49 protein-coding genes, 2 tRNA genes and 1 riboswitch (1 of these 52 only partly in view) are annotated in these 57,045 nt (G+C 64.8%); of the genes, 27 read left to right on the top strand and 24 right to left on the bottom strand.

What is annotated here, in order from left to right; translation table 11 throughout:
• Positions 1-24 precede the first annotated feature (24 nt).
• Entirely contained in the window at positions 25-1,245 is a 1,221-nt protein-coding gene (locus tag FXB41_RS12065; RefSeq protein WP_219681883.1) for a ubiquinone biosynthesis hydroxylase, read from the top strand.
• A gap of 223 nt (positions 1,246-1,468) precedes the next feature.
• Here the strand turns inward: FXB41_RS12065 and FXB41_RS12060 are convergent, their stop codons facing one another.
• Together FXB41_RS12060 and FXB41_RS12055 are read right to left on the bottom strand one after the other, a co-directional pair.
• Complete coding sequence (locus tag FXB41_RS12060; RefSeq protein WP_007598651.1) at positions 1,469-1,666, bottom strand: Trm112 family protein; 198 nt, start codon at positions 1,664-1,666, stop codon at positions 1,469-1,471.
• Positions 1,667-1,726: 60 nt separating this feature from the next.
• Complete coding sequence (locus FXB41_RS12055) at positions 1,727-2,257, bottom strand: TetR/AcrR family transcriptional regulator (RefSeq protein WP_219681882.1); 531 nt, start codon at positions 2,255-2,257, stop codon at positions 1,727-1,729.
• 107 nt (positions 2,258-2,364) lie between these two features.
• Here FXB41_RS12055 and FXB41_RS12050 point away from each other — a divergent pair, with 107 nt between their 5' ends.
• From FXB41_RS12050 to FXB41_RS12035, 4 genes are all read left to right on the top strand, one after another.
• A complete protein-coding gene (locus tag FXB41_RS12050) occupies positions 2,365-2,715 on the top strand; it encodes a hypothetical protein (RefSeq protein WP_007598653.1) in 351 nt (116 codons plus the stop codon).
• Between the two features lie 218 nt (positions 2,716-2,933).
• Positions 2,934-3,212, top strand: coding sequence for a PepSY domain-containing protein (locus FXB41_RS12045; RefSeq protein WP_219681881.1), 279 nt, complete (start codon positions 2,934-2,936; stop codon positions 3,210-3,212).
• Positions 3,213-3,254: 42 nt separating this feature from the next.
• Positions 3,255-3,869 carry a cytochrome b/b6 domain-containing protein gene (locus tag FXB41_RS12040; protein WP_376707491.1) on the top strand — a complete coding sequence of 205 codons (615 nt, stop codon included), beginning with the start codon at positions 3,255-3,257 and terminating at the stop codon, positions 3,867-3,869.
• 221 nt (positions 3,870-4,090) lie between these two features.
• On the top strand, positions 4,091-6,592 hold the full coding sequence (locus FXB41_RS12035) for an EAL domain-containing protein (RefSeq protein WP_219681879.1): 2,502 nt from the start codon (positions 4,091-4,093) through the stop codon (positions 6,590-6,592).
• Between the two features lie 12 nt (positions 6,593-6,604).
• Here FXB41_RS12035 and FXB41_RS12030 read toward each other — a convergent pair whose 3' ends face one another.
• Positions 6,605-7,282: an LON peptidase substrate-binding domain-containing protein gene (locus FXB41_RS12030; protein ID WP_007598658.1), complete on the bottom strand. Its 678-nt coding sequence runs from the start codon at positions 7,280-7,282 to the stop codon at positions 6,605-6,607.
• A 31-nt stretch (positions 7,283-7,313) separates the two neighbouring features.
• Positions 7,314-8,237, bottom strand: coding sequence for a thioredoxin (trxA, locus tag FXB41_RS12025; protein ID WP_007598659.1), 924 nt, complete (start codon positions 8,235-8,237; stop codon positions 7,314-7,316).
• A gap of 275 nt (positions 8,238-8,512) precedes the next feature.
• Here trxA and FXB41_RS12020 point away from each other — a divergent pair.
• The 4 genes from FXB41_RS12020 (at position 8,513) to FXB41_RS12005 (ending at position 12,118) form a co-directional block, all read left to right on the top strand.
• Positions 8,513-8,587, top strand: a tRNA-Gly gene (locus FXB41_RS12020).
• 76 nt (positions 8,588-8,663) lie between these two features.
• Positions 8,664-9,650 carry an NAD-dependent epimerase/dehydratase family protein gene (locus FXB41_RS12015; protein ID WP_219681878.1) on the top strand — a complete coding sequence of 329 codons (987 nt, stop codon included), beginning with the start codon at positions 8,664-8,666 and terminating at the stop codon, positions 9,648-9,650.
• Positions 9,651-10,029: 379 nt separating this feature from the next.
• On the top strand, positions 10,030-11,310 hold the full coding sequence (locus tag FXB41_RS12010) for a PQQ-dependent sugar dehydrogenase (protein ID WP_007598661.1): 1,281 nt from the start codon (positions 10,030-10,032) through the stop codon (positions 11,308-11,310).
• 214 nt (positions 11,311-11,524) lie between these two features.
• Entirely contained in the window at positions 11,525-12,118 is a 594-nt protein-coding gene (locus tag FXB41_RS12005; protein WP_007598662.1) for a c-type cytochrome, read from the top strand.
• A 12-nt stretch (positions 12,119-12,130) separates the two neighbouring features.
• Here the strand turns inward: FXB41_RS12005 and panE are convergent, their stop codons facing one another.
• From panE to FXB41_RS11990, 3 genes are all read right to left on the bottom strand, one after another.
• Positions 12,131-13,054: a 2-dehydropantoate 2-reductase gene (gene panE / locus FXB41_RS12000; protein WP_007598663.1), complete on the bottom strand. Its 924-nt coding sequence runs from the start codon at positions 13,052-13,054 to the stop codon at positions 12,131-12,133.
• A gap of 184 nt (positions 13,055-13,238) precedes the next feature.
• Positions 13,239-13,853, bottom strand: a complete 615-nt coding sequence (locus FXB41_RS11995) for a 2-hydroxychromene-2-carboxylate isomerase (protein WP_007598664.1) — start codon at positions 13,851-13,853, stop codon at positions 13,239-13,241.
• 141 nt (positions 13,854-13,994) lie between these two features.
• Positions 13,995-14,591, bottom strand: a complete 597-nt coding sequence (locus FXB41_RS11990) for a DUF2239 family protein (protein ID WP_219681877.1) — start codon at positions 14,589-14,591, stop codon at positions 13,995-13,997.
• Between the two features lie 150 nt (positions 14,592-14,741).
• On the opposite strand from FXB41_RS11990, the gene FXB41_RS11985 reads away from it, so the two are divergent.
• Positions 14,742-15,407 (top strand): glutathione S-transferase family protein, encoded by a 666-nt coding sequence (locus FXB41_RS11985; RefSeq protein ID WP_007598666.1) that lies wholly within the window; start codon positions 14,742-14,744, stop codon positions 15,405-15,407.
• 10 nt (positions 15,408-15,417) lie between these two features.
• On the opposite strand, the gene FXB41_RS11980 is transcribed toward FXB41_RS11985, so the two are convergent.
• Complete coding sequence (locus tag FXB41_RS11980; RefSeq protein ID WP_219681876.1) at positions 15,418-16,713, bottom strand: MFS transporter; 1,296 nt, start codon at positions 16,711-16,713, stop codon at positions 15,418-15,420.
• A gap of 111 nt (positions 16,714-16,824) precedes the next feature.
• Positions 16,825-18,576 (bottom strand): gamma-glutamyltransferase, encoded by a 1,752-nt coding sequence (ggt, locus tag FXB41_RS11975; protein ID WP_219681875.1) that lies wholly within the window; start codon positions 18,574-18,576, stop codon positions 16,825-16,827.
• A 99-nt stretch (positions 18,577-18,675) separates the two neighbouring features.
• Between ggt and FXB41_RS11970 the strand changes: the two genes are divergently transcribed.
• The gene (locus FXB41_RS11970) at positions 18,676-20,061 is read left to right on the top strand and encodes an MFS transporter (RefSeq protein ID WP_219681874.1); all 1,386 of its coding nucleotides are present in this window, start codon (positions 18,676-18,678) and stop codon (positions 20,059-20,061) included.
• 100 nt (positions 20,062-20,161) lie between these two features.
• On the opposite strand, the gene purH is transcribed toward FXB41_RS11970, so the two are convergent.
• From purH to FXB41_RS11955, 3 genes are all read right to left on the bottom strand, one after another.
• Entirely contained in the window at positions 20,162-21,754 is a 1,593-nt protein-coding gene (gene purH / locus FXB41_RS11965; RefSeq protein ID WP_219681873.1) for a bifunctional phosphoribosylaminoimidazolecarboxamide formyltransferase/IMP cyclohydrolase, read from the bottom strand.
• Positions 21,755-21,779: 25 nt separating this feature from the next.
• Positions 21,780-21,861, bottom strand: a riboswitch (ZMP/ZTP riboswitch).
• 59 nt (positions 21,862-21,920) lie between these two features.
• Positions 21,921-23,639, bottom strand: a complete 1,719-nt coding sequence (locus tag FXB41_RS11960) for a heparinase II/III family protein (protein ID WP_007598671.1) — start codon at positions 23,637-23,639, stop codon at positions 21,921-21,923.
• A gap of 156 nt (positions 23,640-23,795) precedes the next feature.
• A complete protein-coding gene (locus FXB41_RS11955) occupies positions 23,796-25,142 on the bottom strand; it encodes an RsmB/NOP family class I SAM-dependent RNA methyltransferase (RefSeq protein WP_219681872.1) in 1,347 nt (448 codons plus the stop codon).
• A 187-nt stretch (positions 25,143-25,329) separates the two neighbouring features.
• Between FXB41_RS11955 and FXB41_RS11950 the strand changes: the two genes are divergently transcribed.
• Positions 25,330-25,539 carry a DUF1674 domain-containing protein gene (locus FXB41_RS11950; RefSeq protein ID WP_219681871.1) on the top strand — a complete coding sequence of 70 codons (210 nt, stop codon included), beginning with the start codon at positions 25,330-25,332 and terminating at the stop codon, positions 25,537-25,539.
• 49 nt (positions 25,540-25,588) lie between these two features.
• Here the strand turns inward: FXB41_RS11950 and cysN are convergent, their stop codons facing one another.
• The 4 genes from cysN to FXB41_RS11930 form a co-directional block, all read right to left on the bottom strand.
• Positions 25,589-27,487, bottom strand: a complete 1,899-nt coding sequence (gene cysN, locus FXB41_RS11945; protein WP_219681870.1) for a sulfate adenylyltransferase subunit CysN — start codon at positions 27,485-27,487, stop codon at positions 25,589-25,591.
• The gene (gene cysD, locus FXB41_RS11940) at positions 27,487-28,458 is read right to left on the bottom strand and encodes a sulfate adenylyltransferase subunit CysD (protein WP_219681869.1); all 972 of its coding nucleotides are present in this window, start codon (positions 28,456-28,458) and stop codon (positions 27,487-27,489) included. The genes cysN and cysD overlap by 1 nt, the downstream gene beginning before the upstream one ends.
• Complete coding sequence (locus tag FXB41_RS41705) at positions 28,455-30,926, bottom strand: FAD/NAD(P)-binding protein (protein WP_219681868.1); 2,472 nt, start codon at positions 30,924-30,926, stop codon at positions 28,455-28,457. The genes cysD and FXB41_RS41705 overlap by 4 nt, the downstream gene beginning before the upstream one ends.
• 140 nt (positions 30,927-31,066) lie before the next feature.
• A complete protein-coding gene (locus FXB41_RS11930) occupies positions 31,067-33,097 on the bottom strand; it encodes a methyl-accepting chemotaxis protein (protein ID WP_219681867.1) in 2,031 nt (676 codons plus the stop codon).
• Between the two features lie 251 nt (positions 33,098-33,348).
• On the opposite strand from FXB41_RS11930, the gene FXB41_RS11925 reads away from it, so the two are divergent.
• Positions 33,349-33,942: a thermonuclease family protein gene (locus FXB41_RS11925; RefSeq protein WP_219681866.1), complete on the top strand. Its 594-nt coding sequence runs from the start codon at positions 33,349-33,351 to the stop codon at positions 33,940-33,942.
• A gap of 55 nt (positions 33,943-33,997) precedes the next feature.
• Here FXB41_RS11925 and FXB41_RS11920 read toward each other — a convergent pair whose 3' ends face one another.
• Both FXB41_RS11920 and acs read right to left on the bottom strand, forming a co-directional pair.
• A complete protein-coding gene (locus FXB41_RS11920; protein ID WP_007598677.1) occupies positions 33,998-34,513 on the bottom strand; it encodes a L,D-transpeptidase in 516 nt (171 codons plus the stop codon).
• A gap of 451 nt (positions 34,514-34,964) precedes the next feature.
• Complete coding sequence (gene acs, locus FXB41_RS11915; RefSeq protein WP_007598679.1) at positions 34,965-36,911, bottom strand: acetate--CoA ligase; 1,947 nt, start codon at positions 36,909-36,911, stop codon at positions 34,965-34,967.
• A gap of 400 nt (positions 36,912-37,311) precedes the next feature.
• Between acs and FXB41_RS11910 the strand changes: the two genes are divergently transcribed.
• The gene (locus FXB41_RS11910) at positions 37,312-38,481 is read left to right on the top strand and encodes a DNA topoisomerase IB (RefSeq protein ID WP_219681865.1); all 1,170 of its coding nucleotides are present in this window, start codon (positions 37,312-37,314) and stop codon (positions 38,479-38,481) included.
• Between the two features lie 11 nt (positions 38,482-38,492).
• On the opposite strand, the gene FXB41_RS11905 is transcribed toward FXB41_RS11910, so the two are convergent.
• Positions 38,493-38,948 carry an SRPBCC family protein gene (locus FXB41_RS11905; protein ID WP_007598683.1) on the bottom strand — a complete coding sequence of 152 codons (456 nt, stop codon included), beginning with the start codon at positions 38,946-38,948 and terminating at the stop codon, positions 38,493-38,495.
• A 101-nt stretch (positions 38,949-39,049) separates the two neighbouring features.
• On the opposite strand from FXB41_RS11905, the gene FXB41_RS11900 reads away from it, so the two are divergent.
• Positions 39,050-40,144 (top strand): adenylate/guanylate cyclase domain-containing protein, encoded by a 1,095-nt coding sequence (locus FXB41_RS11900; RefSeq protein WP_007598685.1) that lies wholly within the window; start codon positions 39,050-39,052, stop codon positions 40,142-40,144.
• Positions 40,145-40,225: 81 nt separating this feature from the next.
• Here FXB41_RS11900 and FXB41_RS11895 read toward each other — a convergent pair whose 3' ends face one another.
• The 3 genes from FXB41_RS11895 to tsaD are packed head-to-tail and all read right to left on the bottom strand — an operon-like array spanning position 40,226 to position 42,698.
• Positions 40,226-40,639 carry an EVE domain-containing protein gene (locus FXB41_RS11895; protein WP_007598686.1) on the bottom strand — a complete coding sequence of 138 codons (414 nt, stop codon included), beginning with the start codon at positions 40,637-40,639 and terminating at the stop codon, positions 40,226-40,228.
• A gap of 2 nt (positions 40,640-40,641) precedes the next feature.
• Positions 40,642-41,622 carry an NAD(P)H-dependent glycerol-3-phosphate dehydrogenase gene (locus FXB41_RS11890; protein WP_007598687.1) on the bottom strand — a complete coding sequence of 327 codons (981 nt, stop codon included), beginning with the start codon at positions 41,620-41,622 and terminating at the stop codon, positions 40,642-40,644.
• 2 nt (positions 41,623-41,624) lie between these two features.
• Complete coding sequence (gene tsaD, locus FXB41_RS11885) at positions 41,625-42,698, bottom strand: tRNA (adenosine(37)-N6)-threonylcarbamoyltransferase complex transferase subunit TsaD (protein ID WP_007598688.1); 1,074 nt, start codon at positions 42,696-42,698, stop codon at positions 41,625-41,627.
• 165 nt (positions 42,699-42,863) lie between these two features.
• Here tsaD and FXB41_RS11880 point away from each other — a divergent pair, with 165 nt between their 5' ends.
• The 5 genes from FXB41_RS11880 to FXB41_RS11860 all read left to right on the top strand — a co-directional run bounded on the left by FXB41_RS11880 (position 42,864) and on the right by FXB41_RS11860 (position 47,529).
• Positions 42,864-43,610 carry a uroporphyrinogen-III synthase gene (locus tag FXB41_RS11880; protein WP_219681864.1) on the top strand — a complete coding sequence of 249 codons (747 nt, stop codon included), beginning with the start codon at positions 42,864-42,866 and terminating at the stop codon, positions 43,608-43,610.
• 69 nt (positions 43,611-43,679) lie between these two features.
• Positions 43,680-44,921 (top strand): COG4223 family protein, encoded by a 1,242-nt coding sequence (locus tag FXB41_RS11875; protein ID WP_007598690.1) that lies wholly within the window; start codon positions 43,680-43,682, stop codon positions 44,919-44,921.
• 36 nt (positions 44,922-44,957) lie between these two features.
• A complete protein-coding gene (locus FXB41_RS11870; protein ID WP_219681863.1) occupies positions 44,958-46,754 on the top strand; it encodes a heme biosynthesis HemY N-terminal domain-containing protein in 1,797 nt (598 codons plus the stop codon).
• A gap of 100 nt (positions 46,755-46,854) precedes the next feature.
• Positions 46,855-46,930: transfer RNA gene (locus FXB41_RS11865), tRNA-Thr, on the top strand.
• Positions 46,931-47,145: 215 nt separating this feature from the next.
• On the top strand, positions 47,146-47,529 hold the full coding sequence (locus tag FXB41_RS11860; protein WP_219681862.1) for a hypothetical protein: 384 nt from the start codon (positions 47,146-47,148) through the stop codon (positions 47,527-47,529).
• A gap of 76 nt (positions 47,530-47,605) precedes the next feature.
• On the opposite strand, the gene FXB41_RS11855 is transcribed toward FXB41_RS11860, so the two are convergent.
• Positions 47,606-48,652 (bottom strand): polysaccharide deacetylase family protein, encoded by a 1,047-nt coding sequence (locus tag FXB41_RS11855; protein WP_007598702.1) that lies wholly within the window; start codon positions 48,650-48,652, stop codon positions 47,606-47,608.
• A 253-nt stretch (positions 48,653-48,905) separates the two neighbouring features.
• On the opposite strand from FXB41_RS11855, the gene FXB41_RS11850 reads away from it, so the two are divergent.
• Positions 48,906-49,232, top strand: coding sequence for a hypothetical protein (locus FXB41_RS11850; protein ID WP_007598705.1), 327 nt, complete (start codon positions 48,906-48,908; stop codon positions 49,230-49,232).
• A gap of 166 nt (positions 49,233-49,398) precedes the next feature.
• Complete coding sequence (locus FXB41_RS11845; protein ID WP_219681861.1) at positions 49,399-49,611, top strand: hypothetical protein; 213 nt, start codon at positions 49,399-49,401, stop codon at positions 49,609-49,611.
• A gap of 25 nt (positions 49,612-49,636) precedes the next feature.
• On the opposite strand, the gene FXB41_RS11840 is transcribed toward FXB41_RS11845, so the two are convergent.
• Positions 49,637-51,325 carry an MFS transporter gene (locus FXB41_RS11840; RefSeq protein WP_007598707.1) on the bottom strand — a complete coding sequence of 563 codons (1,689 nt, stop codon included), beginning with the start codon at positions 51,323-51,325 and terminating at the stop codon, positions 49,637-49,639.
• A gap of 161 nt (positions 51,326-51,486) precedes the next feature.
• Between FXB41_RS11840 and FXB41_RS11835 the strand changes: the two genes are divergently transcribed.
• The 5 genes from FXB41_RS11835 to FXB41_RS11815 form a co-directional block, all read left to right on the top strand.
• Positions 51,487-52,854 (top strand): hydrolase, encoded by a 1,368-nt coding sequence (locus FXB41_RS11835; RefSeq protein ID WP_219681860.1) that lies wholly within the window; start codon positions 51,487-51,489, stop codon positions 52,852-52,854.
• Positions 52,855-52,888: 34 nt separating this feature from the next.
• Positions 52,889-54,256, top strand: coding sequence for a cytochrome P450 (locus FXB41_RS11830; protein ID WP_007598709.1), 1,368 nt, complete (start codon positions 52,889-52,891; stop codon positions 54,254-54,256).
• 50 nt (positions 54,257-54,306) lie between these two features.
• Positions 54,307-55,716 carry an adenylate/guanylate cyclase domain-containing protein gene (locus FXB41_RS11825; protein ID WP_007598710.1) on the top strand — a complete coding sequence of 470 codons (1,410 nt, stop codon included), beginning with the start codon at positions 54,307-54,309 and terminating at the stop codon, positions 55,714-55,716.
• A gap of 309 nt (positions 55,717-56,025) precedes the next feature.
• Positions 56,026-56,514: a tellurite resistance TerB family protein gene (locus FXB41_RS11820; RefSeq protein WP_007598711.1), complete on the top strand. Its 489-nt coding sequence runs from the start codon at positions 56,026-56,028 to the stop codon at positions 56,512-56,514.
• Positions 56,515-56,741: 227 nt separating this feature from the next.
• A protein-coding gene (locus FXB41_RS11815; protein ID WP_219681859.1) for an SDR family NAD(P)-dependent oxidoreductase crosses the window boundary here: on the top strand, positions 56,742-57,045 show its start. 476 nt of this gene lie beyond the right edge of the window; 304 of the gene's 780 nt are visible here — the first part of the coding sequence; it begins with the start codon at positions 56,742-56,744; the stop codon falls past the right edge of the window.

Here is a 57,045-nt window from a genome sequence, read left to right as displayed (position 1 = left end):
CCAGGATTTAGCCGGGAATTGGATATGTCGGTACAGGGTAGCATTGTCATCGGTGGCGGCGCGTTTGCGGGCCTGGCGCTGGCTGTGGCGTTGCGCCAGGGACTCGGCCCCGAGATCCCCGTCATCGTCGCCGACCCCGCGCTCTCCACACGTCCGAGCCGGGACCCGCGCGCGACTGCGATCGTGGCCGCCTGCCGCCGCCTGTTCGAGGCGATCGGCGCCTGGGATGACGTCAAGGGCGAGGCGCAGCCCATCCTCGACATGGTCGTCACCGATTCCAAGCTGGAAGACGCCACCCGTCCGGCGTTCCTCAACTTTGCCGGCGATGTCGCGCCGGGCGAGCCCTTCGCGCATATGGTCGAGAACCGCCGCCTGATCGATGCGCTGGTGGTCCGCGCCGAGGCCGAGGGCATTGATCTCCGCGCGACCACCGTGTCGTCTTACGACGCGCGAGCCGAGGGCATCGATGTGACGCTCGGCGACGGCAGCGTCATTGCGGCGAGCCTCCTGGTTGCGGCCGACGGCGCGAAGTCGAAACTGCGCGAGCGCGCCGGCATCGCCACCCATGGCTGGGAATACGATCAATCCGGCATCGTCGTCACCGTCGGCCATGATCGCGATCATGAAGGCCGCGCCGAAGAGCATTTTCTGCCGGCGGGCCCGTTCGCGATCCTGCCGCTTTCGGGCAAGCGCTCCTCGCTGGTCTGGACCGAGCGCCGCAGCGAAGCCGCGCGTATCATTGCGTTGAGCGATGAGGAATTTCACGGCGAGCTCGAGCAGCGCTTCGGCCTGCATCTCGGCGAGGTGAAGGCGCTCGACAAGCCGCGCGCGTTTCCGCTGTCCTATTTCGTCGCACGCTCCTTCATTGCCCAGCGCCTCGCGCTTGTCGGCGATTCCGCCCACGTCATCCACCCCATCGCGGGCCAGGGTCTCAACATGGGACTGAAGGACGTCGCCGCACTGGCCGAGGTCGTGGTCGATGCCGCGCGGCTCGGCATTGATATCGGCGCCGCCGACGTGCTCGAACGTTACCAGCGCTGGCGCCGCTTCGACACGATGGCCATGGGCGTTGCCACCAACTCGCTGAACTTCCTGTTCTCCAACCAGTCGACGCTGTTGCGCACGGTGCGCGACATCGGCCTCGGCCTCGTCGACCGCGCCCCGCCGCTGAAGAACCTGTTCATCCGCCAGGCCGCGGGTCTGACCGGTGAGATACCGCGGTTGCTGAAGGGCGAGGCGCTGTAGTTTTTTCCTGTCGTCCCGGACAAGCGCGCCTCAAGCGCGCACAGATCCGGGACCCATACGCCGCAGCAATAGTTTTGCGAAGACTCGGAGTGACCAGCTCGCGCAACAACCCAATTCGGTGGTTATGGGTCCCGGCCCCCGTGCGCAATTGCGCACTAGGCCAGGACGACACCTGGGGTGTGGCGCGGTCATCGCGCCAAACGACCAACGGGCCACAAGTCTCTCAATCGATCTTGCGAGCCTCTTCCGGCAGCATGATCGGAATGCCGTCGCGGATCGGATAGGCGAGCTTGGCGCTGCGCGAGATCAGCTCCTGCTTTGCAGAATCGAACTCCAGCGGGCCCTTGGTCAGCGGGCAGACCAAAATCTCCAGCAATTTGGGATCGACGCTGGCTTCGGGGCGTTCGGTAGGCGCGTTCATGGGGGTCTCCGGCGGTCGGTTGCCTCTAGCATAAAAAATCGTAGCAGCCCATCGCGTCGCTCAAGCCGAAACCATCCGCAGAATCTCGTCGAGCAGGCCCTCGAGCCGCGCGGCCGGCGATGGCGGGCCCGACAGGGCGAAGCCGAGAAAAGTCCAGTACAGGATTTGCGCGCGGGCTCGCGCTGTCGCCGCCTCGAACCCGCGCTTCCTCAGCAGCTCTTCGATATAGTCGAGCCTGCGCCGGTCGATGGCACGCACCGCCGTTTGTGCCGCCGCATCGAAAGCCGCCCAGTTCCGCACCGCGCGCTCGAGGTCGAGCCGCGCGCCAAAAGTCCTGCGCAGCAGCGCTTTCAGCGGCTCGCCGCTGTCCGCCTCGACATCGGCGATGATCTGCTCGGCCGCGATCTCGCGCCAGCGCTTCAAAAGTGCAGCATGGAACGCGCCGAGATCGGCGAAATGCCAATAGAAGCTGCCGCGCGAGACCCCCATGGCTTTCGCCAGCGGATCGGCCTTCAGCGCGGTGAAGCCGTCTCTCGCTAGCGCCTTCAGGCCCCGTTTGATCCAGTCGTCGGCGTTCAGCTGTTCTGCCATGTCGGATTCCGGATGCAAACCATACACTAGTGTATTGACAGCCGGCAGGCCAGCGCCTATCTCACCATACACAACTGTATGGACGAAATTTGCAGGGAGCTTTGACGATGCGTGATCTCTTGCTCCAGTGCGCCGGGGTCGTGACCATTGCCGTGGCCCTCATTCACGGCATTCTCGGCGAGACCAAGGTCTTTGCCCGCGCCCGCATAGAGCCGGAACGGCTCCGCACCCTGATCCGCCTGGTGTGGCAGGCCTCGACCGTCGCCTGGATCGGCGGAGGTGCGCTCCTGATCGCGGCGCCCTGGATGCAATCGGAGCCGGCGCGCCACTGGATCGTCGTCACCATGGCCGGCGTGTTCGGCTTCGCTGCTTTCGCCAACGCATGGGCCACGCGCGGCCGGCATTTTGGATGGATGGCGCTAAGTGCCGTCGTCGCGATGGCGGTTGCCGGCTACTGAGCGGCGCGCCCGATCTGCTTGCCATCAAACCGTGAGACGTAAGGCCGCAGTGTCGCTGTAAACACGCGCTGCATACGGAGAGCGCTGAGCTTTTTCGGATCGTTAGAATAACTCTAAAGCCAACTGCTTCTGAACCGCATTGACTTCATCATGTGCTTTGCTTCCTTCGGTCCCGCTTCGCCTCAGGCGTAGCGCCCACGACAGAAGAGGAGACGTTCGTGAAGGTTATTCGTGTTGCTGCCGTTGCATTGACGATCGGGATTGGCATGGGATCGGCAGCCTTGGCCGATGGTTTCAAGGACTGCACCAAGCTCGACAAGGCGTCGTGGAAGCCGGCGAGCGAAGCCGAAGCCAAGGCCAAGACGCTCGGCTACGAGGTGCGGCGCTCAAAGATCGAAGGCTCGTGCTACGAGGTTTACGGCGTCAAGGAAGGCAAGCTTTACGAGCTGTTCTACAGCCCCGAAGATCTCAGCCTGAAGCACACGATTGCGAAGTAGACCGCGCGAGATGGTCTGCGCGCAAATGGTCTGCGCAAAGTCATGCCTGAGGGTGGTCCTCGCTTGATCGATGAAACGGTACCGCAAGTACGCGGGGGGTCCAACCGGACCCCCGCGGATCGAGCCGCTTCGCGGACAGTCGCGGTCTGGGACCTCCCGTTGCGGCTCTGGCACTGGGCGCTCGCGGCTTGCGTCCTGGCCGCGTGGTTCACGCCCACCGTCTATGACGGACTTCACCGCATCATCGGCTATACCGTGCTCGGGCTTCTTGCGTTCCGTCTGGTCTGGGGTCTTTGGGGAAGCCGCTATTCGCGCTTCCGCATGGTCGGCATCAGGCTTCGGGCCGCGCCACGCTATCTCTGGAATCTGCGCCGCGGCATCACCGGCCGCTATATCGGGCTCAATCCCGCCGGCACGTTGATGCTGGTGGCGCTGCTGGTCTCGCTCGCGGTCTCGACGATATCAGGCGCGATGTCGGTGACCGTCACTTTCTTCGGCGTCTGGTGGATCGAGGACACCCACCACTATTCATCCGACGCGGTCATCGTCCTGGTCGTGCTGCACGTCCTGGGCGTGCTGTTGATGGGGCGTCTCCAGCGCGAGAACCTGATCCGCGCGATGATCACCGGCCGCAAACGAATCCGCGGGCACCTCTAAGCAGCACCGGGTTAATTCAAGCGGATGGAGCCTTGGGCCCGCCTAAACCCGTGGTTCCACGAGAATTAAGTCCTTCGCCCGCACCGGCTACCGCCAAACGGCGCCATTGTCGAGGTTGGGTTTACCTCCCGATAGGCATGCAACCGGGCATTGCAAGAAATTAACGTGACCAAAGCCAATCGGATCAATCGTCGAGCTTATTGACGAGGGAGGCGATTTCGATGTTCCGCGTTTTTACCTGCCTCACGGCAGAGCACGATTGGCGGCTTGTCATGCTCGCCGGTCTGGTTTGCTTCGCCGCAAGCATTGTAGCCGTCAGCATCTTTCATCGAGCGAACGCATCGCGCGCCTGGACGCGACTGATCTGGATTGCGATCGCCGGCGCCGCCATCGGTTATGGAATCTGGGCAACGCATTTTGTGGCAATGCTTGCCTACGAGCCCGGCGTCTCGACCGGTTACGCCATCACGCTGACAGCTTTGTCGCTCGCCGCAGCGATGATCCTGACGTCGGCAGGTTTTGGCGTTGCCGTCGGCAGCCCCGGCCGCTGGCGCGCGGCTGCCGGTGGCGGCATCATCGGCGGCGGTATTGCGAGCATGCACTATCTGGGCATGTCGGCCCTCGAAGTGCCTGGTCGCGTGACCTGGTCGCCGGAGCTGGTGCTCATCTCGATCGCCCTCGGCATGGTCCTAGGCTACGCCGCACTTGCGGTCGCCCTGGGTCGCAAGGACAGGTGGGGGACCTTCGCTGCGGCGCTGCTGCTGACGCTCGCCATCGTGTCGCATCATTTCACAGCTATGGGGGCGGTACAGATCGTTCCAGACCCGACGCTGGCAAGCGACACCCTGTCGCTTTCTCCCGGCTTCCTCGCCGTGGCAATCGCGGGCGTGGCCCTGTCGGTGCTCGGGATGAGTTTTGTGGGCGTGCTGGCGGATCGCCGGCTTGCGACCAGAACCAGCCGATTCGAGGAAGTTATCACTCAGCTTTCGTTTGCCAGGCAACAGGTGGAAGATTCGCAAAAGGAAATCCAGGACCAGAAGATCAGGCTCGACACGGCCATCAACAACATGGTCGAGGGCCTTTGCATGTTTGACACGGAGAAGCGGCTCGTCGTCTGCAACGAGCGCTATGCCCTGCTCTATCGGCTGCCGCCGGAACTGCTGAAGACGGGGACGCCGCACGTCGACATCATCAAGCACCGCGTTGTGAACGGCATCCTCAAGGGCGATACGAGCGAGGGCGCTGCCGGGCAATACATCTCGAGACTGGCTGCGTTGCCGTTCGACACAGTCTCGAGCAGGATCGACGAGTTTGCGGATGGTCGGTTGATCTGCGTGACGCGACAGCCGATGCCCGGCGGCGGATGGGTGGCCACGCATCTTGATGTTACGGAGCAACGCCGGTCCGAGGCCAAAATCACCCATATGGCGCAACACGATGCGTTGACCGACCTGCCAAATCGGGTGCTGCTCAGAGAGCGGATGGAGCATGCCATTGCAGTTACGCGCAATGGTGGTCTTGATCTTGCCGTGCTCATGCTTGACCTCGATCGCTTCAAGGAAGTCAATGACACGCTTGGACATCCGGCGGGCGATTCCCTGCTGCGCGCCGTCGCGGCGCGTTTGCGCGAATGCACCACGGAAACGGCGTTGATCGCCCGACTGGGCGGGGACGAGTTCGCGGTGATCGACTACGTGACCAGCCCGGCCGTGGAGGCCGCGACCCTCGCCGAGAACATCAGAAAGGCGCTTTGCAAACCCTTCGACCTCGGCGATCACCGGGTCACCGTAGGCACCAGCATCGGCATTGCCATCGCGCCGCGTGACGGCAATGATCCCGACGCGATCATGAAGAGCGCCGATCTCGCCCTCTACTCGGCCAAGAATGGTGGACGTGGCGCATTCCGTTTCTTCGAGCCGGAACTCGACGAGATCATGCATGCGCGACGGAATCTGGAGCGCGACTTGCGCGATGCGCTTGCCGGCGGTCAATTCGAGCTCTATTACCAGCCATTCATCGACGCCGCGACCGGTAAGACCAGGGGCTTCGAGGCCCTGCTGCGCTGGCATCACCCGCAGCGAGGTCTGGTCATGCCGGGCGAATTCATCCCGCTTGCGGAAGAGACCGGCCTGATCGTGCCGCTGGGGGAATGGGTCCTGAGGACGGCCTGTGCGGAAGCCGCAAAATGGCCTGTCGATCTCAGCATCGCGATCAACCTGTCTCCCGCTCAATTCAGGAGCAAGGAGCTTGTGCCGGTCGTTGTCAGCGCGCTGGCGAGTTCGGGTGTGGCGCCGCACAGGCTCGAGCTCGAAGTTACGGAGACAGCGATCATGCATGACAGCGAAGCTGTATTCGAGGCCCTCGGTCAGCTGCGCCAACTCCGTGTGCGAATCGCCCTGGACGATTTCGGCACCGGCTATTCTTCTCTGAGCTTTCTGCAAAGATTCCCGTTCGACAAGATCAAAATCGACCGCAGCTTCGTCAGCGAACTGACCAGCGCGAGGGCAGAGGCGCAACATCTCGCGCGAGCAGTGGTTCGTTTCGCAGTCAGCTTGAGCAAGACCACGACCGCCGAAGGCGTCGAAACGAGGGAGCAGCTGGACATCCTGCGTGAAGACGGCTGCGCCGAAACGCAAGGCTACTATTTCAGCCGGCCGATGCCTGCATCCAGCATCGCGAAAATGCTGCTGCGAGATGCCGGAGCAGCCGTCTGCGCTGCGTGAGCGTTCAGGCCGTCACTGCAGCGGCGGATCGCCTGAGGTGCGTTTTTTGGCGAGGTCCATCTCGGTCACCGCGATCAGGATCTCGGCGCGGGTCTTCAGGTCGGGCGCTTCCAGCATCGCTTGCTTCTCGGCCACACCATAGGGCGACATCATCGCCAGCGCGTTGACGAGCGCCTCGTTGGGAGCGGTCTCGACGCCCTCCCAGTCGACCTTGAGATTGTTGGCCTTCAGAAAGTCCGCCAGCACCGTCAGCAGTGCTTCGCGATCGACCTCCTCCTCGCCCATGCGCGGCGTGAAATCGTCGACGAAGGCGAAGAAATCCACCTTGCACTGCCGGTAGGCGGTGAGCACTTCGAGCTCCTCGAGCACTTTGAAGCGCGAGACACCGGTGAGCTCGAGGATGTAGCGGCCGTCGCCAGATTCCGCGAGTTGGGTGATGCGGCCGACACAACCGACGCGGAACAGCGCCGGCTTGTCGGAATTCTTGGGCGAATGCGCGATGTCGGGCTGGATCATGCCGATCAGGCGATGGCCATCGCGGAAGGCATCGTCGATCATCGCGAGGTAGCGCGGCTCGAAGATGTTGAGCGGCATCTGCCCGCGCGGCAGCAGCAGCGCGCCCGGCAACGGAAACACCGGAAGGATCTCCGGAAGGTCGGCGGGCCCGCGATATTCGATGTTGATCGGCATCTGCCGGGTCCCCTGGCCTTGCCAGCGCGCGTCAGGAAAACAGGATGATCGACAAGCGCTTGCGTCCCTCGACGGTTGCATCGTCCGTGCCGCCCCAGGCCTCGAAGAACTGCACCAGCTGCTTGCGGGCGCCGTCGTCGTTCCATTTGCGGTCGCGCTTGACGATCGCGAGCAGCTGCTCGGTGGCAGCTGCCCGGTTGCCTTGGGCGTTGAGCGCGATCGCGAGGTCGAATCGGGCCTGATGATCGAGCGGGTTTGCGGCGACTTTCTGTTCCAGCTCGGCGACAGGCCCGAGCTGCTCCGCCTGCTCGGCCAAATCGATCGCGGTCTGCACGGCTTTCACGGCCGGGTCGTTGCGCTTGGATTCCGGCACCATGGCGAGCGTCTGCTTGGCCTGCTCCATCGCACCGGAGACGGCGTAGCATTTCGCGAGCCCGGCCAGGGCTGCGATGTTGGTCGATTCGAGCTGCAGCACTTCCGCGTAGATCTGCGCGGCCGCGGCGGCATCGCCCTCGGCGAGCACGGCCTCGGCTTCCTGGAGGATTTCCGCGATATTCGGCTCACCCGGCGCGGTCACGCCCTTGGTCAGCTTCTCGATGAAGGCGTTGAGCTGGCTCTCCGGGACCGCACCCATGAAGCCGTCGGCCGGCTGGCCGTTGACGAAGGCGATCACCGCCGGAATCGACTGGATGCCCATCTGGCCCGGGATCGCCGGGTGCTGGTCGATGTTCATCTTGACCAGCTTGACCTTGCCCTTGGCGGCCTTGACCGCTTTTTCCAGCAAGGGCGTGAGCTGCTTGCAGGGGCCGCACCACTCCGCCCAGAAGTCGATCAGCACCGGCTGGCGCTTCGATTCCTCGATGACGTCCTTCACGAAGGTCTGGGTGGTCGTGTCCTTGATCAGATCGGCGGCAGCCGGGCCCGCTGCTCCGTTACCCTGGTCGATGATCGTCACGGGATCCCCTCGTCTGATGTCTGGAATTGGCGGGTCTTTAGCACGTCGCCAATTCATATGCTTCGCTGTTGGCCCTAAATTGGGCCGGGACGGCCGAATTTCAATCCGTGCGTGCCGATTCGACGGTTCCGGGGCCTTTTTGGGTCATTTGGCCGCGTTCGGGTTGATACCGGGCCTCCGATTGCGCATCTATGCCGCCGGTAGCTGTTGCATTCCCCTCCCGCTTTTGGCATACGACAGCCGTTGCCGGCGCAGTCATGCGACCGACACAGGATGCGGGTGTAGCTCAGTGGTAGAGCACGACCTTGCCAAGGTCGGGGTCGAGGGTTCGAGCCCCTTCGCCCGCTCCAATTTTTCCCAAAGCATCCAGCCGGACCGGACGGGCACGTGGTTTTCCACGCCGCTGGCGGCTGTATTGGGTAACGAATGACAATCCTGGTCACAGGCAGCGCGGGCCATCTCGGCGAGGGCCTTCTCCGCACGCTCCGCGGGCGCGGTTCGTCTGTGCGTGGGATCGACCTGAAGCCATCGCCCTTCACCGACGCTGTCGGCTCGATCGTCGATTCCGATTTCGCGCGGCGCCAGATGGACGGCGTCACCGCGGTGATCCACACCGCGACGCTGCACAAGCCGCATGTGGCGACCCACAGCAAGCAAGCCTTCATCGACACCAACGTCACCGGCACGCTCAATCTGCTTGAAGCGGCTGTGGCGGCCGGCGTGCGCAGTTTTGTCTTCACCAGCACCACCAGCGCGTTCGGCTCGCAGCTCCGCTCCGAGGCGGGACAGGCCGCGGTGTGGGTCACCGAGGACCTGCCGCCGATCCCGAAGAACATCTACGGCACGACCAAGCTGATGGCCGAGACCCTTTGCGAGCTGTTCTGTCGCGAGCGCGGCCTGCCTGTCGTGGTCTTGAGGACCTCGCGCTTCTTTCCGGAAGACGATGACGATCCGGCGATGCGGTCGGCTTACGCGCCGGAGAACGCGCAGGCCAACGAGCTGCTCTATCGCCGGCTGGATATCGCGGACGCGGTGAGCGCCCATCTGCTCGCAGTCGAGCGCGCGCCGAACATCGGATTTGCCCGCTACATCCTGTCGGCCACAAGCCCGTTCGAGCAGCGCCACCTGACTGCGCTGGCGCGCGACGCGGCCGGTGTGGTGCGCGAGCTCTATCCGGATTGTCCGGAGCTCTACGCGGCGCGCGGCTGGCGCCTGTTCCCCGCGATCGATCGCGTCTATGTCAACGAGCGCGCGCGGCACGAGCTCGGCTGGCGACCCGAATTCGACTTCGCGCATGTCCTGAGCTGTCTTCGCGATGATCGCGATTTTCGCAGCACGCTGGCGCGCGATATCGGATCGAAAGGCTATCATGAGACGATTTTCGACGATGGTCCCTACCCCGTCGCCCCGTAGCCGCCACCTTTGCTAATTCGCTCGACTCGTCAGATGTCTACCCGGAATCACCGGCAGCAAGATGGCCGGAGCCGTTCTACTGTGCATGGGGTTGTTTTCGCGTTTTTTTGTTCCGAACCTCCTGCTGCCTGTAAATTAGCCGCGCGTGATCTTGATTCCGCGCTGCAGCGAGAGCGTTGTTGTCGCGGCGTTCGCCATCATTGACTTTCCGTCTCAATTTTTACTGAGCGCTATCGCATCGCACGCGGCGCGCTTCTCACCGCTCGCAGATGTGCTAACCTTTCTGCGTCTGTCCTCTCGACAGAGTCCGAACTTCGCCTCTCGACAGCAAAATAAAATAAATGTGCAGCCCTGACGGCTGCCTTAGGGGAGTGACGCGATGAAATTCCATCGATCCGTCTTTCAATCCATCCTGGCGCTTGCAGCGGTTGCCCTTCTCGCGGGGACAAGCGTCGGTCACGCGCAGCAGCAGGACAAGAACAAGCCGCTGAAGAAATACGAATCCGGCACCAAGGAGTTCTGGACCCATCCGCCGGACGACTGGTTCCTCGGCGACGAGACCGAGGCGCAGAAGGGCCTGGCGCCGCCGTCGGGGCCGCCGACCGGCGCCTCCGACGCCGAACTCGCCAATATCGTCAAGAAGGTCAAGCTGCCGGCTGGCTTCAAGATGGAGGTCTACGCCTCCGGCGTGCTGGCCGCGCGGCAGATGGCCTGGGGTGACAAGGGCACGCTGTTCGTCGGCTCGTTCGGCCTCGGCAACGTCTACGCGATCAAGGACAACAACGGAAAGAAAGAGGTCAAGACCATCCTCAAGGGGCTGAACATGCCCACGGGTCTGGCCGTCAAGGACGGTGCGCTCTACGTCATCGCGGTCGACAAGCTGATCCGCTACGACGACATCGAAAACAAGCTCGACAATCCCGGCGAGGGCAAGGTCGTCTATGACGACATGCCGTCCTATGCCGCGCATGGCTGGAAGTACATCGCGGTCGACAAGGAAGGCTGGTTCTACATTCCGTTCGGACCGCCCTTCAACATCGGCGTGCCCCCGACCAGCGTCTCGCAGATCCGCCGCGTCGATCCCAAGACCGGCAATGCGGAAATCTACGCGCTCGGCGTTCGCAACTCGGTCGGCGGCGACGTCGATCCGCGCACCGGTAAGTTCTGGTTCACCGAGAATGCCCGCGACTGGATCAGCGACGATCTGCCCTCGGACAAGCTGAACATGATCAGCAAGATCGGCGAGCACTTCGGCTATCCCTACTGCCACCAGGGTGACCTGCCGGATACCAAGTTCGCGATGGGCCACAAATGCTCCGAGTTCACGCCGCCGGTGCTGAACCTCGGTGCTCACGTCGCTCCGCTCGGCATGAAGTTCTATACCGGCGACCAATTCCCGGCCGAGTACAAGAACAACATCCTGATCGCCGAGCACGGCTCCTGGAATCGTCACAAGTACCAGGGCGGCCGCATCATGCGCGTGATCGTCGGGCCCGACGGCAAGAACGCCAAGCAGGAGGTGTTCGCCTCCGGCTGGATCGAGGGCGACCAGGGCTATCTCGGCCGTCCCGACGACATCATCCTCGCCAAGGATGGCTCGATCCTCGTCGCCGACGATTGGGCCGGCGCGATCTACCGCATCAGCTACAGCAAGAAGTAGCGCAAGATGACACGAGGCTGCGGTGCCGAGCGGCGCCGCAGCCTTTCTCATTTCAATTTCGCACGCCGTCGTTTCTGATTGCGCGCCCCTTGCGCGCAAGCCCGGAACCCTTGGCCACGAACGCGGGTTATGGAATTCTCAGATGCGCCATTGCGCATCATAGCTCGCGCTTCTTCGCCCGGAATGGCGCGTTCGATAGATCGGAATCCCAATCATGCGCCGGCAGTTCATCTCGCACGCAATCAGCGCGGTTGCGCTTCTCGCGCTCGGTTCTCTCTCCGCAAGCGCCGCCGACAATGCTGCGATCAAGGAGAAGGCCGCCGTCTGCGCCGGCTGTCACGGCGAGAACGGCATCTCGCAGACCGAGAACATCCCTTCGCTCGCTGGCCAGCCCGATCAATTCCTGCAATGGCAGCTGGTGTTCTTCCGCGCCGGCTCGCGCAAGAACGATCAGATGCAGCCGATCGCCGAGGAGATCACCAACGAGGACGTCCGCAATCTCGGCGCCTATTTCGCCGCGCTGACGCCGCCGACAGCGGCGGAGGACAAGGATCCGGACCTGTCGAAAAAGGGCGCGCAAGTTGCCGCCGGCCGCCGCTGCGCCTCATGCCATACCGATAGCTTTGCCGGCACCAAGGCCGTCGCGCGGTTGGCGGGCCAGCGCGAGGAATACCTGGTCAAGGCGCTGCACGACTACAAGAGCAGCCAGCGCGTCGGCGGTGGCGGCGCCGCGATGGCCGATGTCGCCTATCACATGAGCGATGAGGAAATCACCGCCGTCTCGCACTATCTCGCGTATTTCAAATAGCGGAAGCTGCGGTCAGCCCGCCCGCTGCTTCTCATACGCCTTCAAATGCGTGTACGCGATGCGCAGCTTCGGCACCGGCACCTTGGCGGCATCGGCACGCTCGATGAGGTCGCCGATGACGTGATCGGCCTCGACCGGCAGGCCGGCCTTGACGTCGCGGAACATCGAGGCCGTCATCGGCGAACCCTCGGTGGTGAGGTTGCCCTTCACGCGCTCGAAGAACGGCCCGCCCGGCGTGTAGCCCGACGCGGCGGCGATCGCGCTGGTCTCGTCCAGCATGCCAAGCAGGAAATCCCTGCCGCCGGGAGCGGCGAGGATGTTGCCGACCGAGGTGCGCATCAGGCTGGTGGACGCAGCCAGCGAGGACAGGAACACCCACTTCTCCCACATGTCCTGCATGATGTTCTGGCTGGCGGTGGCCCCAACGATGCCGCTCTTGAAGGCCTCGTCGATCGCCTTGACCCGATCCGACAGCTTGCCATCGCGCTCGCCGTAATTGATCGACTGCATCGGCTGCAGCTGCACCACCTCACGCTTTTCGTCGAGCGTCGCGGCGATGGCGCAGAGGCCACCGAGCACGCGCTCCTTGCCGAACTTGCCGTCGAGGATGTCGAGATGCTTCATGCCGTTGAGCATCGGGATGATCGCGGTATTCGGCCCGACTGCTGCCGCGAACGACTTGATGGCGTCATCGAGGTCGAAGGCCTTGCAGCTGAGCAGCACGACGTCGAACTTGTCCTTGAGCGCGTCGGCCTGAACGGTCGGCGGATTTTTCAAGGTCACGTCGCCGTTCGGGCTCTTGATGACGAGGCCGGCGCTCGCGAGCTCGCTGGCGCGCCGCGGCCGGACCAGGAAGGTGACGTCGCGGCCCGCCTGCAACAGCCTGCCACCAAAATAGCCGCCGATGGCGCCAGCGCCGACCACGAGGATACGCATGGGATTGTCCTTGTTGTTTCTTGCTGTCGTCCTGGCGAAAGCCAGGACCCATTACCCCGACTGTATATTGTCGGGCAAGCTGGAGCCCCAGCTCGTCACAGCCACAGCCTTCGGTGGTTATGGGTCCTGGCTTTCGCCAGGACGACATCAGAGATGATGGCTCGATCTGTCCATCATACGAAAATCACTTCCCCGAGACCATCTCCTCGACCTCGCGCAACTGTTCCTTGCCGAAGAACATCTCGTCGCCGACAAAGAAGGTCGGCGAGCCGAACGCGCCGCGTGCAACAGCCTCCTCGGTGTTCTTGATCAATCTGCCCTTCACCTCCGGTTCCGCCGCGCGGGTGAACAGCTTTTGCGCGTCGAGGCCGGAGGACGCCAGCGCCTTGGCCGCGATTTCCGGATCGTCCATCTTCTTCGGCTCGCGCCACATGTGATGGAAGGCGGCCTCAACGTATGTTTCGAACACGCCTTCGAGCTGCGCCGCGATCGCCGCGCGCATCAGGTTCAGCGTGTTGACGGGGAAGAAGGGATTCCAGACATAGGGCTGCACCTTGAAGCGCTTGACGAAGCGCTCGGTCTCGACCGCCTGGAATTCCCGCTTGTTCTTGACGCCGGCAAGCGTCTCGGCCGGGGACTTGTTGTTGGTCGACTTGAAGATGCCGCCGAGCAGGATCGGCACGTACTCGAATTTAACGCCGATGCGTTGCTCGATGGCCGGAATCGCGAGATGACTGAGATAGGCGTTCGGGCTGCCGAAATCGAATAGGAATTGCGGGGCTGTGCGGGTCAAAATCATCCTCCCTGACCTGGCTTCTTGATCTGGATTGCCATCCATTGTGGCGCGGCGCGCACCACAGGTCCACCGTTTAATGACGGTCATAATACTGTGAGCGCGCGAACACGTTGGGCGCGAGTTGCGCGTACGAACGCCTCAAGCTCAAGCGCGGTCGCTGTAGGCGAGCTTGACGATGTGGTCGCGGATGTCGGCGGGCCAATCTGCGATCAGTCCGGTGAAACGCCGCCGGTCATCCGCAAACAGCGCGCGCGAAGCTTCCTCGAACTGCGGCAGATTGCCGGCCATGGTCGACATGAAGTGATAGGCCGCATCGCGCGCCTGCCGCGCGCGATCCTTGTCGCCGCTGGCACGCCGCGCCTCTTCGACAAGTTTCCGCAGCGCGACCGAAGCGCCGCCTGCTTGCGCGCTGAGCCACTCCCAGTGCCGCGGCAGCAGCGTCACCTCGCGCGCGACCACGCCGAGCTTCGGCCGGCCGCGGCCGCGCGGCCCGCTCGGCGATGGCGTCTCCTCAACCGGGGACGGGACAAGCTTCGCCAGCCGCGCCAGCACCTCGCGGTCTCCGCCGCGCAGATCGAAGTCGATCGTTCGGCCCGTGGCGTCCTCGAAGATGACGATGGGCTCGTCCGGCCGCTCCGCCATCCGCTTGACGACCAGCGCGACCTCTCCTGCCGGCCCGGAGACCAGACGGCGATGCCCTTGGAAAGCGGTGAAAGTCTTCTGCATTGGAATCATTGCCATATTGATCACGGTGGCGACTTTAATACCCGGGTGAATTACAAAGGTCAATATACCCGGGTTAAAATATCCGACCGGATGGCTCGACATTGCGTTCCCGGGCTGGCACGAACGCGCGGCCGATCGACCATGCCTAGCCCCGGGGACCACGCGATGCTGACCGTTCATCACCTCAACAATTCCCGATCGCAGCGCGTGCTGTGGCTGCTCGAGGAGTTGGGCGTGCCCTACGAGATCGTGCGCTATCAGCGACAGCCGGACATGCGCGCGCCGAAGGAGCTGCGCGCCATCCATCCGCTCGGCAAGTCGCCCGTCATCACCGACAACGGCAACACCATCGCTGAATCCGGCGCGATCATCGAATATCTCATCGCCACCTACGGCAACGGCCGGCTGGTCCCGCCGCCGAACACGCCCGAGCGGCTGCGCTTCACCTATTGGCTGCACTATGCGGAGGGCTCGGCGATGCAGCCGCTGCTGCTCAAGCTGCTGTTCACGCTGATGCCGAAGCGCGCGCCGGCGTTGCTCCGCCCGCTGGTGCGCAAGGTCTCGAACCAGGCGCTCACCGCATTGGTCAATCCGCAGATCAAGCAGCACATGGATTATTGGGAAGGCGAGCTCGGCAAGAGCGAGTGGTTCGCCGGCAACGAATTCACCGCCGCCGACATCCAGATGAGCTTTCCGCTCGAGGCAGCCCAGGCGCGCGGCGGGCTCGAGCTCGGCCATCCCAAGGCGATGGCGTTCCTGGAGCGCATTCATGCGCGGCCGGCATACAGTCGCGCCCTCGAAAAGGGCGGGCCGTATCAGGTCGGACGATAGTTGGCCTTCATCAGTCCGCGTGCAGCACGCGCCCGCGCGTCTCCGGCAGCGCGAAAGCGGCGATGAAGAACAGCGCGTAAGCCACCACCGCGAACATCGCGATCGCATTCGCAAGCGACGTCGTCGCCGACAGCGCTCCGACCAGGAACGGAAACAGCGCGCCGATGCCGCGGCCGAAATTGTAGCAGAACCCTTGGCCCGAGCCGCGCAGTCGCGTTGGATAAAGCTCGGTCAGGAACGCGCCGACGCCGGAGAAATAGCCCGAGGCGAAGAAGCCGAGCGGGAAGCCGAGCACCCACAGGATTTCGTTGGTGAGGGGCAGCTGCGTGTAAAGCAGCACCACCGCCATCGCGCCGATCGAGAAGGTCAGAAAGAGATTGCGCCGTCCGATCCGGTCGGCGAGCCAGGCGCCGGTGAGATAGCCAATGAAGGAGCCGATGATCAGCGTCGAGAGATAGCCGGTCGAGCCGACGATCGACAGATGCCGCTCCTTGGTCAAGAACTGCGGCACCCAGAAGGTGACGGCGTAATAGCCGCCCTGGCAGCCTGTCGCCATCAGCGACGCCAGGATCGTGGTCTTCAGGATTGGACCGGAGAAGATTTCCCAGAGCGCCGGGCGATTGCCGCTCGCGGCCTGCTTGGCGCGGGCCTCAGCCGCGATCTCCGGCTCGGTCACGGAGCGGCGGATGTAGAACACCAGCAGCGCCGGCAGCGCGCCGACCACGAACATCCAGCGCCACGCCGTCTCCGCCGGCAAAGCCGAGAACAGGATCGCCTGCGACAGCACCGCGAGGCCCCAGCCGACGGCCCAGCCCGACTGCACCGAGCCGACCGCTCGCCCGCGATATTGCGGCCGGATCGCTTCACCCATCAGCACGGCGCCCGCCGCCCACTCTCCGCCGAAGCCGAGGCCCAGCACCGCGCGTGCGATCAGGAGCTGTTTGAAATTCTGCACGACCGCGCAGACCAGCGAGAAGAACGAGAACCAGATGATGGTGATCTGGAGCGTTCTGACCCGGCCGATATGATCGGAGAGATAGCCGCCGAGCCAGCCGCCGATGGCGGAAGCCAGCAGCGTCACGGTGCCGGCGAGGCCGGCCGATCCCGCATCGACCTTCCATAGCGCGATGATGGTGCCGATCACCAGCGGATAGATCATGAAGTCCATGCCGTCGAGCGCCCAGCCCGCGGCGCAGGCCCAGAACGTCCGCCGCTCCGGCGCGTTCATGTCGCGATAGAAAGCAAGAAGGCTGGTGTCCTCGATCTCGGCGCGTTCGATGCGCTGGTTCGGATCAACGGTGGTCATGTGCGTTTCCCGACAGTGTTTTCTTTTGCGGCCTCTTTGGCCTCGCGGTGGTAGCACGCGCGGCGGCCTGCGCAAGCCGGCCGCCGGCCTTCGCGCCATGCAACGACAGGGTTACTGCCCCGCTGCTTCCGCACCCCGGCTACGCGGATCGGGCGCGCCGAGCGGACCGTTGGCGGTCACCGCAATCGAATTCGCCGATGTCTGCCCCATCGGCGTGACGATGAGATGATCCATCGCCTTCAGCTCGAGCAGCACATTGTCGGAAAAGCCGCTCTCGATCCGGACCTCGTCGGGCAGCCATTGGTGGTGCAGCCGCGGTGCGGCCACGGCGGCCGCCACGTCCATCTTGTAATCGAGCACGTTGACGATCACCTGGAGCACGGTCGAGATGATGCGGCTGCCGCCGGGCGAGCCCGTCACCAGAACCGGCTTGCCGTCCTTCAGGACGATGGTCGGCGACATCGAGGACAGCGGCCGCTTGCCCGGCCCGGGCAAATTGGCCTCGTAGCCGACAAGGCCGTAGGCATTGGAAGCGCCAACCGCCGCTGTGAAATCGTCAAGCTCGTTGTTGAGCAGCACGCCGGTGCCGTCGGCGACGAGGCCGACGCCGTAACTGAAGTTCAGCGTATAAGTGTTGCTGACTGCGTTGCCGCTGCCGTTGACGACGGAAAAATGCGTGGTGTTGCTGCCCTCGTGCGGTGAGGTCGCGGTGGAAACGAGCTGTTTCGACGGCGTGGCGCGATCGGCGGAGATGGTTGCCCGCAGTTTAGCGGCGTAATCTTTGGCGGTGAGCGTCCCGATCGGTGCGTTGACGAAGGCGGGATCGCCGAGATAGCGCGCCCGGTCCGCATAAGCGCGCTTCATGGCCTCGATCAGCAGATGCAGCGAAGCCGGCGATCCCTGTTTAAGATCGGCGAGCTGAAAACCTTCGAGGATATTAAGCGTCTCCACCAGCACCACGCCGCCCGACGACGGCAAGGGCATCGACACGATGTCATAGCCGCGATAGGTGCCGCGCACCGGGGCGCGGATCACCGCCTGATAGGATTTCAAATCGGCCGGCGTCATGATGCCGCCCGCGTCGGCCACGGCCTTGGCGAGTTTCTCCGCGACCGGCCCCTCATAGAAACCGCGCGGGCCCTGTGCGGCGACAGCCGACAGCGTTTCGGCGAGGTCGCTCTGCACCAGCCGGTCGCCTTCACTGAGTGGCGTGCCATCGGGCCGCGAGAAGATCCTGGCCGAGGAGGGCCAGCGCACCAGCCGCTTGTGCCAGCCCGGCAGCGTGTCGGCGATGTCGTCGCCGACGAGGAAGCCATCGCGGGCGAGCGCGATTGCGGGCTCGAGCAGTTGCGCCAGCGTGAACCGGCCCGAGCCATATTTTTCCAGCGCCAGCGCAAGACCCGCAACAGTGCCGGGCACGCCGACGCCGAGCGCGGAATCCCGCGACTTCGCCGCATCGGGCTTGCCGTCGGCACCGAGGAAGATCTGGGGCGTGGTCGCAGCCGGCGCGGTCTCGCGATAATCGATCGTGATGTCTTCGTTGCGCTCAGTGGAATGAATCACCATGAAGCCGCCGCCGCCGATATTGCCGGCGCGTGGATAGGTCACGGCCATCGCAAAGCCGGTCGCGACCGCGGCGTCGACGGCATTGCCGCCGCGCCGCAGGATGTCGGCGCCGACCAGCGCAGAGATTTTCTCCTGCGCCACCACCATGCCGTGCTCAGCGGGAACGGCATGCACCGTGTCGAGCGCGGGCGGTACATAGGCCCGCCGCGCATCCTGCGCTGTCGCGGCCGGAAGTCCGAACGCCAGAGTGGCAAGGAAGGCGAAAAATGTCCGCCGTGTCGAAAAAGACGACATCATCAAACTTCCGCAAAGGCCATGGGCAGTTCACATGCAGCGCTGCAATGCTATACGGTTTGCCCAGACAGAGGCAAAACTGTTCGTGATGAGGATTATGGAGTGACGACGATCGCCCCGGATGCGCGCATCGCCGGCGCGCAGCGGACCTATCCGCCGCGCAGCGCCGTCCTCAGCTGGATCTTCTTCGACTGGGCTGCGCAGCCTTATTTCACGCTGATCACGACCTTCGTGTTCGCGCCCTATTTCGCCACTGCCATTGCGCCGAATCCCGCCGCCGGCCAATCGCTGTGGGGCTTTGCGATGGCTGCCGCCGGCCTTGCGATCGCGCTGATGTCGCCGGTGTTGGGGGCTATCGCCGATGCTTCAGGCCGGAGGAAGCCATGGATCGCGGGATTTGGCGCAGTGCTGGTGCTGGCATCCTGCACGCTGTGGATCGGGAAGCCCGGCGATCCCTCGATCATTCCGCCGCTGCTCACCGCGGTCGCGCTCGCCAGCGTCGGCGCGGAATTCGCCACCCTCTTCAACAATGCGATGATGCCGACGCTGGTGCCGCCGGAGCGCATCGGCCGGCTTTCCGGCACCGGCTGGGCGACGGGCTATGTCGGCGGCATCGTCAGCCTGATCATCGTGCTCGGCCTGCTCGCCGCGAATCCCGAGACCGGTCGCACGCTGCTCGGTCTCACGCCTCTGTTCGGGCTCGATCCCGTCAGCCATCAAGGCGACCGCGCCGCCGGACCGTTGACCGGGCTTTGGTTCATCATTTTCGTGACGCCGATGTTCCTGTTCACGCCGGACTATCCGGCGAAGCGCCCGGTGCGCGAGGCGCTGCACGAAGGCTTGTCGGAGCTGAAGCAATCGATCAAAGGTCTGCCGCAGCAGAAATCGCTTGCGGCGTTTCTGCTCGCCAACATGATCTACACCGACGGTCTGGTGTCGCTAAATGCCTTCGGCGGCATCTATGCTGCCGGCACGTTCGGCTGGCACACGATCCAGATCGGCACCTTCGGCATCATGCTCGCGATCGCCGGCGCGTTTGGCGCGTGGTTTGGCGGCAAGCTGGACGATCGCTTCGGGCCGAAGCGCGTGATCGCCGGCAGCATGCTGATCCTGCTGCTGGCGCTGGCGGCAATCCTGCTGGTCGACAAGGATTCGATCTTCTTCATCAAGGTCGCGCCGCCCACGCCCGGCGGTGCATTGTTCGCCGCTGCGTCAGAGCGCGCTTATCTGGTGCTGGGCTGCCTGATCGGTGCAGCCGGCGGTCCGCTGCAAGCGGCCTCGCGCACGCTCCTGATCCGTCTCGCACCGAAGGACCGCATCGCGCAATATTTCGGTCTGTTCGCGCTGACTGGGAAAGTGACGTCCTTCATCGGCCCGCTGCTGATCGGCGTGATCACCGCGGTGACGGCGAGCCAGAAGGCCGGCATGGCCGTGCTGGTGGTGTTCTTCGTTGCGGGGCTGGCGCTGTTGATGCGGGTGCGGGAGTAGCTTCGTAGCCCGGATGGAGCGAAGCGCAATCCGGGAAGGTCTCTCCGTGAGGCGAGAACCCGGATTTCGCTTTCGCTCCATCCGGGCTACCGCCATTCAATCAATGCCTGAAGTGGCGCGTGCCCGTGAACACCATGGCGATGCCATGCTCGTCGGCAGCCTTGATGACCTCGTCGTCGCGCATGGAGCCGCCGGGCTGCACCACGGCGGTGGCGCCGGCTTCGATGCAGGCCAGCATGCCGTCGGCGAACGGGAAGAACGCATCCGACGCCACCACCGAGCCCTTGGTGAGCGGCTCGGCGAGCTTCAGCTCGGCGGCCGCATCCTGGGCCTTGCGTGCCGCGATCCGCGCTGAATCGACCCGGCTCATCTGGCCGGCACCGATGCCGACGGTGGCGAGATCCTTGGCGTAGATGATGGTGTTGGACTTGACGTGTTTTGCGACACGGAAAGCAAACTTCAGGTCGCGCATCTCGGCATCAGTGGGCGCGCGCTTCGTGACAACCTTGAAGGTCATGTCGTCGACCACGGCGTTGTCGCGACTCTGCACGAGGAGACCGCCCGCCACCGTCTTGGCGGTGAGGCCGGACGCGCGCGGATCGGGCAGGCTGCCGGCGAGCAGAAGCCGAAGGTTCTTGCGCGCGCCGATGATGGCGATCGCTTCCTCGCTTGCGTCGGGCGCGATGATCACCTCGGTGAAGATTTTCGTGATCTCGCGCGCGGTGTCGGCATCGAGTGCGCGGTTCATCGCGATGATGCCGCCGAAGGCCGAGGTGGAATCGCAGGCCAGCGCCTTGCGGTAGGCGCTGACGAGGTCGGAGCCCTCCGCGACGCCGCAGGGATTGGCATGCTTGACGATGACGCAGGCCGCGGTGCGCTTGGCGTCGAACTCGCCGATGCATTCATAGGCCGCATCGGTGTCGTTGATGTTGTTGTACGAGAGCTCCTTGCCCTGGAGCTGCCGCGCGGTCGAGACGCCCGGCCGCTTGTCGGGGGTCGCATAGAACGCCGCAGTCTGGTGCGGATTCTCGCCATAACGCAGCGACTGGATCAGCCGGCCGCCGAAGGCACGGAAATCGGGCGCGTCGATCTCGAGCTGGCGGTTGAACCAGTTCGAGATCGCGGCGTCATATGCAGCAGTGCGCGCGTACGCCTTGGCAGCAAGGCGCCGGCGCAACTTCAGCGTGGTTGCGCCTTTGTTGGCGGCGAGCTCGTCGAGAACGGCCTGGTAGTCCTGCGCCTCGACCACGACGGCGACGTCGTCATGGTTCTTCGCGGCGGCGCGGATCATCGCGGGGCCGCCGATATCGATGTTCTCGATGCAATCCTCGAAGCCCGCGCCTTTGTCGACGGTCGCCTCGAACGGATAGAGATTGACGACGAGGAGATCGATCGGCGCGATGCCATGCGCCGTCATCGCATCCGCATGGTCCTTGTTGTCGCGGATCGCGAGCAGGCCGCCATGCACCTTCGGATGCAGCGTCTTGACGCGGCCATCCATCATCTCGGGGAAGCCGGTCAGCTCGGAAACGTCCTTCACCTCAAGGCCGGCCGCGGCGATCGCCCTCGCGGTGCCGCCGGTCGAGACCAGTTCGACATCGTGCGCGGCAAGCGCCTTTGCGAATTCGATCAGGCCGGTCTTGTCGGAAACGGAGAGAAGGGCGCGGGTGACGCGGCGGGGATGGTCAGTCATGAGCAAGATCCTCTGTCTGAAGGAGTGTCTATGCCCAGGCGCGCGGCTTCTCAGTCCCGCGCTTCCCGATGGTGCTCCATCCAAGGTCGCCAGTCGCGCGAGCGAGGGCTCGATAGCAGTTTTCGATCGCTTTCACAACGTTCAGATCGGGCCGAATCACATGCGTCTACAGCGGAAGTTCCGGCTCCCGCCGCGCATTTCTGCGGGCATTCGTGACTGCCGGCGAGGCGCTGGAGCGGACAAAACTCCAGCGGATCGAGGGCGCCTGCCGCGCATCCTGGCGGATCACGATCTGCGCGGTGCGGCGCGGGCCGTCATTGCCGGCCAGGGATACGCTGTCCTCCAGCTCCACCTTGTCGTCGAGCGCCTCGAAGGTCCAGACGTCGCGGTTCGGTAGCACCAGCATGACGCCGCGGGCATCGGACAGCCGGCTCGCCTTCACCGCCGGGTGCAGATGGAATCGCAGCGCGAAATCGGCATCCGGACCCTTGAATCGTCCGCCTTGCGGCGGCGACAGCGTGTCCTCGCCGTCGATGCGCGCGCCGTCATTGGCGATCATCAGCACGCGGCGGTGGATCGCGCCGAATTTTGTCAGGTAACCGTCATGCGACGTCGTGAGCAGCGTGCCGTTCTGCACGATTTCGCGATAGCTCTCGACCTCGACGGGGCCGCTGGTAACCGGAGCACCGTGCAAGAGCCGCTTCATCGCCGACATCTCCACGAACTGGCATGACGAGGTGTCGTGATAGGTCAGCGTCGAATGCGCCGCCGTGCCGCGTGCGAACGGCCGCCAATTGTCGCGGCCCGTGGCCGGCATGCCGCAATTGGTGACGATGCGGCTGATGCCGGAGGACAGTTCGAACGACAGGCAGCCGGCATGGGCGTCGTGGCTGACGCTGGCTGCCGGCGGCGGGCCGGTGTCGATGATCAAAGTGGTCTGGCCCGCATCGAGGCGCTGGAAACCGGTGTGCGGCATGTTCGACATCGGCGCGCCGTGGGTGTCGTCATAGGCAAGCAGCGTCGCGAGCAGGTCCGAGGGCGTCGCGCTCATGCCGTTGAACAGCGCGAAATTGCCGTCGCCGTGGCGGAAGAAGCGCAGCATCGGCATCATGCGGTCGATCGCGTTGAGCAGCGCGGGCGGCGGCGCGATATTGCGCGCGGCAAAGGTCTGCCGCAGCGGCAACAGGTCGATCAACAGCTCGATCAGCGCGCCCGGGTTGCGCGAGACATGGCCGCCGTCGGGCAGGATCTGCCGCTGCAATTCATCCGAGAGCTTTTTCGAGGTGCTGCGGATGTGACTTGCCTGGTTGGCGAGGCACAGCGCCGCATAGCACAGCGCGATCAGCACCTGGAGCTTCGGCACTCCGTCGGGGATGTTGACCATGGTGTAGCGCAGCAAGCGGATTTCGCGCGCCAGCGCGCGCAGATAACGGCGGTAGAATTTGTTGTCGGTATCGTTCAGCACCAGCGGTGCCTGCGACAGCAGGGAGATCACGCGCCGCGCCAGCACGTCGGCGCGTCGCGCGACGGGACGGCGCTTGCTGGCAGGGTTGGCGATCCAGTCTTCGATCAGCGAGCGCGCATTCGCGCGCGTCAGCGCGGTGTCGGCGGCGCGCAAATGGCGCAGCCAGCCGAAGCCGAGCAGCGCGACCTCCCAATCCTCCGAGGGCGGCTCGAGATCGAAGATCGATCGACCGTGGCAGTTGACGATCTTGCCGGCGAAGACGAAGCGGCCGGCATAGATCTCGGCGGCGCGGGTCGCGTCTGCGGTACGCAGATCATGCGGCGCGATGATCAACCGGTCGGCGCGGCCGGGCCAGACCCGCGACAGGGCGACGGAACCGCCGCTCGCGCGCGCGAGCATGTTCCGCGCGAAGCGGTTCATCACCAGCGTCGAGATACGTCTGCGTTGAGCGACCGACACGCCTTGCCTTGATGGGGGAGAGGATTCCGACGAATCCTTATTAATCCCAAAATCGGACGGCCGACACCACCTTGAACGACGCGAATCAGCGCCGTGGTTGCAAAATCCAGTGCAAAATCAGGATTTAACGAGCCGGGCCGCGAAAAATCCGTCGAGCCCGCCGAGCTTGGGATCGGCGTTCGGCAGATGGCTGGGCAGAGTGCGCAAATCGCCCTCGGCGGTGACGATCTCGCTGAGCCCCGACACCTCGGACGCATCGATCGGGACCCGGCGAAGCCCAGGCTCTGCGGCCAGCAGCGCGGCGACCGCATGCTCGCCCTCTTCCGGTTCCAGCGAGCAGGTACAGTACACCAGCGTCCCGCCGGGCTTGAGCAGCGAGACCGAGTTTTGCAGCAGCCTCCGCTGGAGCACGGTCATTGCTGCGATGTCGGATTCCTGACGGAGCCAGGAGACATCGGGGTGGCGGCGGATCGTCCCGGTCGAGGTGCAGGGCGCATCGATCAGGATGCCGTCGAAGCCATCGGCCGGACCCGCCCATTCCGCGGCGTCGGCGACGACAGTCTCGGCCTGGAGCGACAACCGCGTCAGATTCTCACGCAGCCGCGCCACCCGGGCAGGCGAGCGGTCGATGGCCGTGACATGCGCACCGGCCTGCGCCAGCTGCGCGGTCTTGCCGCCGGGAGCGGCGCAGAGATCGGCGATGGATTTGCCCTTGATGTCGCCGAACAGCCGGGCCGGCAGCGCAGCGGCGGCGTCCTGCACCCACCATTGTCCTTCGGCGAAGCCGGGAAGCATGGTCACCGCGCCGTGCAGCACCGTACGCACCGATCCCGTTGGCAGCACTTCGCCATGTAAGCGGCTCGCCCATTGCGCGGCGTCCGACTTCACGGTCAGATCCAGCGAAGGATCGTGGCTGAGCGCGAGCGCCATGTCCCTTGCGACCGTCTCGCCGTAATGCGCGCTCCAGCGCGCGACCATCCAGGGCGGCAGGTCCAGCGACTGCGCCGCAACCTCGTCCACCAGCGCCTTGCCCTCGCGGGCGCAGCGGCGCAGCACGGCGTTGACGAGGCCGGCATAGCGCGCGGCGCGCCGGTCGGATTGCACGAGGCGAACGGAGAGATCGACGGCCGCGTGATCGGGCACATCCATCCAAAGGATCTGGGCAGCGCCGATCAACAGCGCGCTCTGCGCGCGCGGCGCGTCGGAGGGAATGCCCTTGTCGAGCAAGCGGGACAGCACATGGCCGAGCGTGCCGAGCCGGCGCAGCACGGTGGCGACCAGGCGGCGCATCAGCGCGCGGTCGCGATCGGGGAGCGTCTTCAGTCCGGGATGGGCGCCGCTGCCGTCGAGCTGCTCGTCAAGCGTGCGGTGCTTTTGCAGCACGCCGTCGACGATGTCGGCGGCAATCCGCCGCGCCGCGAGACCGGGCACTTCGGATGGAGGAGCGAAACGTTGAGAAGGCATGCGGAAACAAGGTTCTGAGCGAGCGGCAGTTCGCCGTAATGGGCGCATGCCTTGAGAAGGCGATCTCTGGCACGCGAATATGCCAAATGTAAGAATCGCTTCCGGGTTTTTCAGCCCTTTCGGAGCCATTTCAGGAATGCGTTATTGGGCGTCGCGTCGCGGGCCGTCCCGCGCTAGAAAGCCGACGATGAGTGACCAGCCTCCCGTTTCCGACCGCGAGCAGCTCACACCGGCCGCCCAGCGTGCGCTGGCCGAGGCCGAAGCGCGCCGGCAGGCTGCGGCAGTCCGAGCCAAAAACGACGGCCAGGCGACGCCAAAGGAGTTGCAGGGGCCAAAAGGACCCGAACCGACCCGCTATGGCGATTGGGAGCGCAAGGGCATCGCTTCCGACTTCTGAGCTCTGTGCCGGCCGCCCGGATGATGCCGGGCAAGACCGGTCCCGGCCGCTACAGATAATCATGCTCCCGGAGATAGCGGATGATGCGTTCGCAGGCCGCCTCGGTTGACAGTTCCGAGGTGTCGATGGTGATCTCCGGCGCCTGCGGTGCCTCGTAGGGATCATCGATGCCGGTGAAACCCTTCAGCTCCCCTGCCCGTGCCTTGCGATAGAGTCCCTTCGGATCGCGGCGCTCGCATTCGGCGAGCGGGGTCGCGACATGGATCTCGATGAACTCGCCTGCCTCGACCCGCTGGCGGGCCAGCTCGCGCTCGCTGCGGAAGGGTGAGATCAGCGCGACCAGCGCGACCATGCCGGCATCGACGAACAGCGCTGCGATCTCCGCGACGCGCCGGACGTTCTCCATCCTCTCCGCACTGGAGAAGCCGAGGTCGCGATTGATGCCGTGGCGCAGATTGTCGCCGTCGAGCAGCGCGGCGTGGCGTCCGAGTTCGGCAAGCCTGCGGTCGACGAGATCGGCGATCGTCGATTTGCCGGCACCGCTGAGGCCGGTGAACCAGAGCACGCAGGGCCGCTGCTGCTTCAGCCGTGACCGCACGGATTTATCCACCGCAAGGTGCTGCCAATGAATATTGGTGGCCGCCCGCAGCGACAGGTCGATCATCCCCGCGGCAGCCGTGCGGTGACTGATCGGATCGACGAGAATGAAGCTGCCCATGTCGCGGTCGTCGCGATAGGCCTCGAACACCAGCGGACGGTCGAGGCTGAAATGGACGTAGCCGATCTGGTTGGCATCGAGCGTGGCGGCGCTCTCCAGCGCCATGGTGTCGATGGCGACACAGTGCTTGAGCGTCGTGATCACCGCGCCGGTCGAGGCCGTGCCGCATTTGAGCAAATAGCGCCGGCCCGCGACCATGGCCTCGTCGTCGAACCACACGAGATGGGCGGCCAGTTGATCCGAGATCAGGGGCGTGGGTCCTGCCGTCAGCACGTCGCCGCGGCTGACGTCGATCTCGTCCGCCAAAGTCAGCGTCACCGAATCGCCCGCCACAGCCCGGTCGCGCTCGCCGCCGGGTGTGAGAATGCGCGCGACTTTCGTGCGACGGCCCGAGGGCTGCACGGCGATGCTCTCGCCGGTCGCGATCGTACCGCTGGCGATTCGCCCGCAGAAGCCGCGAAACTCCGCATGAGGCCGGTTGACCCATTGCACCGGCAGCCGGAACGGCCGCTGCGAGACGTCGCCGGCAACGTCCACCGATTCCAGATAGGCCGTGACGGTCGGCCCGGCGTACCAGGGCATCCGCGCGCTCGCGGCGACGACGTTGTCGCCGTCGGGCGCAACGACCGGGATGCACTGGACCTGGGAGATCCCGAGTTGACCGGCCATGGTCAGATATTCGGCGGTGATGGCCGCGAAGCGGTCCCCGTCGAAGCCGATCAGATCCATCTTGTTCACGGCGAGCACGACGTGGCGGATGCCGAGCAGCGACAGGATGTGGCTGTGGCGCCGTGTCTGCGTGATCACGCCCTTGCGGGCGTCGACCAGCACCACGGCGAGATCGGCGTTGGAGGCGCCGGTCGCCATGTTGCGCGTATACTGCGCATGCCCGGGCGTGTCGGCGACGATGAAGCGCCGCAGTTTGGTGGCGAAGAACCGGTAGGCGACGTCGATCGTGATGCCCTGCTCGCGCTCGGCCTGCAAACCGTCGACCAGCAGAGCGAAATCGAGATCGCCGCCGGTGGTGCCGGACGTTTTGCTTTCCGAGGCGAGCGCGTCGAGCTGGTCGTCGAGGAGCGTCTTCGAATCGTAGAGCAGGCGGCCGACCAGCGTGCTCTTGCCGTCGTCGACGCTGCCGCAGGTGACGAAACGCAGCGTCGGACGATCGTCGTCCTGTTCGAGCCGCGGCACGTCGGTTGCGGCGATCGTGGGGGCCTCGTGATAGGACATCAGAAGTAGCCCTCCGCTTTCTTGCGCTCCATCGATGCGGGACTGTCCCGGTCGATCATGCGTCCCTGCCGTTCCGAGGTGCGTGATGCCATCATCTCCCGTACGATCTCGGGCAGAGTTGCCGCCGTCGAGATCGTCGCGCCGCTGAGGGGATAGCAGCCAAGGGTGCGAAACCTGACGGAGCGCCATCGCGGCTCTTCGCCTGCGAGCAGCGGCATCCGTTGATCGTCCACCATGATTAGCGCGCCGTCGCGCTCGACCACCGGGCGCGGAGCTGCCAGATAGAGCGGAACGATCGGGATGTCCTCGAGCAGGATGTAATCCCAGACGTCGAGCTCGGTCCAGTTCGACAGCGGAAACACCCGCATGCTCTCGCCGGGCGCGAGCATCGTGTTGTACAGGCTCCACAGCTCCGGCCGCTGGTTCTTCGGATCCCAGCGATGCGCCGCGCTCCGGTGCGAGAACACGCGCTCCTTGGCGCGCGACTTCTCCTCGTCGCGTCGCGCGCCTCCGATCGCGGCGTCGAAGCCGTGGAGGTCCAGCGCCTGCCGCAATGCCTGCGTCTTCATGACGTCGGTGTAACGGGCCGAGCCGTGGGTGAAGGGATCGATGCCCTGGTTCAATCCGTCGTCATTGGTATGGACGATCAGATCGAGGCCGAGTTCGCGTGCGCGCTGGTCGCGGAACGCGATCATCTCGCGGAACTTCCAGGTCGTGTCGACGTGCAGCAGCGGAAACGGCGGCTTGCCGGGATGAAATGCCTTCATCGCCAGATGCAGCAGCACGGAGGAGTCCTTGCCGATGGAATACAGCATCACAGGCTTGCGGAATTCGGCCACGGTCTCCCGCAGAATGTGGATGCTTTCCGCCTCCAGGCGCTGGAGATGACTGGTAACGCTGTGGCGCGCCGCGGGTTGATCGGAGGCGCCGCGCACTGGCGCCTCTATCGCGGAATCGATCTGAGCGGTCATGCGGCCGTGCCCAGGCGGTCGCCGAACAGGCGCATCGCCGTGTCGGCGTCCAGCGAGAGGTCGTCGACGCAGGCCGCGACCGAGGCGCGGTAGATGTCGTTGATGTCGTAGCGTTCGATGACCGCCAGCTGGGCATCGCTCAGCGACGCCGTCTTGCGGCCGCGATAGCGGTAGGCGGTGTCCGATCCATGAAGGCCGACGACGGTGTAGACCTTGGGCTCGCTGAGGAAGGTGACGCCCGAACCCTTCGATTCGATCTGCCCGCGCTCCCGCCAATCGGTGACGGCGCTCTCGGTGAAGCGGGCGCCGAGGCCGAGCCGGTCGAACAGCTTTCGCACCGAGCCGGTCGCGTCCTTGCTGGCTTCATAGACGTAGCGGGTGACGGCCACACCCTGCCGCCTTGCGTAGCTTTCGACGCGAAGGGCGTTCAGCGTGGAGATGACGTAGTTCTGGATCAGCCGGTCCTCCGGAACGCGGTCCGACCATTTCTCCAGCCACGATGCGAGCGAGCTGGCGGGATCGCGGTCGAGCATGATCATGTGGAGCTTGTCTGCCGGCCAGCCGGCCTCGATCAATGGCAGCAGCGGCAGGAACAGGCTTTCGGCCAATACATAGGGCCCCGCCATTTCCTTGCTGAAGACGTGCGGCTGCTCCGCCGCGACCGGCACGGCCCAGGGCTCCCCCGCGTTTCCGACGAGACGATGGCGCAGGATTGCCTTCACCGGCTGGAAATAGGAGGGCATCCCGGCGACGCCGAAGAGGTTGGTGAGCGCGGTCGAACCTACGCGGCAGCGCCCCCATGCGCAGTAGAGCGTCGGGAAGTCCTCCGGAGCCCAGTGCCGGAACGCCTCGCCAAGACAGTCCCTCACCTCCCACATCAATTCGTCCAGCGCGGCGGGCCGCGTCTGATATTTGCCGTCCGGCGCGAGCACCATCGTATCGAGCGAAGGATCGTCGCGGCGGACCAGATCGGCAAGGCGGTCGGTTTCTTCGACTGACGTCGTGATGGTGCTCATCTTCGGACCTTTCGGGTTGAGGATCGAATCGACCACGATCTGTGCGCGGCGCATGTTGACGTCGACAGCGGCGGCGTAGAAGTGTGTACCCTTGGTGGGGCCACCGACCGCATAGATGTTCGGATGAGGTGTGCCGTGGCGGTCGTGGACACGACTGTCGTCGTAGCCGCAGCGAATCCCGCCGAGCGCGTCGAAGGCGATGAGCCCCTGTCGCTGCATGTCCTGATAGAGCGGGCTGGCATCCGGCCGGTAGGACGGTCCTGTCGCATCGACGACGCAATCGACGTCGTGATGATCGCCCTCGCCCAGGATCGCGCGAAATCGGCCGTCAATGGCGGTCACCCTGCGTAGCCGGGCGCGCGCCGAGAGCCTGCCCGACCGCATCAGGTCGCGGATACGGATCGCGTTCTCCAGCGGCATCGCCGAACGGTTGCGAAGCCAGCCGGAATTATAGAGGTCCATGAAACGCATCTTCTCGGCATCGCTCATCCGGCTCCAGGCGTCGCACATCACGTCGATGACGCTGACGAGATAGGAGTGGACGTTGAGATCGCCGGTTTCAGCTCGCAAGATGTTGCGCTGGAGATCGCTCAGTGCGTCGCCATCGACGTTCCGGCATGACAGATCGCAGCGAATCCCGGTGGTCTCCAGCAGCAGTTCGGACAGACGGGCGGCAAAGCCGTCGGCCTCGATCCGCTCACGGCTGCTCACATAGCGATGCAGCGCGTCGCGGAAGTCGTTCGTGATTGCAGGAACAGTCGCCGGCTGCACCGTGGGAAACAGGCCGCTTCTGGAGAGGCAAGTCATCTTGACGGCTTGGTGGGTCTTGGCCATCGCCGTTGCAGTGTCGACCGCGCTGAGCCCGCTTCCGAGGATCCCGATCTCGAAGCCGTCGCGATCCGCGAAGGTGAATTGCGCATAGGGATCGCGGAGATAGTTCGGGTTTCCTGTGAGACCGTAGTGATCGTCGGGCGCGTTGTGACCGGTGCAGAGGACCAGCAAAGACGAGATATGCGTGATGTTGCGGTCGGTCGTCAGCAGGACATCGCGATCCGGCGAGAGCCGCATGCGGACGATTTCGGCATCTTCGACATGGACGGACAGACCGGCGCTGCGGCATTGAGCGATCGCGGCCAGTCGCACTGTGTCGAGATAGTCCCTGTAGACCATCCGCGGCAGATGCTTGTTGCCGTGGCAGCTGAGGCCGCGGACCCGAAGCCAGCGCAGAAACTCCTCCGGATCGCCCGGACGGATCGACATCGTCGACGCCTTCATGTTGAGCAGGTGACGATCGCTCTGCGTGCGATAGGCCGTCCCACCATCGAAGCCGGATTTATCGAAGAGCTGAATTCCGCTGATCGCGTGGTGGTCTCGTCCCGATGTGGCGAGCTCCGCCAGATGACGCAGGATCGTGATGCCGGTTGCGCCGCCGCCGACAATGCTGATGATCATCGCTCAATCCCCCATTTGCCATGTTTGACCCAGGCGCGAGCGGGGGCTCGGCGTGGGGGCCTCCCAAAGCCGTTGATTGATGGACGGGTCGGAAAGTGGCGTGCGGCCGGCCTCAGGTCGGCCGCATGATTTGCGGCGCCTCAGGCGGCCCGCACCGTGTCAAGGAACTTTGCGACCTCGTCCTTGAGGCGACCGCTCTCGGTCGAGAGCGAGCGCGCGGATGCGAGCACCTGCGTCGACGCCGAACCGGTGGCGCTGGCGCCGTGACTGACCTGGGCGATCTTGTCAGCGACCTCGACCGTTCCCTTGGCGGCTTCGCTGACGTTGCGTGCGATCTCGGCGGTTGCAGCCCCCTGCTCCTCGATGGTGGCAGCAATGGTGGTCGAGATGTCCGAAATCTTGGAGATGGTCGTACCGATCTCCTTGATGGCGCCGACGGAATCTTGCGTCGCGGTCTGCATGCCGGCAATCTGTGCGCCGATCTCGTCGGTGGCACGCGCGGTCTGGGCCGCGAGTGCCTTGACCTCGCTGGCCACCACGGCAAACCCACGGCCGGACTCGCCGGCGCGTGCGGCCTCGATGGTCGCATTGAGCGCCAGAAGGTTGGTCTGCTCCGCAATCGCAGTGATCAATTTGACGACGTCGCCGATCCGGCCTGCGGCCTTGAGCAATTCATTGATCCGGGCGTCGGTGCGCTCGGCCTGCTGCACCGCCTCGCCGGCGATGCGGCTGGAATCATGGACCTGACGGCCAATCTCGACGACCGACGCGCTCATTTCCTCGGCAGCGGATGCTACGGCTCCGACGTTAGCGGATGCTTCCTCTGAAGCTGCGGCCACCATTCCGGAAAGCTGCTCGGTCTCTTCGGCCGTTCCCGACAGCGTGCCGGCGGCGGATTCGAGCTGCTGTGAAGCGATCGAAACCGAGTTGACGATGCCGCCGACCGCATCCTCGAACGCGTTGGCGAGCCTCATCATCTCGTTCTTGCGTCGGGCGGTCGCTGCGGCCTCCTGATCCTTCTGCTCGGCCTCCATCTGCTCGATGCGGATCAGATTGTCCTTGAACGTGCTTGCCGCACGGGCATTGTCGCCGACTTCGTCGCCGCGGGAGGTGTAGGGAATCTCGACGGCCTTGTTGCCTCCGGCGAGTTGCAGCAGCACGTCGCCGATGCGGCGGATGGGCCGGGCGATGCTCAGCACCGAAAATAGCGCCGAGCCGGCCAGGACCAGGATCACGAGGACGCCGACGATCAGGCTGACTTGGGTGGCCTGCTCCAGCGCGGTGACGAGCTGGGTCTGCCGCAGAGCCATAAACTCATTGTTGGCGGCGACCAGCTTGTCGACACGCGTCGTGATTTCCCTGGCGGCCGGAAGCACCCGCTCGTCGAAAATGCGCCTCTTCGCTTCCTCCGCCTTCATGACTGTGCCGGTTGCCGCCTTGTAGCGCCCCGCGAGCCCGGCGAGCGCGTCGATTCCATCAGCGATATCCTTGTCGCCGGCGGACTGACGAACCTGCTTGAGAACGCGGATCATGGCGTCGGCCCGTCCGGCGATATGGTCCTTCTGCGCGACGTCGCCGGTCGCCGTGAAATGCCAATCGGCCGCGCTGACCGCCTTGAACAAGGCGTCGGCCTCATGCAACGCCACCTCGGTGTTGAGGCGGCTCTGCCATGCGACGAGTGCAGGCGAGGCCAGCAGTTTCTCGAGAGCCTTGTTCCAGGCTTCTTCGATCTGGTTTGCCGCGGCGAATTCGGTGACGGCGGTGCGACGTGCCTCGCCAAGATCGTTGCCGGCCTTCAGAGAGGCCTCGAGCAGGATCTTGACCTCGCGGCAGAGCTCTTTGGCTTCGGCGCGCCTGGACCGCTCCAATGCGGCGTCCATTTCGGTTGTGGCAGCGGCGATGGAGCCGCGCAACGTTTCGAGATGTTTGCCGAGACCCTCGGCTGAGGATGCGGATCCGATTTCCGCTATGGCGAGGCGTGCCCGGGTCACTGCGAGCTCGGCCCCTTGGGCATTGGCCTTGTTGGCGGTGTTGATGACCACCAGCCGGCTCAGGTCCGCGATCTGCTCGTTGCGGACGAGCTGGTTGGCAAGCATGCCACCGACGAGAAGGACCCCCGCGCTCGCGGTCAATCCGAGCTTTGTACCGATGCGAAACTTGAACGATGCCATGCTTGCCGCTCCCCACACGCATACCGAGTACTCGACCTTAATACTAAACAACGGCTGAAGATCAAACTCCGTACAACTACAGGAGGTATCGATTGGAGAGTGCTCGGAACAGCGTGGCGCGCATAGGTGCGATTCTACGGAGCAACGTTCCGGACCTCCGCGACCACGATCAGGCGACGGACCACCAGGTCGGCATCCGATGGTGTCTTGAAAGTGCCTTGCCGGCTTCCCCGACTCAGCCCTAGCCTGCAATGATGCGTTTCCAGGATCGTCCCAATGCCTATCGGCCGCAGTTCGGCGGCTCGCCTTTCGGTCGCCGTTTCTCGGGGCTGTTGCCGTGGATGTTCGTGGTCGGCGTCGTGGTGGCGATCGCGCTCACCTTTCGGCATGGGCCGAACTGGCCCGTTCCGCATGGCGCCGACGGCCGGTCGCAGGAAGCCGAGATCATCCTCCAGCAATCTGGCAATGCCGATGCTCGCCAGCCCGTCGACGTCATCCGCACCATCGACGGCGACACCTTTCTCGCGCGCGTGCATCAGCAGGGTGGCCGCGACCTCGTCGCGCGCGTTCGCCTGCGCGGCATCGATGCCCCTGAGATGAAAGCCTCCTGCCAGGAAGAACTCGACAAGGCCGAAGCCGCGGCCCGCGCATTGCGCGATCTGCTCGGGCAAGGTGGCGTGACGATTACCAATCTCGGACCTGATAAATACGGACGCGTTCTCGCTGACGTCGCGACGAAACGTACGGCCAATGTCTCGGCGGCGTTGCTCGCCGGCGGCTACGCGCGGAGCTACAATGGCGGCCATCGCGACGGCTGGTGCGCGCGGAGTTGGCGCTTCTGGTGACAAAAAAGCCGCGTCGAAAGACGCGGCTCTTGCCGTCTCACCCCGATGCCGGCGATCAGCGCGTCACGACCACCGTGGTGCCGACCGAGACGCGGCTGTAGAGATCGGTGATGTCGTCGTTGAGCATGCGGATGCAGCCATAGGAGACGAAGCCGCCGATCGAGCCCGGCACGTTGGTACCGTGAATGGCATATTCACCACCGGACAGCGTCATCGCCGCGACGCCCATCGGATTGCGCGGTGAGCCGCCCGGGATAACGTCCGGGATGCTCGGCTTGTCGCGCTTCACTTCGGCAGGCGGCGACCAGGCCGGATTGCGGTACTTGCCGTCGATGCGGGTGGTGCCGGCCCACTGCTTGCCGGACTTGCCGACGCCGACCGGGTAGCGCACGGCGTGGCCGTTATCGAGGACGAGATAGAGCCGACGCTCGTTGGTTTTGACCACGATGGTGCCCGGCGAATAGTCGGCCAGGTGCGTCCCCACCATTTCCGGCCGCGCCTGCGCCGCCGTCGACATCAAGACCCCAGCCCCGACGGTGGCGGCCAGCGCCACAGCAATCCTCATCGACATCGATTTTCCCCCTGCCCCGAACGGACCGTCCAAAATTACGCAAAACCGGCAATCGCTGGCTCGCCAAGTCCTTGTTGCAAGTCCTTGTTAGGGGACATTCTTAACCGCGCTTGTTAACCGGATGGTTTCCACGCACGGCCGCCAAGGGCCAACCAGCAGGGGGAACAAAGGAAATGTTCGAAACAAAGTAAATGACCTGAAAACAACACTCGGCGGGAAAGATGCCCGGCCGCCGGGGCGCGGCCTGACAAGTGCGTGAGGATGTGAACGACCGTTGTTCGGGGGAGCGCTAACGCGGGGATGGGTCTCGTGTCCCGGACGCGGCGAAGCGCGAAGCGGTGCGACGGAGGGCCGGGACCCAGAAAGCCTCAGAGTCTGCTGTTGCATGGGCCCCGGCTCTGCAGCGCACCGCTAACGAGCGCTGCGCTGCGTCCGGGGCACGAGACCGCCTTTACGCCGACTTCTTGTTCTGCCGGTTCTTGACGAGGTCGTCGACCACGCCGGGATCGGCCAGGGTCGAGGTGTCGCCCAGGCTGCCCGGCTCGTCCTCGGCGATCTTGCGCAGGATGCGGCGCATGATCTTGCCGGAGCGCGTTTTTGGCAGACCCGGTGCAAACTGAATCTGGTCGGGCGAAGCGATCGGGCCGATCTCCTTGCGCACCCAGGTGACGAGCTCCTTGCGCAGATCCTCGGTCGGCTCGATGCCGGCCATCAGGGTCACATAGGCGTAGATGCCCTGGCCCTTGATGTCATGCGGGAAGCCGACCACGGCGGCCTCCGACACCTTCTCATGCGCGACCAGTGCGCTTTCGACTTCGGCGGTACCCATGCGGTGGCCGGAGACGTTGATGACGTCGTCGACGCGGCCGGTGATCCAGTAATAACCGTCGGCATCGCGTCGGCAGCCGTCGCCGGTGAAATACTTGCCCTTGTAGGTCGAGAAATAAGTCTGCTCGAAGCGGGCGTGGTCGCCATAGACCGTGCGCATCTGGCCCGGCCATGACCGCGTCAGGCACAGATTGCCTGATGTCTCGCCGTCCAGCACGTTGCCGTCGGCATCGACGATCTCGGGCATCACGCCGAAGAATGGCTGCGTCGCCGAGCCCGGCTTGAGCTTCGTGGCGCCGGGCAGCGGCGTGATCAAAATGCCGCCGGTCTCGGTCTGCCACCAGGTATCGACGATCGGGCAGCGGTTGTCGCCGACGACGCGGTGATACCACTCCCAGGCTTCCGGATTGATCGGCTCGCCGACCGAGCCGAGCAGGCGCAGGCTGGCGCGCGAGGTCTTCTTCACGGGCGCGTCGCCGCTCTGCATCAGCGCGCGGATCGCGGTTGGCGCGGTGTAGAAGATGTTGACCTTGTGCTTGTCGATGACGTTCCAGAATCGCGAATTATCCGGGTAATTCGGCACGCCTTCGAACATCAGCGTGGTCGCCCCGTTGGCGAGCGGTCCGTACAGAATGTAGCTGTGGCCGGTGACCCAGCCGACGTCCGCGGTGCACCAGTAGATATCGCCGTCGTGATAGTCGAAGACGTATTGATGCGTCATCGCGGCGAACACGAGGTAGCCGGCGGAGGTGTGCAGCACGCCCTTGGGTTGGCCAGTCGAGCCCGAGGTGTAGAGGATGAACAGCGGATCCTCGGCGTGCATGTGCTCGACCGGGCACTCGGTCGTCACCATCTTGGCGGCGTCGTGATACCAGAGGTCGCGCGAGGGATTCATTTCGACCGCGCCGCCGGTGCGCTTGACCACGACGACCCAGTCGACGCCGTCTGCCTTGGCGAGCGCCGCGTCGACATTGGCCTTCAGCGGCACCTTCTTGCCGCCGCGCAAGCCCTCATCCGCGGTGATGATCACCTTGGACTGGCAGTCGTTGATGCGCTGGGCGAGACTGTCGGGCGAGAAGCCGGCGAACACCACGGAGTGAATCGCGCCGATCCGCGCGCAGGCCAGCATCGCGTAGGCCGCCTCCGGAATCATCGGCAGGTAGATGGTGACACGGTCGCCCTTCTTGACGTTCCGGGTGCGCAGGATGTTGGCCATCCGGCAGACCTCGTCGTGCAGCTCCTTGTAAGTGATGTGCCGGGATTGTGAGGGATCGTCGCCTTCCCAGATGATCGCGGTCTGGTTGGCGCGGCTGTGGAGATGCCGGTCGATGCAATTATGGGCGACGTTGAGAACGCCGTCCTCGAACCATTTGATGGAGATGTTGCCGGGCGCGAAGGAGACGTTCTCGATCTTGGTCGGAGCGTGCATCCAGTCGATGCGCTTGGCCTGCTCCGCCCAGAAACCGTTCGGGTCCGAGATCGAGCGGGCGTACATGTCCTTGTATTTGGCCTGGTCGACCCAGGCGCGCTTCGCCCATTCCGCGGGGACGTCGTAGATCTTCTCGGACATGTTTCCCTCCAGATACGGCAAGCCGAGCACAGACCACTGGCGAGCCGACTTGATCGTTGAACCGATTATGCGTCGGGCTAACCGGACCCGACAAGGTGCACAAGCTGGACCTTCGGCGAGCAGCCTGCCATGCGGAGGATCAAGCCGCTTCTTGCGACTGTCGCAGTTTTGAAACAGGGCAACGGGCGGCTTTCGGGTCTTTACCCAGATCGTCGGAATGGGCCCGCGCAGAGCGCCATGCACCCAGCAGAGGTATTTAGAAACCGTCTCTCACTGATTCGGGACTCGCAATGCGGTTCGGAACACCCTAAATGGCCAACCCGGGTCCAACGAGACCCCTTGGAACGAAAATCAGAACAGCGGCATTGACCGATAACAGACAGGGCTAAGGCATAAGACTATGATGGATCAGCAGAATCTCGGGACGATACGGCCCGCTTCAGCCGATCCTGCAGCCATTGCGCTGGCCAAAGCCCTCGGACAATGGCCGAAACCGGCCGGTTCCGGCCGTCCCAGCCCAAAAAAAGTGTTCGACGCGGCGCCTGCGGCGACGGTCGAGGCCCTCGCCAAGGAACTGGGCCTGCGGCTCGGCGACCAGAACGAGCTGACAATCCGCCGCATCAGGCGCGGCAAGGGCTATTCCTTCGTGCGGCACAACGGCGTCCACATCCGCGATCCCCGCACCATTCGGCGGCTGCATTCCATGGCGGTGCCGCCGGCCTATCGCGAGGTGCGCTACTCGGCCGATCCAAGCACGCATCTCCAGGCGGTGGGACGCGATGCCGCGGGTCGGTTGCAATATCGCTATCACGCCGATTGGGAGAAGGTCCGCGAGCAACGCAAGGCGCATCGCCTTGAAAAACTCGTCGGCGCGCTGCCCAAGATCCGGCGCAAGGTCTCGGCGTTCCTGTCGGGCGACGAGCCGACCCGCGAGTTCGCGCTCTCGGCCGTCATCGAACTGATCGCGCGCACCGCGATCCGCCCCGGCAACGAATCCTATGCCCGTCTCAACGGCACCCGCGGAGCCACCACGCTGCTGAAGTCCAACGTCTCGCTGGAAGACGACAGCTTCGTGCTGACCTTCAAGGCGAAGGGCGGCAAGGCCGTGCGCAAGGAGTGCGACGCCGCCAAGCTCGTGCGCGCCATCGGCATTTTGCAGGGCGTTCCCGGCAAGCGCATGTTCCAGTATCGCGATCCCTACGGCATCGTGCGTGCGGTCAGCACCACACAGGTGAACGCGTTTCTGCGCGAGATCGCCGGCATCAAGATCTCGCTGAAGGATTTCCGCACGCTGATGGCCTCTGCGGTTGTGGTGGAATCGCTGTCGCGGATCACGCCGGCGACCAGCCAGCGTGGCCGCAAGAAGCAGGTGCTGGAGGCAATCCGCGGCGCCGCCGATCAGCTCTCCAACACGCCGGCGATCTGCCGCAAGAGCTATGTTCACGACACCATCGTCACCGCGTTCGAAGACGGCATCCTCGAACGCTTCGCCGCGACCATGAAGGGCCAGCGCTCGCAGGCCAGGCGCGAGCAGCTTTTACAGCAGGTGGTGGCGACCGCGGCGGTCTGACCTCGGCGTCGTTACGCCTTGTTGGAAACGCCGTTGTCGGGACCGGGATCGCCGCCCGCGGCTGCCGCCGTGAGCCGTCCCAGATAATGCGCCCATCCCGTCGCGTGGGCGGCAGCCTGTTCCTCGGTCGGCAGCCCGCTATGGGTCATGCACAGCAATGTGCCGCCGTCGCGTTCGATCAGGTCGATCTCGATCAGGCTCGAGCCGGGCGGCACTTCCTGGCCGCCCTCCCATCCGAACGTGTAGGCAAGACGATGCACCGGCACGACTTCGCGGAACGCGCCGCGGGCGACGCCACCGCGAGGGCCGATGCCTTTGAGCAGATATAGCCCGCCGGGATGCGGCTCCGTGGTCGCGTCGGAACCCATCCAGCTCAAAATCTTCTCGGGGTCGGTCAGGTAAGCGAAAACGGTGGCACGTGGGGCGGCAATCTGGGTCTCGCGTCGCACTATGAACGGTTCGGTCATCCGCGATCATCCCTGGGCTGACACTGGGACATGGCGGCGCGCGAGCGGCCCGTCAAGGATTGCCCGTGACAAAGACGGCCTGGCATCGTCATGATCGGGCCATGCACCTCTCTCCGACGCTCGCCTGGCTTGTCGACGCCGCCGCCGATAGCGCCGGGGCCGACCGCCTGCTCGCGGACCTCGGCGCACATCTGGTCGCCGACGGCGTGCCGCTTGCGGCAGGCAGCCTGACGCTCGAGGTGCCGCATCCGCTGATCGCGAAGCGGACCTGGTTGTGGCGCGCGGAGAACGGCCGGGTGATCGAAGCGCTCGGCTTCGCACCAGGCGGCCTCGCGCCCGACCCGCCCAACGATGCCGGCCGCCGCTGGCTGCGCGACATCGCGGACGGTGAGGTGCACGAACATTTGGTCGGACGGCCTGACGGGCCGTTGCTCGGCTGGATCGGGCCGCGTCCGTTCACCGCAGACGAGACCGAGCAATTGCGCCAGGCCGCGCGTTTCGCCGCGACGCCCCTTGCGGTGCTTGCCGCGCGTGCCACGTTGCGCGCGACGTTGGATGCTTATCTCGGCAAGCGCAGCGCGGAGCGGGTGCTGGCGGCACCCCTGCGGCGCGATCTCGGCGAGACTATACAGGCCGCGCTGCTCTATGCCGATCTGCGCAACTTCACGCTCCTGTCGGAAACCAATCCGCCTCCCGACGTCATCGCGGCGCTCGATGCATGGTTCGATCGCATCGCCGGCGCGGTTCACGCCTTCGGCGGCGAGGTGCTGAAATTCATCGGCGACGGCGTGCTCGCGATCTTTCCGGTGGTCGGGGCGTCACCGCGCCAAGCGTGCGATGCAGCTCTGCGTGCCGCGAGCGCAGCCGAAGCCGGGATGGCGTATCTCAACGCGGAGCGCCGTGCCCAAGGTGTGCCGCCACTCGCGTTCGGGGCGGCGCTGCATCTCGGCGAAATGCTGTGGGGTAATATCGGCGCCGCCAACCGGCTCGATTTCACGGCGATCGGCCCCGCCGTCAATCTCGCCAGCCGGCTCGAAGGATTGTGCAAGCCGCTCGGCAGAACCGTGCTGGCGTCGGGCGCGCTCGCCGCCGAGACGGACATGCCTCTGATCGCGCTCGGATCACATTCGCTGCGCGGCATTGCCGCGCCATGCGAGGTGTTTGCGCTGCCGGAGACGCGAACTCCGATATCGTAGCCCGCATGAGCGTAGCGACATGCGGGATCGCAGCAGTAGTCCCGGATATCGCTTCGCTCATCCGGGCTACAGTGCCTAAGCCTACATCCCACCCATCTTGCAGACGAGCTTCCATTCCTCGGCCGTCACCGGCTGCACCGAGAGGCGCGAATATTTCACCAGCGCCATGTCGGCGAGCTTCTTCTCGGCCTTGATCGCCGCCATCGTCACCGGAATCTTCAACGGCTTGTCGGCCTTGATGTCGACGCAGACGAATTTCTCGGTCTTGTCGGTCGGATCGGGGTAGGCTTCCTTGACGATCTCCGCGATGCCGACGATCTCCTTGCCCTCGTTGGAATGATAGAAGAACGCCTTGTCGCCCTTTTTCATTGCGACGAGGTTCTGGCGCGCGGTGTAATTGCGCACGCCGGTCCAGGCCTCGCCCTTGGCGCCCTTCGCCACCTGCTGGTCCCAGGACCACACCGATGGTTCGGATTTCACCAGCCAGTACGCCATGTTCATTCCTCTGCCTTGAAAGGTCGCGTCATGAGCCCCGAGATCGCGGCGTCGATCGTGCTTCTGCCGGTCAGGATCGATGCGACGGCTTCCGATACTGGCATTTCGATGTTTTGCGAAGCCGCGAGCTCGATCAGGACCGGCGCGGTGAATTCGCCTTCGGCAAGCTTGCCGGCGGGCGGCTGATCGCCGCGGCCAAGCGCCAGGCCGAGCGCGAAATTGCGCGATTGTGGGCTCGAGCAGGTCAGGATCAGATCGCCGAGGCCAGACAAGCCCGTGAGTGTTTCGCTGCGTGCGCCGAGCGCGCGGCCGAGGCGTGTCAGCTCGGCAAAGGCGCGGGTGGTGAGGGCGGCCTGGGCGGAAGCGCCGAGCTTGCGCCCGACCGCGATGCCGACCGCGATCGCCAGCACGTTCTTGGCGGCGCCGCCGATCTCGACGCCGCGGACATCGGTGGAGTGATAGGGCCGGAAGGTCGTCGAGCCCAGCGCCTGCACCAGGCTGTTGGCCAGCGCTTCGTCCCTCGCCGCCAGCGTGACCGCGGTCGGCAGACCACGCGCGACATCGTCGGCAAAGCTCGGGCCCGACAGGATCGCCGGCTGCGCGTGGGACGCGGCCTCGGCGATCACGTCGGTCATGAATTTATGGGTGCCGTGCTCGATGCCCTTGGCGCAGGCAATGATCGGCACCGGCTTTTCCAGGTGCAAGGCGAGCATGTTGACAGCACCGCGCAGATGCTGCGCGGGCACCGCGATCAGCAGCATGTCCGCCTGCGCGGCGAGGGCCAGATCGCTCGTCACGACGATATCCGGAGCAAGCCGCACGCCCGGCAGCCGCGGATTGTCGCGGCTCAATGCGATTCGCGTCGCGTGCTCGGGATTGCGCGCCCACAGCGTCACGTTCCGTCCGGCCCGAGCCGCCACCATCGCCAGCGCCGTGCCCCAGGCGCCGGCTCCAATCACCGCAATCGATTGGAACGCTGTCATTGCTAGAATCCCGCGCGCGTCTTGCCGTATCCGGCCGGTGCCGTCGCGTTCGCATCGAGCAGCCAGCGCGCGCGAGGCTGTGCTTCCATCGTGTCGGTCATGCCGAGTGCGAGACGTTCGGCGCCGGCCCAAGCGATCATTGCACCATTGTCGGTGCAGAGCGCCGGCGGCGGCATGATCAATTGTGTTCCGGCTTTCCTCGCAACGTCATGCAGCGCGTCGCGGATCGCCTGATTGGCGGCGACGCCGCCGGCCGCCACAAGCGCGCGCGGTGCGCCGAACTGCTCGCGGAAAAGTTTGAGACCTACGCTCAACCGGTCGGCGGTGGAATCGAGCACGGCAGCCTGGAAGCTCGCGCAGAGATCGTTGACGTCCTGCGGTGTGATCTCGGCCAACCGGCTTGCTTCGTTGCGCACCGCCGTCTTCAATCCCGATAGCGAGAAGTTGGCGTCGGGGCGTCCCTGCAACGGCCGCGGAAACGCAAATCGCGCGGGATCGCCGCTCTTCGCCGCGCGCTCGACCTGCGGTCCGCCCGGATAGGGCAGTCCCAGCATCTTCGCGACCTTGTCGAAGGCCTCGCCGATCGCATCGTCGACGGTGGTGCCGAGCCGCACATACTGGCCGACGCCGGTGACGGCGACGATCTGGGTATGGCCGCCCGAGGCGAGAAACAGGCAATAGGGAAATTCGAGTGCGTCGGTCAGGCGCGGCGTCAGCGCATGCGCCTCCAGATGGTTCACCGCGACCAGCGGCGTGGCGTGCACCATCGCGATCGCCTTCGCGGTGGTGAGCCCGACGATGACACCACCGATCAGTCCTGGGCCCGCGGCGGCCGCGACACCGTCGAGCTGGGCGAAGTCGATGCCGGCCTCGTGCATGGCGCGGTCGATGATGCCGTCGAGCAGGTCGACATGGGCGCGGGCCGCGATCTCCGGTACCACGCCGCCGAAACGGGCATGCTCCTCGACCTGCGACCACACGATATTCGACAGGATCTTGCCTGCGCCGTCAGGCGCACGCTCGATCACCGCCGCGGCGGTCTCGTCGCAGGTGGTTTCGATGCCCAGTACCAGCATTGGCGAATTGTTATCCAATTTGCGCCCTTCTCACCCCCCCTTGCGCTCATCCGCAAAGCAGAGTTCTGGTACGTCCGGTAGCATTCCGGGGTCGGCCAACGCAATCGTCACGCGCGGCCGTTCCTCGTGAAAGCGCCACCGCCACGTGGTTCGGGAACACAAGCGATGTCCATTCTTGTCACACGGCCGCATCCCGACAATGAGGCGACGTCGGAAAATCTGCGTGCACGGGGTCATGTGGTGCTGCTCGCGCCGGTGCTCAAGTTCGAACCGGTCGCCTTCCATGCCGAGAGTGAAACGAGCTACAGCGCCGTCATCGTCACGTCGGCCAATGCGATCCGTGCCGTCGCGCCGCAATTGCAGGACCTTGGTCTCCTGGAGCTGCCGCTGTTTGCCGTCGGCGAGCACACGGCCGCCGCCGCGCGCGATGCCGGCTTTGCCGAGGTGATCGTCGCCGGCGGCGACGGTACTGCCCTGCGCGACAAGGTGATGCAGAGCGCGCGCGACAAGCGGCTGAAGAAAAAGGGCACGTTGCTCTATCTCGCGGGCGCGGATCTGTCGCGCGACCTCGGAGGCGAGCTGAGCGCCGAAGGCTTCAACGTCGTCACGCACACGACCTATCGCATGGCGCCGGTCAAGCTGTTGCCGCGCGATGTCTGTGAGGGCTTTGCCGCCCATGGGATCAGGGCGGTGCTGCACTACTCCCGGCGCAGTGCGCGGGCTTTCCTGGAGGCCGCGCGGGGCGAAGGCGTCGAAATCTCGGCTCTGGCGATCCCGCAATGCTGCCTGTCCGAGGCCGTCGCCGGCGTGCTGCGCGAGGCCGGTGCCTCGCAGGTTCTGGTGGCGGCGACGCCGGACGAAAATGCCTTATTTGACACCTTGGAGCGTGCTTTGCGCACCCGTTTGGCGTAAGAGGTCGGGCCGAATCCGACGCAATCGGGTCCGTTCGTTCAGGGCAGGTAAGTGTGAGGAACCGTCACGATGGCCGACGACAAGCCTGAAGACGCAGGATTGGCTCCCGAGTCCGGCCGCGCCAAGCGCATCCCGCCCACCATCGACCTCGAGGCGACGGAAGTCTCGACCCAGCCGCAGGAGGTGGCGGGCGAGCCTGAGGCAGCGACCCAACAGGCCGCGCATGAGCTGGCCAAGTCCGAAGAGGACAAGTCTGAAGAAGCCAAGTCCGAAGAAGCTAATGCCGAGCCGCAGCCCGAACCTGCCGCGGAGGAGTCTTCCGTTGCGTCCGCATCGGTATCGCCGTCGATTTCGCCTTGGGTTATCGCGCCGTTCTCCGGCGCTGTCGCAGCCGCAATTGTGATCGCGGTCGGCTGGATACTGGGCTGGCCCGCGGTGCAGGCACCGCCGGCTGCTCCGCAAGTGACGGGCGCAGCCGTCGACGCGCTAAGCGGACGCATTGCCGCGGTCGAAGCCAAGGCGGGCAAGCCTGCCGCCGATCCGGCCATGGTGGCGCGGATCGATGCGCTGGAGAAATCCGCAACGAGCCTGCGCAGCGAGATTGCCAATCTGCGCGCACAATCCGACAAGACTGCGAGCGCCCTGAACGACGCGACATCGGCGCCGCGCGCTGCCGCGCCCGATCTTGCCGCTCTCAACGACCGCCTCGCTCAGCTCGAACGTGCCAGCAAGACCGAACGTGCGGAACTCGCACAGCAAAGCGAGAAGATCGCCGACGCGAAAACGATGGACGACAAGCCGCTGCGCCATGTGGTGGCGGCGGCCCTGCTCGACGTCGCCGTTCGCCACGGCGATGCCTTCGAGTCGCAGCTCGCCGCCGCGCGGTCGCTGGCAGCAAAGCCAGATATGCTGAAGCCGCTCGACACCTTTGCATCGTCAGGCATTCCGACGCCGGTCGCATTGAGTCGCGAGCTCCTCAACATCGTGCCAAAATTGTCGCCGCCGGCGGAAGCTCCGGCCAGCGGCACCGGCATCGTCGAGCGCCTTCAGGCAGGGGCGTCAAAACTCGTCCGCATCGAGCGTACCGACGGGGTCGGCAACGATCGCGGCGCCATCGTCGCGCGGGTGACGGCGGCTGCGTTGCGCAACGATTTCGTCGAGGCACGGCGCGAGTTGAAGACGCTGCCCGAGGCCGATCGTGCACCGGCGCAAGCCTGGCTCGACAAGGCCGATGCCCGTGACGCGGCGCTCGCCGCCTCACGCAAATTCGCCGACGCCGCCATGGCGGATCTCGTCAAGCCTGGTCAATAAAGGTTCGCGCAACAATCAGCGCGTATAGGGATCGTCATGCTTCGCATCGTCCTCTTCCTCGTCCTGATCGCGCTGGCGGCGGCCGGCGCGGCCTGGGTCGCCGATCAGCCTGGCGACCTCGTCCTGACCGCAGGCGCCTTCCGCGCCACAACGACGCTTCCCAGATTTGTGTTCTTGCTTGGCCTCTTTGCCGCGGCAGTCGTGCTGGTCTGGAGCCTGCTGACGATGGCCTGGCGCGCTCCGGGGCGTCTGCGCCGCCGTCGTCACGAAAAGCGTCATGCGCGTGGCCGCCACGCCATCACCCACGGCCTGCTTGCGATCGGCCATGGCGACACCGCGCTTGCTCGTCGCCACGCCGATACCGCGCGGCGGCTGGCCGCAAACGATCCGCTCGCGCTTCTCCTGCACGCGCAATCCGCGCAACTCGAGGGCAATCGCGACGAAGCCCAGCGCGTCTTCCGTGCCATGGCCGAGCGCGAGGACACGCGCCTGCTCGGTCTGCGCGGCCTGTTCATCGAGGCGCAGCGCGCCGACGATGCGGTCGGCGCCGTGATGATTGCCGAGGAAGCGATCAAGCTGTCGCCGTCCTCGACCTGGGCCTCGCATGCGGTGCTCGGCTTCCGCTGCGCGCGCGGCGACTGGAGCGGCGCGCTCGCGATCCTCGATTCGAATCTGTCCGCGGGCCTGATCGACAAGCAGGCCTATCGCCGCCAGCGCGGCGTGCTGCTCGCCGCCCGCGCGCTGGAATTGGAAACGATGGACCGCGACGTCGCGCGCGAGAGCGTGATGCAGGCGGTCAAGCTCGCGCCGACCCTGGTTCCGGCCGCGGTGCTCGCTGCAAAATTCGAGAGCGAGGCGCATCAGGTGCGCCGCGCCATGAAGCTGGTGGAAACTGCCTGGCTCGCCAATCCGCATCCTGATCTTGCGGATGCCTATGCGCATGTGAAGCTCGGCGATTCCGCGCGGCAGCGCTTGCAGCGGGTCGAGACGCTCGCCGCCAAAATTCCTGCCGACAAGACTGGTTATGTCGAGGGCCAGCTGGCGATCGCGCGCGCCGCGATCGATGCGTCCGAGTTCGCCCGTGCGCGCGCGGTGCTGGCGCCTTACGTCAACGATCCGACCCAGCGCGTGGCGCTGCTGATGGCGGAGATCGAGCGCACCGAGCATGGTGACGGCGGCCGGGCCCGCGCCTGGACTTTGCGCGCGGTGCGCGCCCGCCATGATCCAGCCTGGACCGCGGACGGTTATGTCAGCGATCGCTGGCGTCCGGTTTCCCCGGTCACCGGTCGCCTCGACGCGTTCCAGTGGCAAACGCCGGTCGCCAGTCTTCCTTCCAACAGGGGCGCGATGATCGAATCCTCAGCCTTCGAGGAAGCCATGCTGGCGGCTCCGCCGCCGAAGCGGGTGACGGCGGCCCCGAGCGAAAGCCCGGCGGAACCGGCTGTCATGGCGCCGGATCCGGTGCCTGCTGCGCAGGACAATTCGCCGCCTCTTGAAGCCAAGGAGGACGCCAAGGAAACCACCGAGGAAACTGCCAACGAAGCGGCAAAGGGAGAGCCGGCCGCGCCAGCCGAGCCGGTCAAACCGGCCCCTGAGATCGCCGAATCATCGCCGGTAGCCGCGACGCCGGTGTTCCGGACCCGCGCCGACCTTGGCAAGCCCACGCAAGCACCTATTCCCGCCGTCATCCCGATCGTCCGCGCCCCGGATGATCCCGGGATCGACGACGAGGGCCCGAGCGATGAATTTACGGAACAAATCGGCACGCCCAGGGACCAAGCAAAGGCCCAGGCCGGCGGCTGGCGCGGATTCTGGTCTCGCTGGGGCGGCTGAGCGGCATTTGGGAGCCGGCTCCACCTTGCCAATTCGGGCCCCGCCCGATATCACGAGCGCGCGTATCGGGACCGGCCTCGCGCGGGCCCCGGCAGGGTTCGCCGCAATAGCTCAGTTGGTAGAGCACGTCATTCGTAATGACGGGGTCGGGGGTTCGAATCCCTCTTGCGGCACCAGCGCCCCAGCTCATTTGATCTCCCCAAGCCAGGCGTTGTGACCGGCGCATTTGGTCACCATGAGCGCGCTGGTGCAGATGAATCCGGTAGAGCGCGGCCATTGCCTCACCGTCGGAGGATTCAGTATCGCACGGCAGTCTGAGTGATCGTGATCACATAAACTCGCGATTGGCTCCCCTAGTGTCCAGCTCACGCCAAACACGGGGAGATTTCATATGCGCAAGATCATTCTGGTGGCCGCTATGGTGCTGGTCTCTGCCTCTGCCCAGGCCGGAGGCCCGCGCAGCCTGTCGCTGTCCGCGGTGAGCGAGCCGGCTTCGGTTCAGCAAACGGCGCCGACGCTCGCTGCCGCGCCGACGCAGGTGAGCGAAGCAGCGCCAGCCGCCGAAGCTCCGAAATATCTCGATCGCCCGCCGGCGGTTTCGCTCACTGCGCCTGCGGCGACTCCCACACCGACGACCGCGACGACCTCAGCGCTCGCGACGACGACCCAACCCGCCGCGAAGACGACGGCCAAGGCGGACAAGTCGAAGCACAAGCGCAGCTGGACCGAAGGCCGCATCATCAGCGAGCTGCATCGCCACGGCATCTACTGGTAAGGTGCCTGCTCTCAAAAAGCATATGGCCGGGACAAGCCCGGCCATGACGCAAGAGATTTGGATCGGACTGGACGCGCTACTGCGAAACCGTCTGCACCACGCTCCCGATCGGACGTGCGCTCGAGGTCGGCACCTTCAGGTCCTTCAGCAATGCCTCGTCATATTCTGGCAGCGACTCGAGCGTCGTCTTGGCCTTCATCTGCACGACCTTGTAGCCGCCGGCCTTGAGCCGCGCGAGCAGTGCAGGCATGGCTTCGCCGGTATGCTTCTGGAAGTCGTGCATCAGGATGATGCCCTTGCCGAGCTTGTCGAGCCTGGTCATCACGGTCTCGATGATCTTCTCCGGCGTGGCGCCCTTCCTGAAGTCGAAGGAGTCGATGTCGGTCGAGAACATCGCGACGTTTCGGGTGCCGAAATAGCTCACGATCGCCGGATTGTGCTGCAGCTGCGGGAAGCGGAAGAACGGTGCCGGGTTGGTGCCGAGCGCGTATTTCACGGCGCTAACACCCTTCTCGACCTCGTCCTTGGCCATCTGCTCGGTCATCTTCTTGCCGTTCAGGTTGACGTGCGACCAGGTGTGAGTGCCGACCGTGTGGCCCTGCGCCAGCACCTGGCGAAGGATTTCCGGATGGTAGGTCGCATGCTTGCCGACCGAGAAGAACAGGCCCTTGGTGCATTCATCCGCGAGCGCCTTCAGCACGGCGGGCGTGTTGACCGGCCAGGGACCGTCGTCGAACGTCAGCACGACCTCCTTGTCGGTGAGGAAGTCGAACTGCTTGAAATGATCGAAGCCGAAGCCCGGACCGCCGGTGGTGTCGATCTCGACCACGCGGGAGACGCCGAGCGCGTTGGGATTGGCGCAGGTCGATTTCTGCTGAACCGGCATCGGCGCGGGTGCGGCGGCCGGGGCGGCTGCCGCCGGTTTGGCCGCAATCGCCGCCGTGGTCGTGACGTCGTCCTTGGCGGCGAGCTTCGCCTGTGCCGGCAATTGATCGGCGGCACGGGCGGCAATCGTCTTGGGAGCGGCCTGGTCGGCGCGCGAGGAATAATAAAACCAACCGCCGGCGGCAATCACGACCGCCGCAACTACACTGGCCAGCATCAGGCCCAACGCATTACGCATCGCCATTCTTTCCAATTACGCAACCAAACCGGCGGAATTTCCCGCTCGACGAGCCATTAATGCGAAGGAACAGTTAACGTGACACCAACACGACAGCGGATATGAAGGAATTTCAGCGAGGTGCGCCAACGTGACCATAGTCACAGAGGGTGGGCCTCCCGTGACCGTCATCACAGTGGAAACTGTTTTGCTGGAGCATGGTCGATCCCATCAACAACGGGCCCGCTTCCAGCGGTGCCAATGGGAGCTTCAAATGACCAACTCGCTGAACACCAAGTCTCTGAACACCAAGTCCTTGAGTAGCAAGATCCGCGACACCAGCCTGGCTCTGGGCTTTGCCGCCATCCTCTCGATCGCCTCGACCGGCTCCAGCTTCGCCTTCTCGTCCGAAGCCCAGCAGCAGTGCACCGGCGACGCTTTCCGCCTGTGCTCGTCGGAAATCCCGAACATCCCGAAGATCACGGCGTGCATGATGAAGCATCGTTCGGATCTGAGCGCCGGTTGCCGTGCGGTGATGGACAAGGACCTCGCCAAGGGCGGCGCGTCACGCAAGGTCGCTGACGCCCAGGACGCTCAGTAACAGCAACGATAGCGTCGTTGCGTCGGTTAGCTCCCCTCGCGATGTGCCCCGGCGTCAAGCCGGGGCCACGCGGCAGCGCAAGCCCGCCTGCCAATAAAGCCGTTGCGGCTTCGGGATCGTCGCTCTAGCTTCGCCCGCACATCTTCCGGGTAAGAGGCATTACGCGATGACCAGATTTCTTTTCATCATTCCATTGATCCTGTTTGCATCGGCTGCGTCCGCGCAGCAGCCCGGTCACGACGCCTGTGCGCGCGATGTGACGCGCTTCTGCCGCCCGGTGATGAACAATGGCGATCAGGCTGTGCTCGCCTGCCTCAAGCAAAACCGTACGCGGCTCACCAAAGGCTGCGAGAAGGTGCTGACGGATCACGGGCAGTAAGACGTCGCTACGGACTCGCGAAACCCTACGTGCTGCTTCCCGCCGCAGTGGCGACCACGGGCAGCACCTCACTTGCCGCCTGGTCCGGCGTCTCCTCTTTCCAGCGCACCGAGCCGAACGGACGCTCGAGCATGCGGCGGATCCGCACCGGATCGGGGCCGATGTGGAAATCGATCGCCTCCTGATGCAGAGCGCGTTCGGACTGGGTCGAGCGGTTGCGCTGGCGTAGATAGTCGAGCCAGGTCGGACAGTGGTAACGCTCGGTCCACAATTCGGGATCGGCGATGTCGCGCGCGATCGACCAGCCGTAAGCACCGTTGCGCTGACGAGAGAGCTGCACGTCCTGCATCACGTTGTGAAAGGCGCGGGCGTTGTCTTGGGCGACGCGGTATTCGATCTCGACCACCAGCGGCCCGCTGCGTGCCGTGAGCGACAGTTTGACTTCCGGATCCGCTAGCAAATCGGCGTCTTCGTTACGGGCGCCGACGCGCGGCATCGTGAGCCAGATCCCCAGCACCGGCGAGATCAGCATCAGGCCGGCAGCCGTCAGCAGCGCGACCTCGACGCCGGCATAGTCGGTGAGATGGCCCCAGCCCCAGGCGCCGACCGCGATGCCGCCCGAAATCGAGGCCTGGAACGCCGCGAGCGAGCGGCCGGCGACCCAGCGCGGCGCCGAGAGCTGCACGCCGATATTAAACAGTGCGACGGCGGCCATCCAGACCGCGCCGGCGAGCACCAGGGCAGCCGCGGTCAGCACCGGCTCGGTGCTCACGGCGAGCGCAGCCATCGCAAACGCCATCGAAATGGTGCAGGCGCGGATCGCGGCTTCGCCGCTCATGCGCTTGCGTAACTCGTGGATGTTGAGCGCACCGACCACGGCCCCCATCCCGAAGGCGCCGAGCATGATACCGTAGGTCTGCGCGCCGCCATGCAGCAGATCGCGCGCGACCAGCGGCATCAGCGCCATGATGGCGCCGCCGATCAGGCCCATCACCAGCGTGCGCAACAGCACGATCTTGATCGGCGGCGAATTGGTGATGTAGCGGAAGCCCGACACCATGGCGCGGTTGAGCTTCTCCCGCGGCAGCCGCGAGGGCTCGGTGTTGCGCCGCCAGAGCAGCAGCACCACCAGCAACGGCAAATAGAGGATCGCGTTACACGCAAACGCCGCCACCGCACCGAGCGCGGCGACGATGACACCGCCGACCGCCGGACCGAAGCTGCGCGCGATGTTGTAGCTGATGCCGTTCAGCGCGACGGCCGACGGCAGGGCATCGGGCGGCACCTGCTCGCTGACCGAGGATTGCCAGGCCGGGCCGAACAGCGCGTTGCCGCTGCCGACCACGAAGCAGAACGCGAGCAGCGTTTCCGGAGAAATGTAGTTGAACCAGGCCAGGACCGTGAGCGCGGTCGCGCCAGTCAGCGCGATCATGAGCGCGATCAGGGTGACGACGCGGCGATCATACATGTCGGCGATGGCGCCGGCCGGCATCGAGATCAGCATGATCGGCAGCATCAAAGCGGTCTGCACCAGCGCCACCTTGTCCGCCGAGGCCGCCATCTGCGTCATCGCCCAGGCGGCGCCCACGCCCTGGATCAGTAGGCCGAGATTGGAGAGGAGGCTGGCGAGCCAGATGCGCCGGAACACGGTGTACCGCAGCGGCGCCATGATGCCGTCGGTCGCAATTTTCTGGCGGTTCGTCTGCTCGGTCATATCCCCTTCCAGATGGGCTGGCAGAAGTAGTCTTGAAGTCGTCTTGGAGTGGTCTTTGGGCGATTCCGGCAAGTTCAGTGATGCCTGCGAAAGTCCTTCGCTGTCCAGTGGTTAGGCCGGTATAAGCGGTGCACAGAGATGGTTTTGCGGCGGAGGAACAGATGAAGCTGTCACGACGAATGATCATGCTAGGGGCCGGCAGCTTGCCCTTCGCAATTGCGAGCTTGCGGACGGGCGCGTTGGCTCAACCCGCGCCCGCTGCGCCGAGCGAGGTGCCGCCGATCCTGTTCGTCCACGGCAATGGCGAATACGACGCGCTCTGGATGACGACCTTGTGGCGGATGGAATCCAACGGCATCGCGCGCGACCGCATGATGGCGATCAATTTCACCGATCCCAATGCACGAAGTGACGACAAGGTCGAGCAGGCGGGTCGCTCCTCGACCGAGGACCAGCGCCGCGAGCTCGCCGCCGCCATAGCCGATTTGAAGCGTCGCACGGGTGGGTCCCGCGTGGCGCTGGTCGGCAGCTCGCGCGGCGGCTATGCCATCCGCAACGTCATCAAGAACGGCGGCCCCGGCGGTGTCAGCCATGCCGTGCTGTGCGGCACGCCCAATCACGGCGTGTTCGCGACCGACGACCAGCTCAACAGCGAGTTCAACGGCCGCGGCGCGTTCCTGCGCGGCTTGAACGAGGGCGAGAGCGAGGTGACACCGGGTGTTGCCTTCCTCACCTTGCGCAGCGACGGCATGGACAAATACGCGCAGGCCGATGGCCGTTTCATCGGCAAGCCCGGCACGCCGACCGGCGTCAACGTCGAAGGTCCGGAGTTGAAGGGGGCGGCCAACCTCGTGCTCGGCGCGCTCGATCATCGCGAGGTGGCGTTCCACCCCCGGGCCTTCCGCGAGATCTACAAATTCATCGCCGCCCGCGAGCCCGCGCGAATCGCGATTGTCCCGGAGCAGAGCGTGAAGCTGAGTGGGCTTGTTACCGGCGCGCCCGGCGGCGTGTCGACCAACCGGCCGGTGGCCGGCGCAACCGTCGACGTGTTTCGGGTCGATCCTGAAACCGGTGAGCGCAAGGGCAACGCCGTCCACAGTGCGAAGACCGGTGCCGACGGCCGCTGGGGACCGGCGCAGGTCGAGCCTTCCTGGTCGCTCGAATTCGTCGTCGCATCGCCGGATGCGCCGACGACGCATATCTACCGCTCACCCTTCCCGCGCTCGTCGGACGTCGTGCATCTGCGCGCCGCGCGTCCGCTCGGGCCCGCGGACAAGGACGCCGGGGCTGTGGTGATCATGTCGCGTCCGCGCGGCTATTTCGGCCTGCCGCGGGATGTGGTGCTGCTCGACGGCAAGGAGCCGGCGGACGTCAAATCGGGTGTGCCCACAGATTCGACAGCAACACTGCGCCTTCCGGCCGGCGAGGTGGGGCGTAACATCGTGGCCCAATTTGGCGAAGAACGAATTGTGGCACGCGCCTGGCCTGCCTCCGAGAACAGGATTGCGATTGCCGAGCTGACTTACTAGCTAATTGCCTGCGTCACCTCTGCGGGAGCGAGCCATGAACATCGCCAGCGTGCGTCGGCCCATCGTCCCTCCGACCCCGCCGCGTGCGCCCGACGACATGTCGTTCCTCGGCCGGCTAGCCGTGATCAAGCGGAACATGATCGCGACCTGGGGCCAGCGCGCCTACGAGGAAGACGTCATCGAGGGCCGCTTCTTCTTCCGCAACAGTTTCATCCTGAACCAGCCGGATGCGATCCGGCATGTCCTGCTCAGCAATTACGAGAATTATTCGCGTACCCCGGCGGGCATCCGCATGCTTCGTCCCGTGCTCGGCGACGGTCTTCTGATTGCGGAGGGCCATTCGTGGACGTTTCAGCGCCGCACTCTCGCGCCGGCGTTCACGCCGCGTGCGACGGCAAATCTCGTTCCGCACATGACGGCGGTGCTCGACGAGACCATCGCGAAGCTCGACGGACGGACGAGCGAGCCGGTCGATCTGCGCGAGATCATGCAGCGTATGACGTTGGAGATCGCCGGACGCACCATGTTCTCGTTCGGCATGGACCGGCATGGTCCGACCTTGCGCAACTTCGTCATGGAGTATGGAGCCCGGCTCGGACGGCCGTACTTGCTCGACATGGTGCTGCCGCTGTCCTGGCCGAGCCCGATGGATTTTGCCCGCGCCCGTTTCCGCAAGCGCTGGACTGAATTCGTCGCGATACTGATCGCCGAGCGGCGGGAGATGGGCAAGAAGGACGGTGCGCCGCCGCGCGATCTGTTCGATCTCATGGACGAGGCGCGGGACCCCGAAACCGGCAAAGGCTTTTCGGACGAGCAACTCGTCGACGAAGTCGCAACCATGATCCTCGCGGGTCACGAGACCACGGCGACCGCGCTATTCTGGGCGCTCTATCTGCTCGCGCTCGATCCCGATACGCAGGAGGAGATCGCCTCCGAGACGCGAGGCGAACATCTCGACAGCATGGCCGACATCGATCGCCAGAAGTTCACCCGCGCCGCGATCGAGGAGACCATGCGGCTTTATCCGCCGGCCTTCCTGATCGCCCGGGCCGCGCGCGAGAAGGACAACGCGGCCGGCGTCGCCATCGGCAAGGGCGACATCATCATGATCGCGCCGTGGCTGCTGCACCGGCACGAGAAGCTGTGGGATCAGCCGAACGCGTTCATTCCAAAACGCTTCATGTCGACGGAAGCACCCGATCGGTTTGCCTATCTGCCCTTTGGCGCGGGTCCGCGCGTCTGCGTCGGCGCACCATTCGCGCAAGCCGAATCCGTGCTGGCGCTGGCCCGGCTGATCGGTGCGTTCCGTGTCGAGCTTGCCGATACCAGCCCTGTCATTCCGCTCGGCGTCGTCACGACCCAGCCGGACCGTTCGCCGCTGTTCCGCATCACGCGTCGGTGACAGGCGTTCGCCTGGCGGACGGCGTGATCCACACCAGATAGAGTTGCGCCATGAGCGATATCCAGGCCCAGTTTTCCGTTCTGAAGCAGACCGCCGATGCGAAAGTGGTCGACGCGATCGCGCGCCTCATCGAGGACGGCGAAGATCACGAGCTCAACCGCGTCAATGCCCTCGATTTCGCGAAGCAGCACGGTCTCGATGAAGAGCACGCGATCTCGGCATTCCTGCATTCGGCGCGGCTCGGCCTGTTCGATCTGGGTTGGAATGTGCTGTGCCCGGGCTGCGGCGGCGTGTTGGGTGCGCACTCGACCCTGAAGGCGCTCAAGCCCGATGATTATCATTGTGCGCTGTGCGCCTGCGGCTACAAGGCCTCCGTCGATGATCAGGTCGAAGTCTCCTTCACCGTCAATTCACGTGTCCGGCGCATTGCGGCGCATGATCCTGATACGCTTCCGGTGTGGGAGTACTTCAAGCAGGTGTTCTGGAGTTCCGGCGTCGACTTCAACAAGGAATCGTTCGCGACGCTCGCCAACGAGGTGACGCTGGATACGATGGAGCTGCCGGCCGGCGAGAAGGCGACCATGTCGCTGCAACTGCCGAACGATTTCATCATCATCTTCGAACCGGTGACTCACGCGGCCCATTTCATCGACGTGCAGGGCGAGCCGACCAAGGACCGTCAGCAGCTCGCCATCATGTACAACAGGGTGCAGGCGCCGACGGGAACCACGACCATGCGGCCGGGCCCGCTGCGGCTGTCGCTGGAGAACCAGGCCGGCGTACGCGTGCTGCCGTCGGTCTTCATCGCGGCCGAGGCACTCCATCACCTCATCGGCAAGCGCAAGCCGTTCCTGACCGCCAAGCGGATGCTGTCGAACCAGACGTTTCGCGACGTGTTCAAGGCGGACAATCTCAGTCTCGACCAGCGGCTCCAGATCACCTCGCTGACCTTCCTGTTCACCGATCTGAAGGGATCGACCGCACTCTATGAGCGCGTCGGCGATCTCGCCGCCTTCGACCTCGTGCGCGCGCATTTCCATGCACTGCTCGAGATCATCTCGTCGGAGAAAGGCGCGGTGGTGAAGACCATTGGCGACGCCGTGATGGCGACCTTCGTCCGTCCCGAGCATGCGATCGCGGCGGGTTTGCGGATGCGCGCGGCGATGGACGAGCTCAACAAAAAGCGCGGCACCGCCGATCTCATCGTCAAGATCGGCATCCACGAGGGTCCGTGCCTCGCGGTGATGCTGAACGAGCGGCAGGATTATTTCGGCCAGACCGTCAACATCGCCGCCCGCGTGCAGAGCCTCTCGACCGCGCAGGAGATCCACATCACCGGCCCGGTGCTCGATGCACCGGCAGTCGCCGAAGTCCTCAAGCAGCGCGAAATCAGGCCGATCCAGAAGCAGGCCGCCCTGCGCGGCATCGCCGACAAGATGGTGGTGTACGAGATACCGTGAGGTGTTGCCCCCCACATCGTCCTGGCGAAGGCCAGGACCCATACCGCGGAATCTATCGATTGCGGATGGTCGGCGTACCGGACCACAACCAGTCTTCGCCAAACTACGCCCTGGGGTAATGGGTCCTGGCCCTTCGCCAGGACGACGTCGGAGAGACGATTTAGCCGCCCTCCAGAAACCAACGCTCCCAGATTGCCGAAACGTAATGCGGCGCGCGGAACTGACGCACGTTGCGCCGGTTGGGTTTCCTGCTCATATAATGCTGGTAGCAGTCGCGCTCCGCGGCTTCATCGATTTCGGTAGGACCTTATGCTCGACGGCCTGCGCCAATTCATCGCCGACATTGTTGCTCCCCATGCCCAGGACCGCGCATTCGGTGACAGTGATTACCGGCTGGCGGCGACCGCGCTGCTCGTTCACGTGATCTCGCTGGACGGCCAGCCGACTGCTGCCGAGCAGCGCAAGTTGCACAGTTTGATCGAAAGCCACTTCGGGCTCGATCGCGGCACCGCGGATCGCCTGATCGCGGATGCGACGGAGGTCGAGGGCGAGGCGGTCGACCTCTATCACTTCACCAGCATCATGATGCGCTCGCTCGACGAAGAGGGCCGCAAGCGCGTCGTCCAGATGATGTGGGAGCTGGTCTACGCCGACGGCCAGGTTACCGAGTTCGAGGATAATGTGGTCTGGCGCGCTTCCGACCTGCTCGGGATTTCGCAACGCGACCGGATCGACCTGAAGCACGCGGTCGCAGATCGTGCCGGCGGCCAGGTCAAGGACGACGCGGTCGGTGGGTGATCCGTGCCAACACCGCCAATTGACGGTTGTGCAGGTCACATGACGAAACTTTAATGTAGCCTCGGGCTGTCCGGGTTCCGGATTTCTCCTGTAAATCCGTGGTTTGCCTGCTTCCCCCGTTTCCCGCTCAAGTGGCTATGCGGCGGCGCCGCTTGCCTGTCGCGCTCGGCCTATGCTCTCGTTCCAGCATTCCGGGGCCAAAAACTTCAATTCAAGAGATCTCGATCGTGACTGAGCGGGTAACGTTGATCACCGGTGCCTCGGCGGGCATCGGCACGGAGCTGGCGCGTGTGTTCGCCGCGAACGGACACCGTCTTGCGCTGACGGCGCGACGCGCGGACCGGCTCGAGGCGCTCGCGAACGAGCTCGCCGCCAACGGCGGCAAAAAGCCGATCGTGATCGCCTGCGATCTCCAGGACGCGGATGCCGGCGAGAAGATCGCCGCCGCACTCGCTGCCGAAGGTGTCGAGCTCGACAATCTCGTCAACAATGCCGGCTTTGGCGTATTCGGTGACGCAATCGAGCGCGACC

This window comes from Bradyrhizobium canariense, assembly GCF_019402665.1.
In the GTDB taxonomy this organism is placed as follows: domain Bacteria; phylum Pseudomonadota; class Alphaproteobacteria; order Rhizobiales; family Xanthobacteraceae; genus Bradyrhizobium; species Bradyrhizobium canariense.
The sequence above is the reverse complement of the archived record's forward strand: the minus strand, read 5'-3'. Positions and strand labels throughout refer to the sequence as shown.

Coding starts and splice junctions, on each gene's coding strand:
- FXB41_RS12015 (WP_219681878.1), top strand. CDS start 8,664: ATGACAATCCTGGTCACAGGCAGCGCGGGCCATCTCGGCGAGGGCCTT.
- FXB41_RS11960 (WP_007598671.1), bottom strand. CDS start 23,639: ATGAACCGCTTCGCGCGGAACATGCTCGCGCGCGCGAGCGGCGGTTCC.
- cysD (WP_219681869.1), bottom strand. CDS start 28,458: ATGACCGCTCAGATCGATTCCGCGATAGAGGCGCCAGTGCGCGGCGCC.
- FXB41_RS11980 (WP_219681876.1), bottom strand. CDS start 16,713: ATGACCACCGTTGATCCGAACCAGCGCATCGAACGCGCCGAGATCGAG.
- panE (WP_007598663.1), bottom strand. CDS start 13,054: ATGCGTATCCTCGTGGTCGGCGCTGGCGCCATCGGCGGCTATTTTGGT.
- FXB41_RS11880 (WP_219681864.1), top strand. CDS start 42,864: ATGTCCATTCTTGTCACACGGCCGCATCCCGACAATGAGGCGACGTCG.
- FXB41_RS11855 (WP_007598702.1), bottom strand. CDS start 48,652: ATGCGTAATGCGTTGGGCCTGATGCTGGCCAGTGTAGTTGCGGCGGTC.
- FXB41_RS11870 (WP_219681863.1), top strand. CDS start 44,958: ATGCTTCGCATCGTCCTCTTCCTCGTCCTGATCGCGCTGGCGGCGGCC.
- FXB41_RS11835 (WP_219681860.1), top strand. CDS start 51,487: ATGAAGCTGTCACGACGAATGATCATGCTAGGGGCCGGCAGCTTGCCC.
- FXB41_RS11825 (WP_007598710.1), top strand. CDS start 54,307: ATGAGCGATATCCAGGCCCAGTTTTCCGTTCTGAAGCAGACCGCCGAT.
- FXB41_RS11830 (WP_007598709.1), top strand. CDS start 52,889: ATGAACATCGCCAGCGTGCGTCGGCCCATCGTCCCTCCGACCCCGCCG.
- FXB41_RS11930 (WP_219681867.1), bottom strand. CDS start 33,097: ATGGCATCGTTCAAGTTTCGCATCGGTACAAAGCTCGGATTGACCGCG.
- FXB41_RS12065 (WP_219681883.1), top strand. CDS start 25: ATGTCGGTACAGGGTAGCATTGTCATCGGTGGCGGCGCGTTTGCGGGC.
- FXB41_RS11950 (WP_219681871.1), top strand. CDS start 25,330: ATGAGTGACCAGCCTCCCGTTTCCGACCGCGAGCAGCTCACACCGGCC.
- purH (WP_219681873.1), bottom strand. CDS start 21,754: ATGACTGACCATCCCCGCCGCGTCACCCGCGCCCTTCTCTCCGTTTCC.
- FXB41_RS12005 (WP_007598662.1), top strand. CDS start 11,525: ATGCGCCGGCAGTTCATCTCGCACGCAATCAGCGCGGTTGCGCTTCTC.
- FXB41_RS11900 (WP_007598685.1), top strand. CDS start 39,050: ATGCACCTCTCTCCGACGCTCGCCTGGCTTGTCGACGCCGCCGCCGAT.
- FXB41_RS12050 (WP_007598653.1), top strand. CDS start 2,365: ATGCGTGATCTCTTGCTCCAGTGCGCCGGGGTCGTGACCATTGCCGTG.
- FXB41_RS12035 (WP_219681879.1), top strand. CDS start 4,091: ATGTTCCGCGTTTTTACCTGCCTCACGGCAGAGCACGATTGGCGGCTT.
- FXB41_RS11895 (WP_007598686.1), bottom strand. CDS start 40,639: ATGGCGTACTGGCTGGTGAAATCCGAACCATCGGTGTGGTCCTGGGAC.
- FXB41_RS12060 (WP_007598651.1), bottom strand. CDS start 1,666: ATGAACGCGCCTACCGAACGCCCCGAAGCCAGCGTCGATCCCAAATTG.
- cysN (WP_219681870.1), bottom strand. CDS start 27,487: ATGTCCTATCACGAGGCCCCCACGATCGCCGCAACCGACGTGCCGCGG.
- FXB41_RS11990 (WP_219681877.1), bottom strand. CDS start 14,591: ATGGCAATGATTCCAATGCAGAAGACTTTCACCGCTTTCCAAGGGCAT.
- FXB41_RS11860 (WP_219681862.1), top strand. CDS start 47,146: ATGCGCAAGATCATTCTGGTGGCCGCTATGGTGCTGGTCTCTGCCTCT.
- FXB41_RS11845 (WP_219681861.1), top strand. CDS start 49,399: ATGACCAGATTTCTTTTCATCATTCCATTGATCCTGTTTGCATCGGCT.
- FXB41_RS41705 (WP_219681868.1), bottom strand. CDS start 30,926: ATGATCATCAGCATTGTCGGCGGCGGCGCAACCGGCATCACGATCCTG.
- acs (WP_007598679.1), bottom strand. CDS start 36,911: ATGTCCGAGAAGATCTACGACGTCCCCGCGGAATGGGCGAAGCGCGCC.
- FXB41_RS11955 (WP_219681872.1), bottom strand. CDS start 25,142: ATGCCTTCTCAACGTTTCGCTCCTCCATCCGAAGTGCCCGGTCTCGCG.
- FXB41_RS11920 (WP_007598677.1), bottom strand. CDS start 34,513: ATGTCGATGAGGATTGCTGTGGCGCTGGCCGCCACCGTCGGGGCTGGG.
- ggt (WP_219681875.1), bottom strand. CDS start 18,576: ATGATGTCGTCTTTTTCGACACGGCGGACATTTTTCGCCTTCCTTGCC.
- FXB41_RS11850 (WP_007598705.1), top strand. CDS start 48,906: ATGACCAACTCGCTGAACACCAAGTCTCTGAACACCAAGTCCTTGAGT.
- FXB41_RS11925 (WP_219681866.1), top strand. CDS start 33,349: ATGATGCGTTTCCAGGATCGTCCCAATGCCTATCGGCCGCAGTTCGGC.
- FXB41_RS11840 (WP_007598707.1), bottom strand. CDS start 51,325: ATGACCGAGCAGACGAACCGCCAGAAAATTGCGACCGACGGCATCATG.
- FXB41_RS11985 (WP_007598666.1), top strand. CDS start 14,742: ATGCTGACCGTTCATCACCTCAACAATTCCCGATCGCAGCGCGTGCTG.
- FXB41_RS12010 (WP_007598661.1), top strand. CDS start 10,030: ATGAAATTCCATCGATCCGTCTTTCAATCCATCCTGGCGCTTGCAGCG.
- FXB41_RS11820 (WP_007598711.1), top strand. CDS start 56,026: ATGCTCGACGGCCTGCGCCAATTCATCGCCGACATTGTTGCTCCCCAT.
- FXB41_RS11995 (WP_007598664.1), bottom strand. CDS start 13,853: ATGATTTTGACCCGCACAGCCCCGCAATTCCTATTCGATTTCGGCAGC.
- FXB41_RS11905 (WP_007598683.1), bottom strand. CDS start 38,948: ATGACCGAACCGTTCATAGTGCGACGCGAGACCCAGATTGCCGCCCCA.
- tsaD (WP_007598688.1), bottom strand. CDS start 42,698: ATGCTGGTACTGGGCATCGAAACCACCTGCGACGAGACCGCCGCGGCG.
- FXB41_RS12030 (WP_007598658.1), bottom strand. CDS start 7,282: ATGCCGATCAACATCGAATATCGCGGGCCCGCCGACCTTCCGGAGATC.
- FXB41_RS12040 (WP_376707491.1), top strand. CDS start 3,255: ATGCCTGAGGGTGGTCCTCGCTTGATCGATGAAACGGTACCGCAAGTA.
- FXB41_RS12055 (WP_219681882.1), bottom strand. CDS start 2,257: ATGGCAGAACAGCTGAACGCCGACGACTGGATCAAACGGGGCCTGAAG.
- FXB41_RS11910 (WP_219681865.1), top strand. CDS start 37,312: ATGATGGATCAGCAGAATCTCGGGACGATACGGCCCGCTTCAGCCGAT.
- FXB41_RS11875 (WP_007598690.1), top strand. CDS start 43,680: ATGGCCGACGACAAGCCTGAAGACGCAGGATTGGCTCCCGAGTCCGGC.
- FXB41_RS11890 (WP_007598687.1), bottom strand. CDS start 41,622: ATGACAGCGTTCCAATCGATTGCGGTGATTGGAGCCGGCGCCTGGGGC.